At 72.0% G+C, this 57,671-nt stretch carries 50 protein-coding genes (2 of these 50 cut by a window edge); 32 read left to right on the top strand and 18 right to left on the bottom strand.

Annotated elements, in window-relative coordinates; all coding sequences use genetic code 11:
- Positions 1 to 781: the 5' portion of a DMT family transporter gene (locus OHU35_RS37195; RefSeq protein WP_405508436.1), read on the bottom strand. 761 nt of this gene lie to the left of the window's left edge; only the first 781 of its 1,542 coding nucleotides appear in the window; it begins with the start codon at positions 779 to 781; its stop codon lies beyond the left edge, outside the window.
- Between the two features lie 209 nt (positions 782 to 990).
- On the opposite strand from OHU35_RS37195, the gene OHU35_RS37200 reads away from it, so the two are divergent.
- From OHU35_RS37200 to OHU35_RS37225, 6 genes are all read left to right on the top strand, one after another.
- Entirely contained in the window at positions 991 to 1,746 is a 756-nt protein-coding gene (locus OHU35_RS37200) for a (2Fe-2S)-binding protein (protein WP_405508438.1), read from the top strand.
- Positions 1,747 to 1,785: 39 nt separating this feature from the next.
- Positions 1,786 to 2,937 (top strand): glycogen synthase, encoded by a 1,152-nt coding sequence (glgA, locus tag OHU35_RS37205; protein ID WP_359889900.1) that lies wholly within the window; start codon positions 1,786 to 1,788, stop codon positions 2,935 to 2,937.
- Positions 2,938 to 2,988: 51 nt separating this feature from the next.
- Positions 2,989 to 4,209 carry a glucose-1-phosphate adenylyltransferase gene (glgC, locus tag OHU35_RS37210; protein ID WP_189722523.1) on the top strand — a complete coding sequence of 407 codons (1,221 nt, stop codon included), beginning with the start codon at positions 2,989 to 2,991 and terminating at the stop codon, positions 4,207 to 4,209.
- Between the two features lie 103 nt (positions 4,210 to 4,312).
- Positions 4,313 to 6,931 carry a PA14 domain-containing protein gene (locus OHU35_RS37215; protein ID WP_405508440.1) on the top strand — a complete coding sequence of 873 codons (2,619 nt, stop codon included), beginning with the start codon at positions 4,313 to 4,315 and terminating at the stop codon, positions 6,929 to 6,931.
- A gap of 145 nt (positions 6,932 to 7,076) precedes the next feature.
- Entirely contained in the window at positions 7,077 to 8,420 is a 1,344-nt protein-coding gene (locus OHU35_RS37220) for a wax ester/triacylglycerol synthase family O-acyltransferase (RefSeq protein WP_189722521.1), read from the top strand.
- Positions 8,421 to 8,525: 105 nt separating this feature from the next.
- The gene (locus OHU35_RS37225; protein ID WP_189722520.1) at positions 8,526 to 10,028 is read left to right on the top strand and encodes an SDR family NAD(P)-dependent oxidoreductase; all 1,503 of its coding nucleotides are present in this window, start codon (positions 8,526 to 8,528) and stop codon (positions 10,026 to 10,028) included.
- Here the strand turns inward: OHU35_RS37225 and OHU35_RS37230 are convergent.
- Positions 10,007 to 10,846, bottom strand: coding sequence for an SDR family oxidoreductase (locus tag OHU35_RS37230; RefSeq protein WP_189722519.1), 840 nt, complete (start codon positions 10,844 to 10,846; stop codon positions 10,007 to 10,009). The two genes, OHU35_RS37225 and OHU35_RS37230, sit on opposite strands and share 22 nt — an antisense overlap.
- Positions 10,847 to 10,871: 25 nt before the next feature.
- Entirely contained in the window at positions 10,872 to 11,321 is a 450-nt protein-coding gene (locus OHU35_RS37235; protein WP_359889910.1) for a hypothetical protein, read from the bottom strand.
- A gap of 456 nt (positions 11,322 to 11,777) precedes the next feature.
- On the opposite strand from OHU35_RS37235, the gene OHU35_RS37240 reads away from it, so the two are divergent.
- The gene (locus OHU35_RS37240) at positions 11,778 to 11,951 is read left to right on the top strand and encodes a hypothetical protein (protein WP_189722517.1); all 174 of its coding nucleotides are present in this window, start codon (positions 11,778 to 11,780) and stop codon (positions 11,949 to 11,951) included.
- 57 nt (positions 11,952 to 12,008) lie between these two features.
- Positions 12,009 to 12,491 (top strand): GNAT family N-acetyltransferase, encoded by a 483-nt coding sequence (locus tag OHU35_RS37245; RefSeq protein WP_359889913.1) that lies wholly within the window; start codon positions 12,009 to 12,011, stop codon positions 12,489 to 12,491.
- 15 nt (positions 12,492 to 12,506) lie between these two features.
- Here OHU35_RS37245 and OHU35_RS37250 read toward each other — a convergent pair whose 3' ends face one another.
- Positions 12,507 to 12,926, bottom strand: coding sequence for a VOC family protein (locus OHU35_RS37250; protein WP_189722515.1), 420 nt, complete (start codon positions 12,924 to 12,926; stop codon positions 12,507 to 12,509).
- Between the two features lie 206 nt (positions 12,927 to 13,132).
- Positions 13,133 to 14,476 (bottom strand): amidase, encoded by a 1,344-nt coding sequence (locus OHU35_RS37255; protein WP_405508442.1) that lies wholly within the window; start codon positions 14,474 to 14,476, stop codon positions 13,133 to 13,135.
- Positions 14,477 to 14,711: 235 nt separating this feature from the next.
- Here OHU35_RS37255 and OHU35_RS37260 point away from each other — a divergent pair, with 235 nt between their 5' ends.
- Together OHU35_RS37260 and OHU35_RS37265 are read left to right on the top strand one after the other, a co-directional pair.
- Positions 14,712 to 16,565, top strand: coding sequence for a family 20 glycosylhydrolase (locus OHU35_RS37260; protein WP_405508443.1), 1,854 nt, complete (start codon positions 14,712 to 14,714; stop codon positions 16,563 to 16,565).
- Between the two features lie 12 nt (positions 16,566 to 16,577).
- Positions 16,578 to 18,116 carry an alpha-L-fucosidase gene (locus tag OHU35_RS37265; protein WP_405508445.1) on the top strand — a complete coding sequence of 513 codons (1,539 nt, stop codon included), beginning with the start codon at positions 16,578 to 16,580 and terminating at the stop codon, positions 18,114 to 18,116.
- A 6-nt stretch (positions 18,117 to 18,122) separates the two neighbouring features.
- On the opposite strand, the gene OHU35_RS37270 is transcribed toward OHU35_RS37265, so the two are convergent.
- Both OHU35_RS37270 and OHU35_RS37275 read right to left on the bottom strand, forming a co-directional pair.
- Positions 18,123 to 19,154: an alpha/beta hydrolase family protein gene (locus OHU35_RS37270; RefSeq protein WP_405508447.1), complete on the bottom strand. Its 1,032-nt coding sequence runs from the start codon at positions 19,152 to 19,154 to the stop codon at positions 18,123 to 18,125.
- 213 nt (positions 19,155 to 19,367) lie between these two features.
- Positions 19,368 to 20,378: a LacI family DNA-binding transcriptional regulator gene (locus tag OHU35_RS37275; RefSeq protein WP_189722674.1), complete on the bottom strand. Its 1,011-nt coding sequence runs from the start codon at positions 20,376 to 20,378 to the stop codon at positions 19,368 to 19,370.
- Positions 20,379 to 20,652: 274 nt separating this feature from the next.
- On the opposite strand from OHU35_RS37275, the gene OHU35_RS37280 reads away from it, so the two are divergent.
- The 7 genes from OHU35_RS37280 (at position 20,653) to OHU35_RS37310 (ending at position 30,647) form a co-directional block, all read left to right on the top strand.
- Positions 20,653 to 21,942, top strand: coding sequence for an ABC transporter substrate-binding protein (locus OHU35_RS37280; RefSeq protein ID WP_405508449.1), 1,290 nt, complete (start codon positions 20,653 to 20,655; stop codon positions 21,940 to 21,942).
- Between the two features lie 6 nt (positions 21,943 to 21,948).
- The gene (locus tag OHU35_RS37285; protein WP_405508451.1) at positions 21,949 to 22,842 is read left to right on the top strand and encodes a carbohydrate ABC transporter permease; all 894 of its coding nucleotides are present in this window, start codon (positions 21,949 to 21,951) and stop codon (positions 22,840 to 22,842) included.
- Positions 22,839 to 23,747 carry a carbohydrate ABC transporter permease gene (locus tag OHU35_RS37290; RefSeq protein ID WP_405508453.1) on the top strand — a complete coding sequence of 303 codons (909 nt, stop codon included), beginning with the start codon at positions 22,839 to 22,841 and terminating at the stop codon, positions 23,745 to 23,747. The genes OHU35_RS37285 and OHU35_RS37290 overlap by 4 nt, the downstream gene beginning before the upstream one ends.
- A 27-nt stretch (positions 23,748 to 23,774) precedes the next feature.
- Positions 23,775 to 25,031 (top strand): glycosyl hydrolase, encoded by a 1,257-nt coding sequence (locus OHU35_RS37295; RefSeq protein WP_189722507.1) that lies wholly within the window; start codon positions 23,775 to 23,777, stop codon positions 25,029 to 25,031.
- A complete protein-coding gene (locus OHU35_RS37300; protein WP_405508456.1) occupies positions 25,028 to 27,031 on the top strand; it encodes an endo-beta-N-acetylglucosaminidase in 2,004 nt (667 codons plus the stop codon). The genes OHU35_RS37295 and OHU35_RS37300 overlap by 4 nt, the downstream gene beginning before the upstream one ends.
- A gap of 35 nt (positions 27,032 to 27,066) precedes the next feature.
- The gene (locus OHU35_RS37305) at positions 27,067 to 30,081 is read left to right on the top strand and encodes an alpha-mannosidase (protein WP_405508458.1); all 3,015 of its coding nucleotides are present in this window, start codon (positions 27,067 to 27,069) and stop codon (positions 30,079 to 30,081) included.
- Between the two features lie 92 nt (positions 30,082 to 30,173).
- Positions 30,174 to 30,647, top strand: a complete 474-nt coding sequence (locus tag OHU35_RS37310; protein ID WP_189722504.1) for a carboxymuconolactone decarboxylase family protein — start codon at positions 30,174 to 30,176, stop codon at positions 30,645 to 30,647.
- A 28-nt stretch (positions 30,648 to 30,675) separates the two neighbouring features.
- On the opposite strand, the gene OHU35_RS37315 is transcribed toward OHU35_RS37310, so the two are convergent.
- The gene (locus OHU35_RS37315) at positions 30,676 to 31,380 is read right to left on the bottom strand and encodes a FadR/GntR family transcriptional regulator (RefSeq protein WP_189722503.1); all 705 of its coding nucleotides are present in this window, start codon (positions 31,378 to 31,380) and stop codon (positions 30,676 to 30,678) included.
- A 166-nt stretch (positions 31,381 to 31,546) separates the two neighbouring features.
- On the opposite strand from OHU35_RS37315, the gene OHU35_RS37320 reads away from it, so the two are divergent.
- The 8 genes from OHU35_RS37320 to OHU35_RS37355 are packed head-to-tail and all read left to right on the top strand — an operon-like array spanning position 31,547 to position 39,383.
- A complete protein-coding gene (locus OHU35_RS37320) occupies positions 31,547 to 32,620 on the top strand; it encodes a sugar ABC transporter substrate-binding protein (protein ID WP_189722502.1) in 1,074 nt (357 codons plus the stop codon).
- A complete protein-coding gene (locus tag OHU35_RS37325; RefSeq protein WP_405508460.1) occupies positions 32,617 to 34,107 on the top strand; it encodes a sugar ABC transporter ATP-binding protein in 1,491 nt (496 codons plus the stop codon). Before OHU35_RS37320 ends, OHU35_RS37325 begins: the two co-directional genes overlap by 4 nt.
- Entirely contained in the window at positions 34,100 to 35,128 is a 1,029-nt protein-coding gene (locus OHU35_RS37330; protein WP_189722500.1) for an ABC transporter permease, read from the top strand. Before OHU35_RS37325 ends, OHU35_RS37330 begins: the two co-directional genes overlap by 8 nt.
- Positions 35,129 to 35,160: 32 nt before the next feature.
- Positions 35,161 to 36,504 (top strand): L-fuconate dehydratase, encoded by a 1,344-nt coding sequence (locus tag OHU35_RS37335; RefSeq protein ID WP_189722499.1) that lies wholly within the window; start codon positions 35,161 to 35,163, stop codon positions 36,502 to 36,504.
- On the top strand, positions 36,501 to 37,256 hold the full coding sequence (locus tag OHU35_RS37340) for an SDR family NAD(P)-dependent oxidoreductase (protein WP_189722498.1): 756 nt from the start codon (positions 36,501 to 36,503) through the stop codon (positions 37,254 to 37,256). Before OHU35_RS37335 ends, OHU35_RS37340 begins: the two co-directional genes overlap by 4 nt.
- A complete protein-coding gene (locus tag OHU35_RS37345) occupies positions 37,253 to 38,239 on the top strand; it encodes an aldo/keto reductase (protein WP_189722497.1) in 987 nt (328 codons plus the stop codon). The genes OHU35_RS37340 and OHU35_RS37345 overlap by 4 nt, the downstream gene beginning before the upstream one ends.
- A complete protein-coding gene (locus tag OHU35_RS37350) occupies positions 38,236 to 38,553 on the top strand; it encodes an L-rhamnose mutarotase (RefSeq protein ID WP_189722496.1) in 318 nt (105 codons plus the stop codon). Before OHU35_RS37345 ends, OHU35_RS37350 begins: the two co-directional genes overlap by 4 nt.
- A complete protein-coding gene (locus tag OHU35_RS37355) occupies positions 38,550 to 39,383 on the top strand; it encodes an amidohydrolase family protein (RefSeq protein ID WP_405508462.1) in 834 nt (277 codons plus the stop codon). The genes OHU35_RS37350 and OHU35_RS37355 overlap by 4 nt, the downstream gene beginning before the upstream one ends.
- On the opposite strand, the gene OHU35_RS37360 is transcribed toward OHU35_RS37355, so the two are convergent.
- Complete coding sequence (locus OHU35_RS37360) at positions 39,371 to 40,792, bottom strand: lipase maturation factor family protein (RefSeq protein ID WP_189722494.1); 1,422 nt, start codon at positions 40,790 to 40,792, stop codon at positions 39,371 to 39,373. The genes OHU35_RS37355 and OHU35_RS37360 overlap by 13 nt on opposite strands.
- 132 nt (positions 40,793 to 40,924) lie before the next feature.
- Here OHU35_RS37360 and OHU35_RS37365 point away from each other — a divergent pair, with 132 nt between their 5' ends.
- The 3 genes from OHU35_RS37365 (at position 40,925) to OHU35_RS37375 (ending at position 45,096) form a co-directional block, all read left to right on the top strand.
- On the top strand, positions 40,925 to 42,046 hold the full coding sequence (locus OHU35_RS37365) for a DUF6777 domain-containing protein (RefSeq protein ID WP_405508464.1): 1,122 nt from the start codon (positions 40,925 to 40,927) through the stop codon (positions 42,044 to 42,046).
- A gap of 76 nt (positions 42,047 to 42,122) precedes the next feature.
- Positions 42,123 to 44,210, top strand: coding sequence for a SpoIIE family protein phosphatase (locus OHU35_RS37370; protein WP_189722492.1), 2,088 nt, complete (start codon positions 42,123 to 42,125; stop codon positions 44,208 to 44,210).
- Between the two features lie 22 nt (positions 44,211 to 44,232).
- Positions 44,233 to 45,096, top strand: coding sequence for an Fpg/Nei family DNA glycosylase (locus OHU35_RS37375; RefSeq protein WP_405508465.1), 864 nt, complete (start codon positions 44,233 to 44,235; stop codon positions 45,094 to 45,096).
- A 7-nt stretch (positions 45,097 to 45,103) separates the two neighbouring features.
- Here OHU35_RS37375 and OHU35_RS37380 read toward each other — a convergent pair whose 3' ends face one another.
- The 4 genes from OHU35_RS37380 to OHU35_RS37395 all read right to left on the bottom strand — a co-directional run bounded on the left by OHU35_RS37380 (position 45,104) and on the right by OHU35_RS37395 (position 48,423).
- Positions 45,104 to 46,285, bottom strand: a complete 1,182-nt coding sequence (locus tag OHU35_RS37380; protein WP_189722490.1) for a PP2C family protein-serine/threonine phosphatase — start codon at positions 46,283 to 46,285, stop codon at positions 45,104 to 45,106.
- A gap of 116 nt (positions 46,286 to 46,401) precedes the next feature.
- Positions 46,402 to 47,061 carry a zf-HC2 domain-containing protein gene (locus OHU35_RS37385; RefSeq protein ID WP_189722489.1) on the bottom strand — a complete coding sequence of 220 codons (660 nt, stop codon included), beginning with the start codon at positions 47,059 to 47,061 and terminating at the stop codon, positions 46,402 to 46,404.
- A 151-nt stretch (positions 47,062 to 47,212) separates the two neighbouring features.
- A complete protein-coding gene (locus OHU35_RS37390; protein ID WP_189722488.1) occupies positions 47,213 to 47,725 on the bottom strand; it encodes a hypothetical protein in 513 nt (170 codons plus the stop codon).
- Between the two features lie 152 nt (positions 47,726 to 47,877).
- The gene (locus OHU35_RS37395) at positions 47,878 to 48,423 is read right to left on the bottom strand and encodes a sigma-70 family RNA polymerase sigma factor (RefSeq protein WP_189722487.1); all 546 of its coding nucleotides are present in this window, start codon (positions 48,421 to 48,423) and stop codon (positions 47,878 to 47,880) included.
- Positions 48,424 to 48,646: 223 nt separating this feature from the next.
- Here OHU35_RS37395 and OHU35_RS37400 point away from each other — a divergent pair, with 223 nt between their 5' ends.
- Complete coding sequence (locus tag OHU35_RS37400; RefSeq protein ID WP_359889962.1) at positions 48,647 to 49,804, top strand: CapA family protein; 1,158 nt, start codon at positions 48,647 to 48,649, stop codon at positions 49,802 to 49,804.
- Positions 49,805 to 49,861: 57 nt separating this feature from the next.
- Here the strand turns inward: OHU35_RS37400 and OHU35_RS37405 are convergent, their stop codons facing one another.
- Positions 49,862 to 50,062 carry a hypothetical protein gene (locus tag OHU35_RS37405; protein WP_405508468.1) on the bottom strand — a complete coding sequence of 67 codons (201 nt, stop codon included), beginning with the start codon at positions 50,060 to 50,062 and terminating at the stop codon, positions 49,862 to 49,864.
- Between the two features lie 57 nt (positions 50,063 to 50,119).
- Entirely contained in the window at positions 50,120 to 50,581 is a 462-nt protein-coding gene (locus OHU35_RS37410; RefSeq protein WP_189722485.1) for a universal stress protein, read from the bottom strand.
- Between the two features lie 89 nt (positions 50,582 to 50,670).
- Here OHU35_RS37410 and lysX point away from each other — a divergent pair, with 89 nt between their 5' ends.
- A complete protein-coding gene (gene lysX, locus OHU35_RS37415) occupies positions 50,671 to 53,961 on the top strand; it encodes a bifunctional lysylphosphatidylglycerol synthetase/lysine--tRNA ligase LysX (protein WP_359889966.1) in 3,291 nt (1,096 codons plus the stop codon).
- Positions 53,962 to 54,050: 89 nt separating this feature from the next.
- A complete protein-coding gene (locus OHU35_RS37420) occupies positions 54,051 to 54,884 on the top strand; it encodes a polysaccharide deacetylase family protein (RefSeq protein WP_189722483.1) in 834 nt (277 codons plus the stop codon).
- 39 nt (positions 54,885 to 54,923) lie between these two features.
- On the opposite strand, the gene OHU35_RS37425 is transcribed toward OHU35_RS37420, so the two are convergent.
- The gene (locus OHU35_RS37425) at positions 54,924 to 55,592 is read right to left on the bottom strand and encodes a class F sortase (RefSeq protein ID WP_189722482.1); all 669 of its coding nucleotides are present in this window, start codon (positions 55,590 to 55,592) and stop codon (positions 54,924 to 54,926) included.
- Positions 55,593 to 55,943: 351 nt separating this feature from the next.
- On the opposite strand from OHU35_RS37425, the gene OHU35_RS37430 reads away from it, so the two are divergent.
- Positions 55,944 to 56,429, top strand: coding sequence for a hypothetical protein (locus OHU35_RS37430; protein WP_189722481.1), 486 nt, complete (start codon positions 55,944 to 55,946; stop codon positions 56,427 to 56,429).
- Positions 56,430 to 56,544: 115 nt separating this feature from the next.
- Here OHU35_RS37430 and OHU35_RS37435 read toward each other — a convergent pair whose 3' ends face one another.
- Both OHU35_RS37435 and OHU35_RS37440 read right to left on the bottom strand, forming a co-directional pair.
- Positions 56,545 to 57,105, bottom strand: a complete 561-nt coding sequence (locus OHU35_RS37435; protein ID WP_359890349.1) for a hypothetical protein — start codon at positions 57,103 to 57,105, stop codon at positions 56,545 to 56,547.
- 221 nt (positions 57,106 to 57,326) lie between these two features.
- A protein-coding gene (locus tag OHU35_RS37440) for a DUF4239 domain-containing protein (protein ID WP_189722480.1) crosses the window boundary here: on the bottom strand, positions 57,327 to 57,671 show its end. 420 nt of this gene lie beyond the right edge of the window; the window shows 345 of its 765 coding nt (coding positions 421–765); the start codon falls outside the window, past its right edge — the gene reads right to left on this strand; it ends in the stop codon at positions 57,327 to 57,329.

A 57,671-nucleotide genomic window follows, 5' to 3' on the forward strand; every position in this document is an offset into this window, starting at 1 on the left:
CCACACCACAGCTCAGGGCGAGCGCCGTGCCCGTCGTGCCGTAGCGGAAGGTTTCTCCGAACATCGTGATGCCGACCGCGGCCGCCACCACCGGGTTCACGACCGTCAGCGTGGCCAGCGGGGCCGTGAGGCCGGCGCCCCGGTACGCGGCCTGCGACAGCAGCATGCCGGCCGTGGCGAGGACGCCGATCACGGCGAGCGAGGGAACGTCGGCCGCCGACACACCGCCGGTCCAGTCGACCGCCACGGTCTTGGTGAACACCGAGGACATACCGAACGCGATACCGGAGGCCGTCGCCAGCAGCATGCTGCGGACCGCCGGGTGCCGGTGCGCGGCCCGGGCGGCGATCATCAGCGCCACGACCGCACCGGCGGTCACGACGGCCACGGCCACCCGCTGAGCCGTGTCCAGCGACCGCGCGTCGGACGCGGCGACCAGGGACAGCAGACCGGCGAGCCCCACCGTCGCCATGATCGCGCCCCGCCAGGCCGTGGCACCCGCCTTGCGGCCGACGAACAGTGCCGCCATCGGCAGGGCCACCACGATGGTCAGCGCGCCCAGCGGCTGCACCAGACTCAGCGGACCGAACGCCAGCGCCACCACGTGCAGCACCCCGCCGAGACCGTTGAGCCCGACCGCCGCCCACCAGCCCGGCCGGCGCAGCGGCGCGTACTGCTCGCCCGGCGACGACTCCGCCACCCGCTCCTGCACGATCGCCCCGCCCGCGTACGCGACGGCGGACACGAGGGAGAGCAGGACGGACAACGCGAGGGCGCTCATCGGCTGCTCCTCTGCGTCAGGCGGGGGCTATCGGCCCGGCGCGGCGAAAGGTCGGCTTTCATGTCCAACACCCTGCCGTGTCCAGGTCTTCCCGTCGTCGTCCCTGAGCACTCATTGGGTCCTACTGCCGATGGAGTACGAGGGGAGCACCGTCATCCCCAAGGTGGGCGACCACGTCGGGGGCCACCGGGTCGCATCCCTTAGGGGCCTTGGTACTACTGGTCTTCGTGGACCTCGACCCCGACCTCGCCGCGCTCCGCCCGCTCGGCGGCTTCTTCGTGCTGCGCACGGAAAGAGCGGCGGCCAGGCCTCTTCCCACTCTCGCACAGGCCTACCGCGAAACGGCACCGGACGTGTGCGGAAATCCCCTGATTTTTCGGGTCAACAAGGTGGCCGACGCCCTGCGCTCCCCGGAGCTGCGCGTCGCGGCCTCCGTGGCCCATCTGGGCCTGGCGGCCCGCCTGTGGTCCGTCGCGCTCGGCTGCGCCGCCCTCTACGACCGCATCCCCGACCTCGACGCCCGGCTGCTGCACTGGGACGCCGACGGCAGCGCCCCCGACGACCTGTGGCTCTCGGACGTACGGCCGCTCCCCGGGGACGCGGCGACCCTCGCGGACACCGTCCTGCACGGCCACCTCGAACCCCTGGCGGCGGCCCTGCGCGCCCACTACCGCCTCGCCCCCGGCCTGCTGCGCGGGAACGCCGCCTCCGCACTGGCGGGCGCCGCCCGCGAACTCGACCGCTGGGCCCGGCGGCACGACCGTACGGACACCGTCGCCCGGGCCCGCTCCCTGGCCGCTGAACTCCTCGCGCACCCCCTGCTCGCAGGCACCGGAACCCTCACCGGAACAGCGTTCCGGCGCCGCAGCTGCTGTCTGTACTACCGGGTGCCCGGCGGGGGCGTCTGCGGCGACTGTTGCTTCACACGGCCGCCTCGCTCTTCCCCACACGCCCCATCTGGGTGACCATGAAAGGGAACGGCCGCTGAGAGCAGGGAGTTGCGGGTGCGAGTGGGACTGCTGACCCGGGAGTACCCGCCGGATGTGTACGGCGGTGCGGGTGTCCACGTGGAGTTCCTCGCCCGGGAGCTCAGAGCCCTGGTCGACCTGGACGTGCACTGCTGGGGCGAGGGCCGCACCGACGGCGTGCGGCGACACCGGCCCTGGTCCACGCTCGATGGCGCCAACGACGCGCTGCGCACCTTCTCCGTGGACCTCGCCATGGCCGCCGCCCTGGAGGGCCGCGAGCTGGTCCACTCCCACACCTGGTACGCCAACCTCGGCGGCCACCTCGCCAAGCTGCTGTACGGCATCCCGCACGTGATGACCGCCCACTCCCTGGAGCCGCTGCGCCCCTGGAAGGCCGAGCAGCTCGGCGGCGGCTACGAGCTGTCCAGCTGGGCCGAGCGCACCGCGATCGAGGCCGCCGACGCGGTGATCGCCGTGTCCGGGGCCATGCGCGAGGACATCCTCGGCTGCTACCCGGCCCTGGACCCGGAGACCGTCCATGTCGTGCACAACGGCATCGACACCAGCCTGTACCGGCCCGACCACGGCACGGACGCCCTGGACCGGATCGGGCTCGACCGTTCCCGTCCGTACGTCCTGTTCGTCGGCCGTATCACCCGGCAGAAGGGCGTGCCCCACCTGCTGCGCGCGGTGCGGGACATCGACCCGGCCGCGCAGGTCGTGCTGTGCGCGGGAGCACCGGACACGCCGGAGATCGACCAGGAGTTCCGCGAGCTGTTCGGGGAGCTGAGCCGGGTCCGGGACGGCGTGTTCTGGATTCCGAGGATGCTGCCGCGCCCGGAGGTGATCCAGCTCCTCACGCACGCCGCCCTGTTCGTCTGCCCTTCGGTGTACGAGCCGCTCGGCATCGTGAACCTGGAGGCGATGGCCTGCGGCACGCCCGTGGTGGCCTCGGCGGTCGGCGGCATCCCCGAGGTCGTGGGCGACGGCAGGACCGGCCTGCTCGTCCCGGCGGGCGACGGCTTCGAGGCGGGTCTCGCCCGGGCCATGGACACCGTCCTGGGCGACCCGGAGACGGCCCGGCGGATGGGCGAGGCCGGGCGGGAGCGGGCGGTCGGCGAATTCGGCTGGGACGCGGTGGCCCGCCGCACGGTCCGGCTCTACGAGGAGATCCTGAAACAGGCTTAGCCCGTCCCGCTCAGGGGCAGGCATCGGGAAATCGGCGTGAGGGGAGCGGCCATGCGTCGTGGTGGTCCTTCGGTCCTGGGAATCGTGCTGGCCGGCGGAGAGGGCAAACGCCTGATGCCGCTGACCGCGGACCGTGCCAAACCAGCGGTCACCTTCGGCGGTACCTACCGCCTGGTCGACTTCGTGCTGTCCAATCTCGTCAACGGCGACATCCTGCGCATCTGCGTCCTGACGCAGTACAAGTCGCACTCGCTGGACCGGCACATCACGACCACCTGGCGGATGTCCAACCTGCTCGGCAACTACGTCACACCCGTGCCCGCCCAGCAGCGCCTCGGCCCGCGCTGGTACCTGGGCAGCGCCGACGCGATCCTGCAGTCGCTGAACCTGATCTACGACGAGCGCCCCGAGTACGTCGCCGTCTTCGGCGCCGATCACGTCTACCGCATGGACCCCCGCCAGATGCTCGCCCAGCACATCGACAGCGGCGCGGGCGTGACGGTGGCCGGGATCCGGGTGCCGCGCACCGAGTCCTCGTCGTTCGGTGTGATCACGCCGGGCTCGGACGGCCAGACGGTGGAGCGCTTCCTGGAGAAGCCGACGGATCCGCCCGGTCTGCCGGACGACCCCGACATGGTCTTCGCCTCCATGGGCAACTACATCTTCACCACCAAGTCCCTCATCGAGGCGCTGCGGCGGGACGCGGAGGACGAGGCCTCCGTGCACGACATGGGCGGCTCGATCCTGCCCCAGCTCACCGACCGGGGCGAGGCCGCGCTCTACGACTTCAGCGCCAACCACGTGCCCGGCGAGACCACCCGTGACCAGGGCTACTGGCGGGACGTCGGCACGCTGGACGCCTACTACGAGGCCCATATGGACCTGATCGCCGAGCGCCCGGCCTTCAACCTGTACAACCGCAGCTGGCCCATCTACACGCACTCGTACCAGCTCTCGCCGGCCCGCTTCAACGCCGGCGGAATCGCCAGCGAGTCCATCATCAGCGCGGGCTGCCTGGTGCGCGGCCAGGTCACGCGGTCCGTGCTGTCGCCGGGTGTCGTGGTGGACCCGGGGGCCGTCGTGCAGGGCTCCGTGCTGCACGACAACGTGCACATCGGCCGGGGTGCCGTGGTGCGCGGCGCCGTCCTCGACAAGAACGTCGAGGTGCCGCCGGGCGCGACGATCGGCGTCAACCCGGAGCGGGACGCGGAGCTGTACACGGTGTCCAAGGGCGGGGTCATCGCCCTCGGGAAGGACCAGTTGGTCACCTGACGCGGGGCGGCTCGAGGGACTTTGTCCTGCCTCTGGACGAAGAGCGGGAATCCGTGTTGTCATGCCTGCGCCCGCACATGACATCGTTGTAAACGGAGGTTCCGTGCGTACCGGACCCCTCAGAAACCGGCTCGCGTTACTGCTCGCCGCGCTCCTCGCCCTGACCGGCCTGACCGCGGCCCCCGCCCTGGCGGACGACCCCGCCGAGATCCACGGCCTCAAGGGCGAGTACTACACGCACTCCGCCCCCGGCGCCTTCGACTTCCACACCCTCAAGGCGACGACCTTCGACCAGGACCTCGACTTCGACAACCTGGAGCCGCGCCTGAACTTCACCACCGGCCGGTCGGACGACGTCAGCGTCCGCTGGACCGGAAAGATCGTCCCGGAGGAGACCGGCCCCCACACCTTCTCGGTCATCGGCGACAACGGCTTCCGCCTCTGGATCGACGGAAAGCCCGTCATCGACCACTGGGTGGACGACTGGGACCGCGAACAGACCGCGCAGCCCGTCGACCTGACCGCGGGCAAGGCCTACGACATCAAGGTCGAGTACTTCGAGCACTACGGCGGCTCCAACCTCCACCTCCGCTGGACCCCGCCCGGCGCCGGCAAGGAGCCCGTGCCACAGTCGGCGTTCCGCCTCCCCGACGGCTTCGACTACGACGGAGCCCTCGCGGCCACGGTCCAGGCCACCGGCCGCACGCTCAAGCTGGACTTCGCGCAGCCCCTGGCCGCGCCCCCGGCGGGCTTCACCGACCACCTCAAGGCGGTGATCGGCGGCGCCGAGTGGCCCCTGGGCGCGGCGCGACCGGACCCGTCCGACCCCACGTCCCTCCTGGTCGCCCTGGACGAGCCGGTCGTCGGCAACAAGACGGGCACGGCCCGCGGCACCGCCGACGTCCGCTACGACGGTCAGGGCGGCCTTTCCGACACCGACGGCAACGTTGTCAAGGAGTTCTGGAGCAGCGGCCCCAACCGCTCGACGCACCAGCTGAGCACCCGCTGGGCCGACGAGGTCGGGCCCGGCAACGCCCACCCCGAGTACCCGCGCCCGCAGCTGACCAGGGCTGCTTGGCGCAACCTCAACGGCCGCTGGCAGTTCGCCGCCGCCGAGCCCGGCGAGCAGCCGCCCGTCGGCAAGAACCTGAAGGAGCGCATCCTCGTCCCGTACCCGGTGGAGTCCCAGCTCTCCGGCATCGAACGGCACGAGGACCGCATGTGGTACCGCCGCACCTTCACGGTCCCGCGCGACTGGGACATCGGCTCGGGCCAGCGGCTCAAGCTCAACTTCGGCGGCGTCGACTGGCGCTCGGAGGTGTACGTCAACGGCACCGAGGTCGCCACGCACGAGGGCGGCTACGACAAGTTCGGCGCCGACATCACCGACGCGCTCAAGCCCGGCCGCACCCAGGAACTGATCGTCGGCGTCTACGACCCCACCGACGCGGCATCCGGCGAGAACCCGCCGCTCGGCAAGCAGCGCCTGGACCCCAGCGGCATCTGGTACACCCCGTCCTCCGGCATCTGGCAGACGGTCTGGATGGAGCCGGTGGCCCCCGACCACGCGGACTCCCTCAAGCTCACCCCGGACGTGGCCGGCGAGAAGCTGACCGTTCAGGCCCGGGGCGTCCGGGACGGCGTACCGATCACCGCGACGGCGTACGACGGGAAGCGCGAGGTCGCCACGGCGAGCGGCCGCACCGGCCGGCCGCTGACCCTGACCGTCCACGACCCGCACCTGTGGTCACCCGACGATCCGTTCCTCTACGGCCTGAAGGTGACGGTCGGCGCCGACCGGGTCGGCAGCTATTTCGGGATGCGCTCCATCGCCGTCGAGAAGGTGAACGGCGTCCCGCGCACGGTCCTCAACGGCAAGCCGGTCTTCATGATGGCCACCCTCGACCAGGGCTTCTGGCCGGACGGCCTGCACACCGCGCCCACCGACGAGGCCCTCGCCTACGACCTGAAGGCGCACAAGCGGCTCGGTTTCAACTCCGTCCGCAAGCACATCAAGGTCGAGCCGGACCGCTGGTTCTACTGGGCCGACCGGCTCGGGCTGCTGGTGTGGCAGGACATGCCCGCGATGACGGCCGGGGTGAACCCGAGCGCGTCCTCCCGCGCGCGGTACGAGCGCGAGATGAAGGAGATGATCGACGAGCACATCAGCAGCCCGTCGGTCGTCATGTGGGTGACCTTCAACGAGGGCTGGGGCCAGTACGACGTGGGCCGGGTCGCCGAGCAGGCCAAGGCGTGGGACCCCACCCGGCTGGTCAACGGCCAGTCCGGGCTGAACCTCGGCGCCGACGGCGGCACCGGCGACCTCATGGACGAGCACGGCTATCCCAGCCCGGCGCTGCCACCGCGCCCGGACGGCGAGCGCGCCCTGGTCAGCGGCGAGTACGGAGGCCTTGGACTGGCGGTGCCCGGCCATGCCTGGTCGGTGCAGCAGTCGTACGTCGACGTCGACCCGGCCACCTACACCGAGGACTATCTGGCCAGGCTCGACGAGGTCCGGGCCCTGGTCTGCCGGGGCAGCAACGGTGCCGTGTACACCCAGATCGCGGACGTCGAGGGTGAGCTGAACGGCTTCCTGACGTACGACCGGGCGGTGCTGAAACCGGACACGGCCCGGCTGAAGGCCGCGCACCAGGCGCTGATCCGTGACGCCTCCCGGGTGACTCCCACGGGGTGCCCGGCGGCGCAACCTGTGCTGGACTGACCGCACATGCACCATAAGTCCCGCCCCTCTCGCCGGGGCGGGACTTAATCTGCTGTTAACTGTACGTAGCCTGATCGTACTTGACCGTAATCGGCTGGGGGCGGTTGACTGCTGACCCACCCCGTCGTCGACGCGAGGCAAGCCCTTGACTGCTGACCTGCTCGCTCCTCTCGACCTGGCGTTCTGGAACCTCGAGTCCGCCGAGCACCCGATGCACCTCGGGGCGCTCGGGATCTTCCCTGCCCACACGCCGACCGCGGGCGCCCACGCAGCGGACCTGCTCGCGGCCCGCGCCGCCGGCGTCCCCGGACTGCGCATGCGCATCCGTGACGTGTGGCAGCCGCTGCCCTCGGCCCTGCGCCGGCCGCTCGCCTTCGGCGGCGCGGCGCGGGAAGCGGACCCGGACTTCGACTCCCAGCACCATGTACGGCTGCACGCCCCGACCGCCGACTTCCACGCGACGGCCGGCCGGCTCATGGGGCGTCCGCTGGAGCGCGGCCGGCCGCCCTGGGAAGCCCATGTGCTGCCCGGCGAGGACGGGGGCTCCTTCGCGGTGCTGTTCAAGTTCCACCACGCCCTGGCCGACGGGCTGCGGGCACTGACCCTCGCCGCGGGCCTCATGGACCCGATCGACATGCCGGCGCCCCGGCCCCGCCCCGCCGCGCCCCCGCGCCCTCTGCTGCCGGACGTGCGCGACCTGCCCGGGCTGGTGCGCGGCGCCCTGTCCGACGTGTCCCGGGCCCTGGACATCGGCGCCTCCGTCGCCCGCTCCTCCCTCGATGTGCGCTCCACCCCCGCGCTCACCTGCGAGCCGAGCAGTACGCGCCGCACCGCCGGAGTGGTGCTCGACCTCGACGACGTGCACCGCGTCCGCAAGACCGTCGGCGGCACCGTCAACGACGTGCTGATCGCCGTCGTCGCGGGCGCCCTGCGCCGCTGGCTCGACGAGCGCGGTGACGCCAGCGAGGGCGTGGCGCCCCGTGCCCTGATCCCCGTCTCCAAGCGCCGCCCGCGCACCGCCTACCCCCAGGGCAACCGGCTCTCCGGCTACTTGATACGGCTTCCGGTGGACGACCCGGACCCGCTGGCGCGCCTCGCCTCGGTCCGTACCGCCATGGACCGCAACAAGGACGCCGGCCCCAACCGGGGCGCGGGCGCCGTCGCCCTGCTCGCCGACCACGTGCCCGCCCTCGCCCACCGGCTCGGCGGCCCCCTGGTCGGCCAGGCGGCCCGGCTCTGGTTCGACATCCTGGTGACCAGCGTGCCCCTGCCCAGCCTCGGCCTGAAGCTCGGCGGCCACCCGCTCACCGCCGTCTTCCCGTTCGCCCCGCTGGCCCCCGGCCACTCCCTGGCGGTGGCGGTCTCGACGTACCGGGGCAGCGTCCATTACGGGCTCGTCGCCGACGCCGAGGCCGTCCCCGACCTCGACCGATTCGCCGCCGCCATCGAGGAGGAGGTGCGGACGCTGATCACGGCCTGCCAGTCGTGATCAGGAGCGGGTTTGGCGGTCCGGCCCGGCGCTCCGTAAAATTCGCCCTTCGAATGCGGGCGCGACCGGCGCGCCGCGACGGCAGAGCAGGGAACGACAGCGGCGATGACGGTGACAGAGGACGGCCCGCAGGCCATGGACGAGGCGAGCGGGCTCTCGTACGGACCCGGCATCGACCCGGAGCGGCTGGCCGTCTGCCTCAGCGTGCTCGAGGAGCTCGACGAGCTGGAGGTCGACCACCCGGACGCCGTCGCCGTGCGCCGGGCCACCGCGGGCGTCTACCGCACGGTCAAGCAGCGTCGCCGCCAGGAGCGCCGGGCCGCCAAGACCGCCCACGACAAGGCGGTCACGGAGGCCACGGCGACCGGCTCCGCCCAGCGCATCGACGACGAGACCGAGGGCATCCTGCCGTCGTCGGCCACCGAGGCGGGCAGGATCGCGGGGATACTCCAGCGCCCGCGCTCCTGCTACACCTGCAAGGCCCGGTACGTGGAAGTCGACTACTTCTACCACCAGCTCTGTCCCGACTGCGCCCGCGTGAACCGCGAGAAGCGCGACGTCCGCGCCGACCTCACCGGCAAGCGCGCCCTGCTCACCGGCGGCCGCGCCAAGATCGGCATGTACATCGCGCTCCGGCTGCTGCGCGACGGCGCGCACACGACGATCACCACGCGCTTCCCGAAGGACGCCATCCGCCGCTTCAAGGCGATGGACGACTCGGCGGACTGGATGCACCGCCTGGAGGTCGTCGGCATCGACCTGCGCGACCCGGCGCAGGCCGTGGCCCTCGCCGACCAGGTCGCCGACGCCGGCCCTCTCGACATCCTCGTCAACAACGCGACGCAGACCGTGCGCCGACTGCCCTCCGCCTACGCCGCCCTGGTCGACGGCGAGAGCGCCCCGCTGCCCGCCGGGGAGCTCCCCGCCCACCACGTCATCGGTGCCTTCAACTCCGGCGCGGTCGACGGCCTGGCCGCGCTGCCCCTCGGCACCAGCGGCCTCGACGCGCAGAAGGTCGCCGACCTCGCCCTGGTCGCGGGCAACGCCAGCGTCGAGCGGCACCTGGACGGCACGGCGATCGACGCGGGCGGGCTCGTGCCCGACGTGGTCGACTCCAACACCTGGGTGCAGACGATCGAGCAGATCTCGCCCGTGGAGCTGCTGGAGACCCAGCTGTGCAACTACACGGCGCCGTTCATCCTGATCAGCAAGCTGCGGCCGGCCATGGCCGAGGCCGCGAAGAAGGCGGAGAGCGGGCGCGCGTACGTCGTGAACGTCTCCGCGATGGAGGGCGTCTTCGGACGCGGGTACAAGGGCGCGGGGCATCCGAACACGAACGCCGCCAAGGCCGCGATGAACATGGTGACGCGGACCAGTGCGCAGGAGATGTTCCAGGGCGACGGGATTCTGATGACCTCGGTCGACACGGGGTGGATCACGGATGAGCGGCCTCACTACGACAAGCTGCGGCTTGCGGAGGAGGGGTTCCACGCGCCGCTGGATCTGGTCGACGGTGCGGCCCGGGTGTACGACCCGATCGTGCGGGGTGAGGCGGGCGAGGATCTGTACGGGGTCTTCCTGAAGGACTACGCGCCGGGTAAGTGGTAGGCGGAGCCGGGAGAGGCGTCTGCAGGTAGTGGGTGGCTGGTCGCGCAGTTCCCCGCGCCCCTAGGGGGTTGCAGTGCCGCCCGCACCCGCGTACCCCCGTCCACCACCAGGTCCGCCCCGGTCACCCACTCCGCCGCGTCCGACGCCAGCCACAGCACCGCCCGGGCGACGTCCTCCGGCTCCCCGATCCGCCCCAGCGGGAGCCCGGCCGCCACCTCACGCTCGCCCGGTTCCCATACGAACCGGGCCATCTCGGTGCGAACCAGGCCGGGGGAGACGGAGTTCACCCGCACTCGGGGCCCCAGCTCACCTGCCAGCTGCCGGGTCAGATGCAGCAGTGCCGCCTTGCTCGTGCCGTACGCGCCCACGTTCGGGCCGACGTGTCCGGCACCCTCCGTGCACACGTTGACCACCGTGCCGCCGTGTTCCGACATCCACGCCCGCCACGCGCACTGGACGAGCCGCAGCGGTGCCTCGACGTTGACGGCGAAGGCCTCGCTCCAGGCTTCGGGGGCGACGTCCATGAGCGGGCCGTACGGCTGGTTGGTCGCCGCGTTGCTGACCAGGATGTCGAGACGGCCGAACTCGCGCAGGGCCAGCTCGGTCAGACGCCGGGGATGGCCCGGGTCGGCGACACTGCCCGCGAGCCCGATGCCGCCCAGTTCCTCGGCGGTGCGCCGTACCTCGTCGGCGTCCCGCGCGGTCACGCACACCCGTGCTCCGGCGTTCACCAGGTGCCGGGCGACGGCCAGCCCGATCCCGCGCGTCGCTCCCGTGATCACGGCGGCTCTGCCCTCTAGCCCGTACGACGACATCATCGGCGTACGGTCTCATGACATACCGTCAGTCAACAGCTCCCAGGCGGGAGTTGCGCGCGGCCAAGAGGTCCAGCACCGTGCGCCAGTCCTCCAGGACCCCGGCGTCGAACCCGGCCGTGCGGCCCTCCTCGATCGCCTGGCGCAGGGTGAGGAGGTCGTCGTCGGCGACGGCGTCCCGGCGGGGGCACCGGTGTACGAGGCGGAAGACCCGCTCGCCGAGCAGGGCGCGCACCGCGTAGGCCGCGTGGTCGGCGCGCGCGGCCGGATCGCCGGGCCACAGCAGCCCGCCGACAGGCTGCACAAGACCCGCCACTTGCAGCTCCTTGTCGGCCGGGCGGCCGCGGCGCAGCAGCGCGGCGGTCCGCAGCGCGTGGTCGTGGAGGTCGACCGGCGGGCGGTCGCGGTCCGGGGCGTCCCTGGTGCCCCGGCACGTGTACAGCAGGTCCATCAGCTCCTCGACGCTGCGCAGCTCCATGCGTCAGTCCTCCTGCGAGACAGCCGTTGCCGTGCGGCAGCAGACCATGGCGAGCTTTCGACTCAGCCAACGGCACTTGAACTGCGCAACCGTGTCGAAAGTGCCTACGCCCTTGTACGCCGTTCGGGTGGTACTCAAAACACCTGTAAGTGAACAAATCGTTGCCTAAACCCGAGTTGAACACCAGATGACGCGCGATTGTTACCGGCCGTTTTCAGCCCCATCGAGCGGGGGGTCGCTCATTTGGTTAATCTGGTCCGGACGGACAGCAGTACGGGGTCCTACCCACACCCACGGTCCGTCATGGGACACGCCGGTTCACCACCGCCTGCTCTCCCGTGAGTCGACCGGCGCCACCGCGTCCGAACTGCTTTTGACATCAGACCCGAGCGGGCGTCAGGCGCAGCAGGACCGGCGCGTGCGTCCCGAGGGTGACCGACACATAAGGAGTGCGCGGTGACACCGGAGAAGACGAATCGAGATCAGCGCCCCAAGGAACGCGGCGAGCGCGCCGGCCGGCGGGCCGACGAGCTCGGCAGCCTTGACGTGTGGGCCCGGTCGGCCCCGATCCGCCTCGCGGGCTACGAGGAGGACCTCGCGGAGCCCCACATCCTGCCCAGCGTCGACTGACCAAGGGCGCACCCCCTCCACGTTCGCCGAGCGCATGGGCGTGCCAGACTCGCGCCCATGCTGATCAGGGAAGCAACGGCTGACGACTGGCCGCGCATCTGGCCGTTCTGGCACCACATCGTCGCCGCGGGCGAGACCTACGCATGGGACCCGGGTACCTCCGAGGAGGAGGCCCGGGTCCTGTGGATGAATCCGGCGAAACGGGTCTATGTCGTCGAGGACGACCGTGGCAGTGTCGTCGCCTCCGCCTATCTCACCCCCAACTACGGTGGCCCCGCCGCCCGTATCGCCAACGCCGGCTTCATGGTCGACCCCGGCCAGGGCGGCCGTGGCTACGGCCGTGCCCTCGCCGAACACCTCCTGACCGAAGCCAGGGCCGCCGGGTACCGCGGCATGGTGTTCAACGCCGTCGTCGAGACCAACCCGGCCGTGACGCTGTGGACTTCCCTCGGCTTCACGATCCTCGGCACGGTGCCGGAGGCGTTCGACCACCCCCGCGACGGCCGGGTGGGGCTGCACATCATGTACCGGGAGCTGTAGAGCGGCGGGTCCTGCTCAGGGGCGGACGTACGGCCGGGTCATGATCTCCATGTTGTGGCCGTCCGGGTCGTCGAAGTAGGCGCCGCGTCCGCCGAAGAGGTCGTTGACGCGGCCGGGTTCGGTGTGGCGGGGGTCGGCGTAGTAGGTGACCCCGAGCGCCTCCAGGCGGCCGATCATGGCGTCGAACCGCTCCTCGGGCACGAGGAACGCGTAGTGCTGGGACTGGATCGGCTCGTCGCGCTTCTCGTAGTAGTCGAGGGTCACGCCGTTGCCCAGGTCGACCGGCAGGAACGGCCCGAAGGGCGCACCGACCTCCAGGCCCAGGACGGCCGCCAGGAACTCCGCCGACAACTGGCGGTCCGAGGCGAAGACGGCGGTGTGGTTGAGGTGGGCGACGGTGGTCGGCAGATCGGGCGTGTGCTGTGCGTAGGACATGAGTGGGTTCGTCTCCGGGTTTCGGGATCCGTGGTGAAGCGCCGCAGCGGCGCGGGGTACGGGGAAACGGAGACGAGAGGCGGGGCTCGTGCCCTCACCGGCTCTCGGACGGGCCCGGGCGGGGTCACCCCCGCCGTGCTCACGTCGAGGCCGGGCGCCTCACTCGTGCATGGCCTACGGCCGACCCGGCAGTCACCCGGCCGACTCTAGTCGACCGGCGCCGTACGCCGCCACGGGATTCGTTCCTCCAACTGCTCGGCCAGGGCGAGGAGTCGGGACTCCGTGCCGGGGCGCCCCACCAGCTGCACGGCACAGGGGGCGCCGGAGGGGAGGGTTCCGCAGGGGACGGACAGGGCGGGCCAGCCGGTCAGGTTCCACGCGGGCGTCAGCGGCGAGTAGTTCGTGTTCGCCAGCACGTTGCGCAGCCAGCCCCGCTCGTGCCAGGGCGCGGCCTTCGGGGAGCGGCGGGCGAGCGCGGGGGTGAGCAGCACGTCGTGGTCGGCGAAGAAGGGCTCCAGCCGCCGGCGCAGTTGTTCCCGGCTCGCCCCCGAGCGTGCCGTGCCCACGAAGGGTCGGCCGAGGGCGGCGTGGACCCGGGTGCGGCGGGTGAGCAGACGCCGGTCGAGGTGCTGGGCGTCCGCGGCCGTGCCCGCTGTCCAGTGGATCAGCGAGGTCACGGCGAGCGACATCGGGTAAGGCGGGTCGGCGCGCCGGACCTGATGGCCCGCCTTCATCAGCACCTCGGCCGCCTCCCGGGCGGCGGTCGTGTACGGCCGGCTGACGGTGACCCCGGCCAGAGGGCTGCGCAGCGACACGGCGACCCGGAGGGCGCTCGGCTCGGGCCGGGGCTCGGGCCCGGTGCCGGCGAGGACCGAGAGCATCAGACGGGCGTCCTCGACGGTCGTGGCGAGGGGCCCGTTCTCCGACAGGCCGAACCAGTCGCTGTCCCCGTCGCCCGTCGGGACCACTCCGTGTCCCGGCTTGATGGTGACGAGGCCGCAGTTGGCCGCCGGTATGCGCAGTGAGCCCATGCCGTCGTTGCCGAGGGCGATCGGCACCATCCCGGCGGCGACGGCGGCGGCACTGCCGCCCGACGAACCGCCCGCCGAGCGCGTGGGGTCCCAGGGGTTGCGGGAGGTGCCCAGCACGCCGTCCGTCGTGCCGAAGACACACAGCTCGGGGACGTTCGTCAGCCCCACCACCACCGCGCCCGCCGCCCGCAGCCGGGCCACCGTCACATGGTCCTCGGCCGCGGGGGTGTCGGGTGTGGCGGCCGATCCGACGCGCCGGGACTCGCCGCGCACCGTGAGGTTGTCCTTGACGGCCACGGGCACCCCGGCCAGGGGCAGATCGGCGAAGTCGCCGCGCGCGGCCACCTCCTCGGCCTCGGCCAGCGCCGCCTCGGCACGCACCGTGCGAAAGGCCCCGACACGGTCGTCGAACCGCTCGATCCGGTCGAGGTGCTCGGCGACGACCTCGCGAGGGGTGACCCGCTTCTCACGGACGGCGGCGGATATCTCGGCGGCGGTGCGGCCGGCCCAACTGGTCACGAAAACTCCTCGGAAGGGATCGGAAGGGAGACGGACGGGCTTACTGGCGAGTACGTAGGGAGAACTGTGCACCGGCAGGGGGCGCACGTCGAGGTCACCGGCCGGACAGCGCCCCTCGGCACGCCCCATGCGCCCCCGGACATCCGATCAATGGCTCAACTTTCACGCTTGCACGCCCCATTGACAGCTGTCGGCGCCAGCTCAATGATCAGACGTCCGATGAATGGGGAGCCGTATGACGGAGCGCAGAAGACGGCGACAGTGGTGGCCCGGAGTCCTGGCGGCGCTGGCGCTGCTCGTCACGGCGGCACCGGGGACACCCGCGGTCGCGCGCGAGGAACTGCGGACACCGGTCACCGTGCCCGCACTCACCGACTGGTCCCCGGAATCCGGGAGTTACGCCTACGGCCGGGACACCCGGCTGGTGGCCGGCACCGGAGCCGAGCGCCGGGTCGCCGGCACCCTCGCCGCCGACCTCCGGGCGGCCGGCCACGGCACGGTCCCCGTCGTAGGGGGCGGAGCCCGGGCCGGTGACATCGTTATCGACATCGAGCCCGGCAGATCCTCGCTCGGCCCGGAGGGATACGAACTCCACGCCGGCCGACGGCTGTCGGTGACCGGCGCGACCGAGACCGGCGCCTTCTACGGCACCCGGACCCTCCTTCAGCTCCTCGCCCAGGGCGACCGGGTCCCCGCCGGACGCACCGTCGACGTGCCGCGCTACAAGGAACGGGGCGTCGGCGTCTGCGCCTGCTACGTCCATGTCTCGCTGCCCTGGCTGGAGAACCTGGTGCGCGAGATGGCGTACCACAAGCTCAACCAGCTGCTCCTCGAACTGAAGGTGAAGAGCGCCGCCCATCCCGAGGCCAACACCTGGGGCTACTACACCGAGGGCGAGATCCGCCGGCTGGTCGCGCTCGGCGAGAAGTACCACGTCGACATCATTCCCGAGATCAACTCCCCGGGCCATATGGACCCGTGGATAGAGAACCGCCCCGACCTCCAGCTCACCGACACGGACGGCGCCAAGCAGCCGTCCCGGCTGGACATCACCCGGCCCGAGGCCTTCGCCTACTACACGAGCCTGATGGACGAGTACGCCCGGGTCTTCCCCGGGCGGGACTGGCACATGGGCGCCGACGAGTACATGCTCGGCTCCGACTTCGCCAAGTACCCGCAGGTCTTGAAGTACGCGCGGGAGAGATACGGCCCGAAGGCCACACCCCAGGACGCCTTCGTCGACTTCGTCAACCGCGTCCACGCCTACGCGGCCTCCAAGGGCAAGCGGCTGCGCATCTGGAACGACGGGCTCACCGGCGCCGGCACCGTGCCGGTCGCGGCCGGTACGACGGTCGAGCACTGGCTGAACGTCGCGGTCAAGCCGAGCGAACTCATCGCCGAGGGCTATCCGTTGATGAACGCGGCGTACGCGCTCTACCTCGTCCGCGGCGGCTTCCACACCGACACCGAGGCGCTGTACGACCAGAGCTGGGACCCGCGCGGCTTCGAGGGCGAGAAGCTCGCCTCCCGCGAAGGCATCACGGGCGCGAAGATCAGCCTCTGGCCCGACAACGGCCGTGGGGAGACCGAGAACGAGGTGGCCGTCGCCCTGTGGCCCGCCCTGCGGCACATCGCGCAGGCCACCTGGGGCGACCCGCATCCCGACGCCACGTACGACGGGTTCACCGCGCGCGGTACGGCCGTGGGCCACGCGCCCGGCTTCCGGGACCTGACCCGGGTGCCGGTAGCGGACGGGACGTACATCTTCCGGACGTCCGGCCGGTCGTTCACCGCCGCCGTCCGGCGCACGGCCGACGGCTACGTCACCCTGCGGACCCAGGACGGCTGCCTGGAGGTGCGGGGCGGAAAGCTCACGCTCAACGTGCCCCTCCAGCCCGGCGTCGAGGTGACACCGCAGGCCTGCGATCCCGCCGGCACCCTCCAGCGCTGGGCACTGGAGCCGGCCGGCGGAGGCGGCTACCGGCTCGTCAACGCCATCACCCGGATGACGGTGAGCGTGCCGGACGACGGCCGGCTCGCGCAGTACCCGCCCGACCAGCGCACCCCCGCCGTCTGGCATCTGACCTGAGGAGTCGTCGCCATGGCCGTGTCCCGACGCGTGTTCGTCGCATCAGCCGCCGTCCTCGCCGCGACCGCCGGCATGACGGCACCCGCACTGGCAGCCCCGCCGGACCCCCGTCGCGGCCGCATCCCGGTCGGCCCCGACGACAGCCCGGAGGACCTGGTCCGCAAGGCCTCCCAAGTACGCCCCACCGCAGGGCAGATCGCCTGGCAGCGCCTGGAGCGCACCGCCTTCCTGCACTTCGGCGTGAACACCTTCACCGGCCTGGAATGGGGCACCGGAGACGAGGACCCCGACGTCTTCCAGCCGGTCGGCCTCGACACCGACCAGTGGGCCCGCGCCCTGCGCGACGGCGGCTTCAAGCTGGCCATCCTCACCGTCAAGCACCACGACGGCTTCGTCCTCCACCCCTCCCGCTACACCGGCCACACGGTGGCGTCGAGTACCTGGCGCAACGGCCGGGGCGACGTCCTGCGCGACTTCGCCGACTCGATGCGGCGGCACGGCCTCAAGGTCGGCGTCTACATCTCGCCCGCCGACGAGAACCAGTACCTGCACGGTGTGTACGCCAACGGCAGCGCCCGCGCCGACCGCACCATCCCCACCCTCGTCGACGGCGACGACCGCACCCCGCCCCGCTCGTACACGCTCCCCGCCACCGACTACGGCGCCCATATGCTCAACCAGCTCTACGAGGTGCTCACCGAGTACGGCCCGGTCGACGAGGTGTGGTTCGACGGGGCCCAGGGGCACATCCCGCCGGACAAGGTCGAGAAGTACGACTGGGACAGCTGGTACGCCCTCGTACGGTCCCTCGCCCCGGACGCCGTCGTCGCCGTGACCGGGCCGGACGTCCGCTGGGTGGGCAACGAGGGCGGGCTGGCCCGGGAGGACGAGTGGAGCGTCGTCCCCGTCCAGGAGAAGGACTACGGACGGACCGACTACGCCCTCTCCTACGACGCCCCCGACATGGGCAGCCGGGACGCCCTGGTCGCGGCCCGGCCGGTCGCCGACTACCTCCAGTGGTGGCCCGCCGAGTGCGACGTGTCGATCCGGGACGGCTGGTTCTACCACGCCGACCAGCAGCCCAAGAGTGTCGAGCAGCTGACGGACATCTACTTCCGGTCCGTCGGCCGGAACTCGGTACTGCTCCTCAACATCCCGCCGGACACCGAGGGGTTGCTGCCCGCCGTCGACGTCACACGCCTGCGGGAGTTCCGCGAGCGGATCGACCGCGAACTGCCCGAGGACCTGGCGCACGGTGCCCGGACCAGCGCCACGCCGGGCCGGGTCACCGTCGACCTCGGCCGGGAGCGGGAGGTGGACCGGGTCCGGCTGGCGGAGGACATCCGGTACGGCCAGCAGGTGGAGAGCTTCGTGGTGGAGGCGTACCGCGACGGCGGCTGGTCGGAGGTGGCCCGGGCGGGGGTCGTCGGAGCCAGCCGGATCCTGCTGCTGCCCGGCGCCGTGCGGGCCCGGCGGTGGCGAGTGCGGGTGACCGGGGCGCGAGGGGCCGTACGGATCGCGGAGTTCGGGCTGTACCGGTCCCGGGTCTGAACGGGCTCAGCGCAGGTGGCGTGCGAAGAATGCCTCGGTGACGTCCATCTCGGCTGCCCACCGAGGCCCGAACGTGTGCCCCTCGCCGGCGACGGTGCGGAGCTCTACGTCCTTGCCGGCCTCCTCGAACGCGGCGGAGACCTCCCGTGACCAGGCGAGGGGGCAGGTGTCGTCCGCGGTGCCGTGCTGGATCAGCAGGGGTTCGGTCACGCGGTCGGCGTAGGTGAGGGGCGAGACACCGCGCCAGAAGTCCGGGTTCTCCCCGGGGGTGCCGTGCTTCTCGTCGATCTCGGCCACGAGGGGATCGCCGTCGGGCCGCTGGAAGTGGTCGATGTTCTCCTGCGGGCGGGCGCTCACCGGCGCGTACGCCACGGCCGCGTCGAACAGACCGGGCGCCACGACCAGCGTGTTGTACACGACCCCGCCGCCCATCGACCGGCCGAACAGGCCGAGGCGGTCGCCGTCGATCTCCGGGCGCCCGGAGTCGCGCAGGGCCAGGGCGGCGCCGATGACGTCCTCGGTGTAGCCGAGGCGCAGGTTCACGTCGTTGTCGGGGTCTTGGTCGGAGCGGGCGTGGTTGCGGTAGTCGGTGTGCAGGAGGGCATAGCCGCTGCGGGCCAGGCGGTCCTGCTCGCGTGGCATGCCCTGGCCGCTGAAGTAGTCGTCCGGGTCGATGTACCCGTGCGCCAGCACCAGCGCCGGGAAGGGGCCCTCACCCTCCGGGATGTTCATGATCCCCGAGATCGTCAGGCCGTTCGCCTCGTACGTGACGGCGTACCGGGTGTAGGCGGAGGTCCGGTCGAGCACGGCCCCGAGACGCAGCCCGGAGCCGGTGTGCTCGCGCCGCATCAGGGCCGGGAGGGAGACGGGGTCGGCCGGGGAGGGTGCGGGGGAGGGCGTGGTGCGGGGCTTCTCGGTCGTGGCCCGGGCGGAGGTCGGAGAGGACTCGGGCGCGCCGTCCTCCCCACCGCCGGTGCAGCCGATCGCGACGGTCAGCAGCAGTCCGGCGGCTGCCCAGGCGGTGCCCCGTAGCCGCATACGGCCCATTGTCGCGCCGCGGGCCCGCGAGGCGCAGCCCCGCGTGGGGCGTGGGCCCGGCTCGGTTGCGGCGCCTCGTGCCGCAGGCCCCCCGGCGGCCCGGGCGCTGCCTCGCTCGGCACGGCCGCCGGCGCTCGCACCGCGCGGCGTGCTCGGCGGCCGCCGCACATCGGCCGCGGCGGACGAGACCTCGCCGCCCGCCCCAGCCCGGTTTCACACCCCCCGCACCGCACCCGTACTGTCCCGCTCGATCAGCCGCGGCACCGGCACCCGGACCGCCCGGGCCGGGCCGCCGTCGAGCAGGGCGGTCAGTTCCCGGGCCGCCGTGCGGCCGAACTCGACACTGTCCCGGGACAACGCGGACAGCCAGGGCTTGACCAGGCGGCACAGGGCGGAGTCCTCCCAGGCCACCACCGACACGTCGGCCGGCACCGCGTAGCCGAGCTCGGTCGCGGCGGCGACCCCGGCGACGGCCATCACGTCGTTGTCGTAGATCAGGGCCGTCGGGGCGGCGGGGCCGTCCAGGACCCGGCGGGTGACGGCCGCGCCCGCCTCGTCCGAGTAGTCGGTCGGCACCGACTGCACCTCCGACAGGCCCCGGCGCCCGGCCTCCGCGCGCAGGGTGCGGATGCGGCGCTCGGTGTGGGCCAGCCCGGGCAGTCCGGCGATGTGCGCGATCCGGCGATGGCCGAGCGCGTACAGCCCGTCCACCACCGCGGCCATCGCGCCCGCGTCGTCCGCCCACACCGTCGAAAGACCCGGGTGCCGTTCGTCCGGGGCGCCGCCGATCACCACGGCGGGCAGCCCGAGTTCGTCGAGGAGGCCGGGCCGGGGGTCGTCGGTGCGCGGGTCGACCACCAGGACGCCGTCCACCCGGTGCTCGGCCCACCACCGCCGGTACACCGCGCACTCGTCGTCGATGTCCTCGGCGATCTGGAACAGCAGACCGAGATGACGCTCGGCCAGCACCTCCTGGATTCCGGAGACCAGTTGCAGGAAGAACGAGTCCACGCCCAGCGTGCCCGCCGGACGCGCCAGGACGAAGCCGACCGTCGCCGCGCCCTCCCCGGACAGGGCGCGCGCCGCCGTGCTGGGCCGCCAGCCCAACTGCTCGGCGACCCGGCGCACCCGGTCCCGGGTCACCTCGGAGACCCCGGGCCTGCCGTTGAGCGCGAAGGAGACCGCGCTCTCGGAGACCCCGGCCCGCCGGGCGATGTCCTTCATCGTCGGCCGGCGCGCCGGTGAGCGCTTTCCCGTCACGCTTGCTTCTCCATTCGACGAACCCTGTGCACTAATGCGCTTGAGTGTCCCTACCCTAAAGCGCATTAGTGATCGAATACAAGAAGTCGTCCGACTCCTCGCTGACCTGCGACTATGTCCAACTAAAGACTTTAGCTGAGCAGAATCCATTGACTTCCCCGAAGAGAACGATGCAAGGTCTGGCCCGGCGCCATTTCCGCCACCCTCTCCCGCCCTGTCTTCGAAGGAGCCGGTCACCGTGCGCATCTCCCGCAGAGCCTTCGCCGCCGCTGCCGTCGCTGTCCTCCTGCCACTGAGCGCCTGCGGTTCGGGGGGCGGCGGAGGCGGTTCGAGCGATGCCTCGGGCAAGGTCGAGGGCGACATCACGTTCCAGACGTGGAACCTGCGCGCCAACTTCAAGCCGTACTTCGAGGGCCTGATCGCCGAGTTCGAGAAGAAGTACCCCGGCACCGAGGTGAAGTGGGTCGACCAGCCCGCCGAGGGCTACGCCGACAAGATCAGCGCCGACGCGGCCGGCGGCACACTGCCCGACGTCGTCAACGTCTCCCCGGACCTCGTCGCCCCGCTCGCCAAGGCCGGACTCGCCCTCGACCTGGACAAGGCCGCCCCGCAGTACGAGAAGGAGTATCTGCCGGGCGCCTGGGCGGGCCATCGGATACCGGGCATGAGCGGCACGTACGCCTTCCCCTGGTACCTCAACACCGGCCCGCTCTTCTACAACAAGACCCTGTTCAAGGAGGCCGGGCTCGACCCGGACCAGCCGCCGAAGACGTACGACGAACTCTTCTCCGCGGGCCTGAGGATGGCGGAGAAGAGCGGCGGCAAGGTCGCCACCCTCGCCAACGTGCCCACCATCGAGGACTTCGGCCGCTACGGCGTGCCGCTGATGAACAAGGAAGGCACCGCCTTCTCCTTCAACGGCGACAAGGGCGTACGGCTCCTCACCAAGTACAAGGAGTTGTACGACGCGAAGGCCCTCGACCCGCAGGCGCTGACCGCCACCCCGGAGTCGTCCGGCAAGAAGTTCCTCACCGGCGCCGTCGCCATGAACCCCGGCAGCGCCCTGGACCTCGGCAACTTCAAGAAGCAGGCGCCGAGCCTGTACAAGAACATCGGCATCACCGACCAGATCACCAGCACCGGGCACGTCAACATGTACGTGATGGGCGTGATGGTCAACTCCCAGTCGAAGCGGAAGCCCGCAGCCGTCGCCTTCGCGCACTTCGTCACCGACGCGGCGCACCAGATGTCGTTCGCCAAGAAGGTCGCCATCTTCCCGAGCACCGCCGGCTCGCTGGACGACCCGTACTTCACCAAGGAGGACGGGACCGACGAGACACGGGTGCGGGTGGCCGCCGCCAAGTCCCTGAAGGCGGCGGTCAACTACACGCCCGTGCTGTTCAGCGAGCAGATGAAGATCGCGCTGCGCAACGAGGTCGCCAAGGCGCTGCAGGGCAAGCAGAGCCCGAAGGAAGCTCTCGACAACGCTGTCAAGGAGTGCGACCGGCTCCTGCAGCAGCAGGGCTGACGCCCGATGGCTCTCTCCGGCATCTCCCGGGTACGGCGCCAACTGCCCACCAGCCCCTGGCTGTTCGCCGCGCCCGGACTGTTCGTCACCGGCGCCTTCATCCTGTACCCGTTTCTCTCCACGCTGGTCAACGCCTTCACCGACCGCCGCACCCTGATCCCCGGCCGGTTCGTGGGGCTCGCCAACTTCCGGGAACTGCTCCAGGACGACATGTTCTGGACCGGCCTGCGCAACAGCACGCTCTACGTCCTCGGGGTCGTACCCCCGCTCGTCGTCCTGCCGCTGCTGCTCGCCCTGCTCGTGCAGAAGAACATCCCCGGCATCACCTTCTTCCGGTCCGCCTTCTACACCCCGGTCGTCGCCTCGATCGTCGTGGTCGGGCTGATCTGGGTGTGGCTGCTGGACGACCGCGGACTGGTCAACTCGCTGCTGGAGACGGCCGGCGCCGGCCGGGTCGGCTTCCTCAGCGACCAGTGGCTGATCCTGCTGAGCGCCATGGCCGTCACGGTGTGGAAGGGCCTCGGCTACTACATGATCATTTATCTGGCGGCGCTCGGGAACGTGCCGCGGGAGCTGCACGAGGCCGCGGCCGTCGACGGCGCGGGCGCGGTGCGCCGCTTCCTGACCGTCACCGTGCCCGCCGTCCGCTCCACCATGGTGCTGGTCGGGGCTCTCTCCTCGGTCGCCGCGTTCAAGGTGTTCTCCGAGGTGTACCTGCTGGCGGGCCCGAGCGGCGGGCCGGCGGGCGAGGACACCACCCTCGTCATGCTCGTCCAGCGCACCGGCACCGGCCTGACCGGCCGCGTCGGCTACGCCTCCGCGATCTCCGTCGTCGTCTTCGCCGTCACCGTCGCCCTGATGCTGCTGGTGCTGCGCGCCGACCGGAAGGAGGAGTCGTGAGCGTCCTCGAGAAGACAGCTCCCGTCGAGAAGCCGCCCGTCGCCGTCCGCGAACCCCGGATCACCGACGAGCACGGCCGCCGCGTCCGGGTGTGGGAACTCGCCCTGCGCTACGTCCTGCTGCTCGCGGTACTCGCCCTGACCATCGGCCCGTTCCTGTGGCAGCTGTCCACCTCCCTCAAAGGCCCCACCGAGGACATCTACAGCTCCCCGCCGACGTTCCTGCCGGGCGATCCGACCCTGCACAACTACGAGCGGGTCGCCGACACCATCCCCGTCTGGGACTACGCCCTCAACTCCCTGAAGGTCGCCACCGCCAACGTCGTCACCAACTGCGTCGGCTCGGCCCTCGCCGGCTACGCCCTGGCCCGGCTCCGCTACCGCGGCCGCCGTGTCGCCACCCTGGCCTTCATCCTGGCGATGCTCGTGCCCGTCGAGGGCATCATCATCGCCCAGTTCACCACCATGCGGGAGCTCGGCCTCAACAACACCCTGATCGGCGTGGTCCTGCCGGGCTGCATCGGCGCGATGAACGTCCTGCTGATGCGCAACGCCTTCCTCAACCTGCCCTACGAGATCGAGGAAGCGGCCTTTGTCGACGGCGCCAACGTCTGGCAGCGGTTCCTGCGCATTGCACTGCCGTCGGTGAAGGGCACCCTCGCGGTCGTCGCGATCTTCGCCTTCATGGGCGCCTGGGACGACTTCCTGTGGCCGCTCATCGTGCTGAGCGACCCGTCCAGGTTCACGCTGACCATCGGCCTCAACTATCTGCACGGCACTTTCGCCAACGACGAGCGTCTCGTCGCCGCGGGCACGGTCATCGCCGTCGCACCGCTGATCGCCCTCTTCGCCTGTCTCCAGCGGTACTTCTTCCGCGGCGTGGGCGAGGGCGCGGTGAAGGGCTGAACCCTCCCACCGAACGCAAGGACCCCCATGCCTTCTGCCGTGCGCTTCGGCGTCAACTACACCCCCAGCGAAGGGTGGTTCCACCACTGGCTGGACTTCGACCTCGGCTCCGTCCGCGCCGACCTGGACTCGATCGCCGCACTGGGACTCGACCACATCCGGGTCTTCCCGCTGTGGCCGTACTTCCAGCCCAACCGCACGCTGATCCGGCCCCGGGCCGTCGAACAGCTCGTCGCGCTGGCCGACGCCGCCGCCGAACGCGGCCTCGACGTCAACGTGGACGGCCTCCAGGGGCACCTGAGCAGCTTCGACTTCCTGCCCGCCTGGACCCGGACCTGGCACCGGCGCAACCTCTTCACCGACCCGGACGTGCTCGACGGCCAGGAGAACCTCCTGCGCACGCTCGCCGCCGCACTCGCCGACCGGCCCAACTTCATCGGCATGACCCTCGGCAACGAGGTCAACCAGTTCTCGTCCGGCCCCCATCCGGACCCCGACCGGGCCACGTCCGACGAGATCGACACCTGGCTCACCCGCATGCTCGCCGCCTGCGAGGAGGGCGCCCCGGGCCGGCTGCACCTGCACGCCGAGTACGACGCCACCTGGTACCAGGACGACCAGCCCTTCACCCCGGGTCAGGCCGCCCGGCACGGGGCCGTCACGGCCGTGCACTCCTGGGTCTTCAACGGCACCGCCCAGCGCCACGGCCGTACCTCCGTCCCCGCCGAGCACCACGCCGCGTACCTCGTCGAGCTGAGCAAGGCCTGGGCCGACGACCCGCACCGGCCGGTCTGGCTCCAGGAGGTCGGCGCCCCCGCGCCCCTGGTCCCGGCCGAGCACGCCGCCGCCTTCACCGAGGCCACCGTGGCCAACGCCCTGGACTGCCCCGGCCTGTGGGGCATCACCTGGTGGTGCTCCCACGACGTCTCCCGCGACCTCGCCGACTTCCCGGAACTGGAGTACGGACTCGGCCTGCTGACCAACGACCGCAAGCCGAAGGACATGGCCAGGGTGCTGGAACGGGCGGCGCGCGAGCCGTCGCAGCCGGCCCCGGCCCGTACGACGGCGCTGGTCGTCCCGGCCGACCCTGCCGTCCGCTCGCTCTGCGCCCCCGGCGGTCCCGTCTTCGACGCCTGGTTCCGGCTGGTCGCCGACGGAGCACGCCCCACCACCGTCCTCGACGTGCTGGCCGCCGACCAGGAACACCTGGCCGCGCGCGGCATCACCGAGGTCGTCACTCCCGACCAGGTACTTCCCCACCCACCAGGAGGCACCCGCTCGTGACACCCACCAGACGCACCGTCCTGCTCGCCGGCGCCGCGGCCGCCCTGTTCCCCTCAGCTCCGGCCACGGCAGCCCCGAAAGCCGCCGCCGCGACCCAGCCGTACGCGTCCTACTGGTACCCGGACTCCCTCCCCTCGGGTGCCCCGGGTCCCGGCATCACCTGGCGCAGCCTGAAGTCCTGGCGTGCCGAGGACGACCCGGACCTCGCCTTCAACGCCGCGTCCGTGCCGCCGGCCGCCCGCTTCACCCCGGCCCCGGCCAACCCGACCGCCCGCGCCGGCCAGGCCCGCATCCAGTCCCTGGTCTCCTTCGGGCCGACGGCGAGCAATCCGTCCCAGGGGTCGGCCACCGCCGACTACTACGCCCTCACCCACTGGGCCTACATCGACGAGCTGGTGTTCTGGGGCGGCTCGTCGGGCGAGGGGCTGATCCTCGCCCCGAACGCGCCGATCGTCGACGCCGCCCACCGGCACGGCGTGCCCGTCCTCGGCAACGTCTTCCTGCCGCCCGTCGCCTACGGCGGACAACTGCGCTGGACCCGCGACCTGGTGCAGAAGGACGCCGCCGGGCGTCATCCGCTCGCCGAGCGGCTGGTCGCGGTCGCCGAGGCGTACGGGTTCGACGGGTGGTTCGTCAACGCCGAGACCGGGGGAGGGGACACCGCCCTCGGCGCCGCGATGCTGAGCTTCCTCACGGAGCTCAAGTCGCTCGCGGCGGCCAAGGGGCAGCGGGTGACCTGGTACGACGCGATGACCGTGAACGGCACGGTGAGCTGGCAGGGGGCGCTCAACGGACAGAACGAGCCGTTCTTCCGGACCTCCGACGACATGTTCGTCGACTTCCGCTGGTCGGCGAACAGCCTGGTCTCGTCAGCAAGCCGGGCCGAGCAACTCGGTCGCAGCCGCTACGCGTTGTGGGCGGGCGTCGACGTCGAGGCGAACGGCTGGAACTCCTCCGTGCGCTGGGACGCGATCGTGCCGGCGAACCAGGCGCACATCGCGTCGGTCGGCCTCTACCGGCCCGAGTGGACCCGCAACCATCTGCCGGCGGACGGCAGGACACCCGGGGACTTCCACGCCGCCGACGACCGGTTCTGGACCGGACGCTCCCTCGATCCGTCCCGGCCGGACGGCACGGACAGCTGGCGGGCACCCGCCGTGTCCGTCGCCGACCGCTCCACGGTCACGTCGGTTCCGTTCGCGAGCGTGTTCAACACGGGGCACGGGCTGCGGTGGTACGAGGACGGCGTGGTGACCTCGGACGGGCCCTGGAACCACCTCGGACTGCAGGACCGGCTGCCCTCCAGACGCTGGGTGGTGCACACCGAAGGCCGCCGCCCGGCCGTGAGCTTCGACTTCGAGGACGCCTGGCGGGGCGGAAGCAGCGTGCTCGTCGACGGCGAACTCGACGAACCCGCCGTCCTGGACCTGTACGCCACCCGGCTGGCGCTCACCGCGGACACGGTCGTAGAGCTGACCCACCGGACCGACTCCGGCCGCGTGCACGTCGAGCTGGCCGTCGCCACCGCCGATCCGGACACGCCCGGGGCGACACCGCCCTACACCTACGTCCCCGTGGACCCGGCCGGCACCTGGGGGACCTCGGCCGTACGGCTCACCGGCCTGAGCGGCACCGCCCACGCGATCGGCGTCCGGCTCACCCCGGCGGACGGCGGTCCCGTGCGGTGGCGGCTCGGCGGGCTCGCCGTGCGGACCACGTCCCGGACACCGGCTGCTCCTTCCGGCCTGCGCGTCAGCGCCGCGTCCGGTGGCGACCTGCGCTTCGTGTGGAACCCGGCCCGCGGCGCCGTACGGCACTACACCCTGCATCGCCTCCTCCCCGACGGCACCCGCCGCTTCCTCGGCGGCACCTGCCAGCGCGCGTTCTTCGTCGCCGGTCTGAAGCCCGAACAGGGCGAACGGGCGGCACGGTTCGAAGTGCGTGCCGTGGGGGAGCTCTACACCTCGTCGGCCCCCGTGACCGTGACCCACCCCTGGTAACCACCCGCACCCGGACGACCTACGGAGCACCCCGCATGCATGACGACCGCAGCCTGGTCGAAGCCCGCCTCAAGCGCGTCCTCGACGAGCGTGTCCGCCCCGCCGTGTATCCCGAGTCCGTGCCGCTGGAGGTGGCCGTGTGGCACGCGCCCGGCGAACCGGTGCCGGTCGCCGAGGGACTGGCGGCCGAGCCCGAGCCCATCGAGGCGGGCGCCCGGTGGGGTGCTCCCTGGGGCACCAGCTGGTTCCGCGTCACCGGCACCGTCCCCGAGGCGTGGGCCGGGAAGACCGTCGAGGCGATCCTCGACCTGGGCTTCGACGAGAACATGCCCGGCTTCCAGTGCGAGGGCCTGGTCTACCGGCCCGACGGCACGCCGGTGAAGGGCCTCAACCCGCGCAACCAGTGGGTGCGCGTCGGCGCCCCCGTCGAGGGCGGCGAGCAGGTGCGCCTGCACATCGAGGCCGCCTCCAACCCCGTCATCCTCGACTACCACCCCTTCCTGCCCACACGGTTGGGTGACAAGGAGACCGCCGGAACCGAGCCGCAGTACACCCTCACCCGCATGGACCTCGCCGTCCTCGACGAGACCGTGTGGCAGCTCGTGATCGATCTGGAGGTGCTCGGCGAGCTGATGGCCGAGCTGCCGGTGGAGTCGGCCCGCCGCTGGGAGATCCTCCGGGCGGTCGACACGGCACTCGACGCCCTCGACCTCCAGGACATCGGCGGCACGGCGGACCGGGCCCGTTCCCGCCTCGCCGACGTGCTCGCCACGCCCGCCGCTCCCTCCGCCCACCGCATCAGCGCCGTCGGTCACGCCCACATCGACTCGGCGTGGCTGTGGCCGCTGCGCGAGACCGTGCGCAAGGTGGCCCGGACGACCTCCAACATGACCGCGCTGCTCGACGACGAGCCGGAGTTCGTCTTCGCCATGTCGCAGGCGCAGCAGTGGGCGTGGGTGAAGGAGCACCGGCCCGAGGTGTGGGCCCGGGTGAAGAAGGCCGTGGCCGACGGGCGGTTCGTGCCGGCCGGCGGCATGTGGGTGGAGTCGGACACCAACATGCCGGGCTCGGAGGCGATGGCCCGGCAGTTCGTGCACGGCAAGCGGTTCTTCCTCGACGAGTTCGGCATCGAGAACGACGAGGCCTGGCTGCCCGACACCTTCGGCTTCGCCGCCGGACTGCCGCAGATCATCAAGGCGGCGGGCTCCAAGTACCTGCTGACGCAGAAGATCTCCTGGTCGCAGACGAACAAGTTCCCGCACCACACCTTCCGGTGGGAGGGCATCGACGGCACGCGGATCTTCACGCACTTCCCGCCCGTCGACACCTACAACTGCTCCATGAAGGGCAGCGAGATCGCCCACGCGGCCCGCAACTTCAAGGACAAGGGCGTCGCCCGCCACTCCCTCGCCCCCACCGGCTGGGGCGACGGAGGCGGCGGCACGACCCGCGAGATGGTCGCCAAGGCGGCCCGCCTGCGCGACCTCGAAGGCGCGGCGACGGTGACCTGGGAGACCCCGGCCGAGTTCTTCGCCAAGGCCGCGGCCGAGTATCCCGAACCGCCCGTCTGGGTCGGCGAGCTCTACCTCGAACTCCACCGCGCCACCCTCACCAGCCAGGCCAAGACCAAGCAGGGCAACCGCCGCAGCGAGCACCTGCTCCGGGAGGCCGAACTGTGGGCGGCCACGGCGGCCGTGCGCACCGGCTTCCCCTACCCCTACGAGGACCTGGACCGCATCTGGAAGACGGTGCTGCTGCACCAGTTCCACGACATCCTGCCCGGGTCGTCCATCGCCTGGGTGCACCGCGAGGCCCGGCGGACGTACGAGAGGGTGGCCGAGGAGCTGACCGGGATCATCGACGCGGCGCAGCGGGCGCTCGCGGGGGAAGGCACGCGGAACCTCGTGTTCAACTCGGCACCCCACAGCCGGGCCGGGATCCCCGCCGGTGGTGCCGGTGCCGCGCCTTCGCCGAGCCCGGCGGAGCTGTCCCCACGGGCCGAGGGCGGGTTCGTCCTGGGGAACGGCCTCCTCCGCGTCGAGATCGACGCCCAGGGGCTCATGACCTCGGCGTACGACATCGAAGCCGACCGCGAGACCGTCGCCCCGGGCCGGGCCGCGAACCTCCTCCAGCTCCACCCCGACTTCCCGAACATGTGGGATGCCTGGGACGTCGACGAGTTCTACCGCAACACGGTCACCGACCTCACCGACGCGGACGAGGTCGTCCCGGACGGGGACGGTGTGCGGATCGTCCGGACCTTCGGCGCCTCCCGCGTCACCCAGCTGCTGTCACTCGCGCCGGGGGAGCGGCGGCTGACGGTGGAGACGGAGGTCGACTGGCACGAGACGGAGAAGTTCCTCAAGCTCGCCTTCCCGCTCGACGTGCACGCCGAACGGTACGCGTCCGAGACCCAGTTCGGGCACTTCCACCGGCCCACCCACACCAACACCTCCTGGGAGGCAGCCAAGTTCGAGGCGTGCAACCACCGCTTCGTCCACCTGGAGGAACCCGGCTGGGGCGTCGCGCTCGTCAACGACTCGACGTACGGCCACGACGTGACCCGCACCGTCCGCACCGACGGCGACGGCGGTACGACCACCACCGTGCGCGTCTCGCTGCTGCGCGCCCCGCGCTTCCCCGACCCGGAGACCGACCAGGGCGTCCACCGCTTCCGGCACGCGCTCGTGCCGGGCGCGGGCATCGCCGACGCGGTGCGGGAGGGCTGGCGGATCAATGTGCCGGAGCGGCGGCTCACCGGTGCCGGCGAGGTGGCGCCGCTGGTGACGGCCGACCGGGACGCGGTGGTCGTCACGGCGGTGAAGCTCGCCGACGACGGCAGCGGGGACGTCGTCGTCCGGTTCCACGAGGCCTTCGGAGGCCGGACGCGCGCCACGCTCACGGCCGGGTTCGAGGTCGCGGCCGTCTCGGTCGCCGACCTGCTGGAACGGCCGCTGGCCGATGCGACGGCACCGGAGGTCCAGGACGGGCGGATCGCGGTGCGGCTGCGCCCGTTCGAGCTGATGACGCTGCGACTGCGGCGCGGATAGTCGGTGACGCAGGTCACAACTGTCGATGTCACATCGCGGTGAGCCGCTGACTCATAGGGGTGTACGCAACGACAACGACAGAGGAGCTCACCATGAGCGCGCGTCTGGACGTCTTCGCCCTCCCCGGCGCCGGCAAGGTCATCAAGCAGTTCACCGCCCTGGGGCGGCTGGTCGTGGAATCACCGCTGCCGGCCGCCACCCGGGAACTGGTCTCGCTCCGCGTGAGCCAGATCAACGGGTGTGCGGTCTGCATCGACATGCACACCAAGGAGGCGGCCGCCGCGGGCGAGAGCTCCGTACGGCTCCATCTGGTCGCTGCCTGGCGGGAGGCCACGGTGTTCACCGAGGCCGAGCGGGCCGCGCTGGAACTGGCGGAGCAGGGGACCCGTATCGCGGACGGGGCCGGCGGTGTCCCGGACGAGGTCTGGGAGCGGGCCGCCAAGCACTATGACGAGGAGCAGCTCGCCGCCCTCGTGACCCTGATCGGCTTCATGAACACCGCCAACCGGCTGAACGTCATGCTCGAGCAGCCGGCGGGCGGCTATCAGGCCGGCCAGTTCAAGTAGCGGCGGAGCAGCGGGCCCTGGGACTGTCCTAGGGCCCGAGCTGCGCCCGCAGCCACTCCTCCACCTCGCCCACGTGCGCGGCCGCCGCCGCGCGGGCCGCCTCCGGGTCGTGGGCGGCCAGGGCGCGGTGGATCGCCGCGTGTTCGCGGCGGGTGCGTTCGAAGGCGCCCTCCTCCTGGTAGCCGCGCCAGACGCGGGCGCGGAACGTCCGTGAGGACAGGCCCTCCAGGATCGCGGCCATGGTCTCGTTGCCCGCTGCCGCCGCGATCTCCCGGTGGAAGGCCAGGTCGTGGGCGAGGATCTCCTCCGGATCGTCCGTGGCGTTCATCGCCGCCAGGTGCTTCTCGACCTCGGCCAGCTGGTCGTCGGTGATCCGGGCGGCGGCCAGTGCGGTCGCCGTCGACTCCAGGATCCGCCGGATCTCCAGCAGCTCCACCAGACGCGGGCCGCGCGACAGGTCCGCCACGACACCGAACGTCTCCAGCAGGTCCCCGGCCTCCAGCTGTGTGACGTAGATGCCCGACCCGTGCCGGGCCTCCAGCACGCCCAGCACCGTGAGCGCGCGGATCGCCTCCCGCATCGAGCTGCGGGAGATGCCGAGCTGGGCGGCCAGGTCACGCTCGGTCGGCAGCCGCTGGCCCGGCTCCAGCCGGCCCTCGCCGATCATCGCCTTGATCCGCTCGATGGCGCGCTGCGTCACGGTGCCCTTCTGCGGGGCGGTCTCGTCGTCCACGCCGTTCCTCCGATCACAGGCTCCGGCGCAGTCTAACCAGCGAGGTGGTCGGACCACTATGAGCCCGGAGCGGGAAAATGTGTCGTCGCAGGGTGTTCCGGCGGGGGAGTGGTCTGATAAGTATGCGGGCATCTGCTCGAACCCCGGTCGATGGGAGCCCCCTGAGATGCCCGGAAGCACAGTGCGGAAGCGGAACAGGTCCCGGATCGCCGGCGCGGTGGCGCTGGCCGCCGGCGCCTCCCTGGTGCTCGCCGCGTGCGGCAGCACCAAGGACACCGGCGCCTCCGGTGCCGGCGGCGGCGACGGAAGCGGCAAGGTCGGGGTCGTCCTGCCCCTGCTGACCTCGCCGTTCTGGCAGTCGTACAACGACTACGTGCCCAGGATGGCGAAGTCCGAGGGGGTGGACGCGATGAAGACCGTCAACTCCAACAGCGACCCCTCGCAGCAGATCACCGACATCAACAACCAGCTCAACCAGGGCGTCGAGGGCCTGGTCGTCGCCCCGCTGGACAGCGCCGCCATCGAGGCGGGCCTCGACCAGGCCGAGCGCAAGGGCGTGCCGGTCGTCGCCGTGGACGTGGCGCCCGACAAGGGCAAGGTCGCGATGGTGGTCCGCGCGAACAACGTGGCGTACGGCGAGAAGGCCTGCCAGTACCTCGGCGAGCACATCACCTCCGGCAAGGTCGTGCAGATCATGGGCGACCTCGCCTCGGTCAACGGCCGCGACCGCTCCGAGGCGTTCCGCGCCTGCGTGAAGAAGAACTTCCCCAAGCTCAAGGTCCTGGAGATCCCCGCCAAGTGGGAGTCCGACGCGGCGGCCTCCAAACTCGACACCCTCCTCAACGCCAACCCCGACATCAAGGGCATCTACATGCAGGCGGGCGGCGTGTACCTCGCGCCCACCCTCCAGACCCTCAAGTCCAAGGGGATGCTGAAGAAGGCCGGGCAGTCGGGCCACATCGCCATCGTCTCGAACGACGGCATCCCGCAGGAGTTCGACGCGATCCGCAAGGGCGAGATCGACGCGACCGTCTCCCAGCCCGCCGACGCCTACGCCAAGTACGGCATGTACTACATCAAGGCGGCGATGCAGGGGAAGACGTTCAAGCCCGGCCCGACCGACCACGACTCGACCATCGTCAAGCTGCCCAGCGGCATCCTGGAGGACCAGCTGCCCGCGCCGCTGGTCACGAAGGACAACGTCGACGACCCCAAGCTCTGGGGCAACACGGTCAAATGAGCAGCCCACTGGTTGAAGCGCGGGGCGTCGTCAAGCGGTACGGCCCCACCACCGCCCTCGCCGACGGCCGGCTCTCCGTCCTGCCGGGCGAGTCCCACGCCCTCGTCGGACGCAACGGCGCCGGCAAGTCGACCCTGGTCAGGATCCTCACCGGCCTGGAAGCCCCCGACGAGGGCACCGTCCGCTTCGACGGCGACCCCGCGCCCCCGCTCACGGACCGGGACGCCTGGCGCCGCAAGGTCGCCTGCGTCTACCAGCACCCGACGGTCGTCCCCGAACTGACCGTCGCCGAGAACCTGTTCATCAACCGGCAGCCGCTCCGGCGCGGGTTCATCAGCTGGCGCCGCCTGAAGGCCGAGGCGGCCCGGCTCCTCGACACCTGGAACGTGCGCGTCGACCCGGACGCCCGCACGGCCGATCTCAAGGTCGAGGACCGGCAGATGGTGGAGATCGCCCGGGCGCTGAGCTTCGGCGCCCGCTTCATCATCCTCGACGAACCCACCGCGCAGCTCGACAACCGGGAGATCGAGCGGCTGTTCACGCGCATGCGCTCCCTCCAGGACTCGGGCGTGACCTTCCTGTTCATCTCGCACCACCTCCAGGAGGTGTACGAGGTCTGCCAGACCGTCACGGTCCTGCGCGACGCCCGCTGGATCACCACGGCGCCGGTCGCCGACCTGCCCCGCCAGGCCCTGGTGGAGGCCATGGCCGGGGAGACGATCGCCGAACAGGCCGAGCGGCAGCGGACCCTCGGGGCCAGTGGTCCCGTCCTGCTCGATGTCCGGGGCCTCACCTCGACCGCGTACGAGAACGTCGACCTCACCGTCCGGCGCGGCGAGGTCGTCGGACTCGCCGGATCGAGCGCCAGCGGCAAGATAGAGCTCGCCGAGTCCTTCACGGGACTGCACACCCCCACGAACGGGACGGCCCGGCTGAACGGGCGGCCGCTGCCGTTCGGCGACGTCCGCAAGGCTCTGGAGGCCGGCGTCGGCTTCGTGCCCCGGGACCGGCACGAACAGGGCCTGGTCTTCGGCATGTCCATCGGCGACAACGCCACCCTCAGCGTCCTGGACCGGCTCGGCCGCTACGGCTTCGTCGGCACCGACCGCAGACGCGGTGTCGCCACCGCGCTGATCGAACGCCTCGACATCCACGCGGCCGGCCCCGAGCAGCCCGTCTCCGACCTGTCCGGCGGCAACGCGCAGAAGGTCGTCATGGCCCGGGCCCTCGCCTCAGACCCGCGGCTCCTGATCCTGGTCAACCCGACCGCGGGCGTCGACGTGAAGTCCAAGGAGTCCCTGCTCGCCCGGGTCGACACCGCCCGCGAGGACGGCACCGCCGTACTCGTCGTCTCCGACGAACTCGACGACCTCAGGCGCTGCGACCGGGTCCTCGTCCTCTTCCACGGCCGTGTCGTCGCCGAGCACCCGGTGGGCTGGCGCGACCACGAGCTCATCGCCTCCATCGAAGGAGTGGACCATGGCTGACACCAAGGCGGCCCCGCCGCTCGCGCCCGCGCGAGCCACCGACCCGCGCGCCGCCAAGGCCGTCCTCCTCCGCCGGGCCCGCGAACTCGCCCTCGTTCCCGCCCTGTTGCTGCTCCTGGTGCTCGGTGCCGTCGTCAACGACTCGTTCCTCACCGAACGCAACATCGTCTCCATCCTCGGCGCCTCCGCCGCCCTCGCGATGGTCGTGCTCGCCGAGTCGCTCGTCCTGATCACCGGCAAGTTCGACCTGTCCCTGGAATCGGTCGTCGGTATCGCGCCCGCCGTGGGCGCGCTGCTCGTCCTGCCCGCGGCCCAGTCCGGCTGGGGCACCGAACTCCCCGCCGCCCTCGCCCTGGTGGCGATCCTCGTCGCGGGCGCGGCCGTCGGCGCCTTCAACGGCATCCTGGTCGTGAAGTTCAAGCTCAACGCGTTCATCGTGACGCTGGCGATGCTGATCGTGCTGCGCGGCCTGCTGGTCGGCGCGACCAAGGGCAAGACACTGTTCGGGATGCCCGACAGCTTCTACTCCCTGGCGACCACCACCTTCCTCTCCGCCCCGCTGTCGGTGTGGCTCGCCGCGATCGCCTTCGCGGTCGCCGGGCTGATCCTGAAGTACCACCGGGTCGGGCGCGCCCTGTACGCCATCGGCGGCAACGCGGACGCGGCCCGGGCGGCGGGCATCCGGGTGGAGCGCGTCATGCTCGGTGTGTTCGTCGTCGCGGGCGTCCTCGCCGCGGTCGGCGGCATCATGCAGACCGGATACGTCGGCGCGATCAGCGCCAACCAGGGCCAGAACATGATCTTCACGGTGTTCGCGGCCGCGGTGATCGGCGGCATCGCCCTCGACGGCGGCAAGGGCACCATGTTCGGCGCCCTGACCGGCGTACTCCTTCTGGGGGTCGTACAGAACCTGCTCACCCTCGCGCAGGTGCCGTCGTTCTGGATCCAGGCCATCTACGGCGGGATCATCCTGGTCGCCCTCATGATCGCCCGGGTCACCACCGGCCGGGCCCAGGACTGACGCCCCCGCCCCCTGCAACCGAAAGGCCCTCCGTGTCCCCGACGCCCGCCCGCATCATCGCGGTCGACACCCACGACATCCGCTTCCCCACCTCGCGCGAGCTCGACGGCTCCGACGCGATGAACCCGGACCCCGACTACTCGGCGGCCTACGTCGTCCTGCGCACGGACGCGGCCGACGGCCACGAGGGGCACGGATTCGCCTTCACCATCGGGCGGGGCAACGAGGTGCAGGTCGCCGCGATCGACGCGCTGCGCGGACACCTGATCGGCCGCTCGGCCGACGACCTGTGCGCCGACCCGTCCATCCTGAACCGCGACCTGATCGGCGACAGCCAGTTGCGCTGGCTCGGCCCCGAGAAGGGCGTGATGCACATGGCGATCGGCGCGGTCGTCAACGCCGTGTGGGACCTGGCCGCCAAGCGCGCCGGCCTGCCGCTGTGGCGGCTGCTCGCCGAGGCCGAGCCCGCCTGGCTGGTGCGCCAGATCGACTTCCGCTACCTCACCGACGCCCTCACCCCCGAGGAGGCCCTGACCCTGCTGCGCCGGGGCCGGGAGGGCGCCGAGGAGCGCACGGCCCGGCTGCTGGAGCGCGGCTACCCCGCCTACACCACCTCACCCGGCTGGCTCGGCTACGACGACGAGAAACTCACCCGGCTCGCGGCCCGGGCCGTCGCCGACGGCTTCCGGCAGATCAAGCTCAAGGTCGGCGCCGACCTCGAGGACGACATCCGCCGCTGCCGCGTCGCCCGTTCCGTCATCGGACCGGACATCCGCATGGCCGTCGACGCCAACCAGCGCTGGGACGTCGACGAGGCGATCCGCTGGACCAAGGCCCTCGCCGAGTTCGACCCGTACTGGATCGAGGAGCCCACCAGCCCCGACGACATCCTCGGCCACGCGGCGGTCCGCCGGGCCGTCGCCCCCGTGAAGGTCGCCACCGGCGAGCACGTGCACAACCGGATCGTCTTCAAGCAGCTCCTCCAGGCCGGCGCGCTCGACGTCGTCCAGATCGACGCGGCCCGCGTCGGCGGCGTCCCCGAGAACCTCGCGATCCTGCTGCTCGCCGCCAAGTTCGGCGTGCCGGTCTGCCCGCACGCGGGCGGCGTCGGCCTGTGCGAACTCGTCCAGCACCTGTCGATGTTCGACTACGTGGCCCTGTCCGGCACCACTGAGGACCGCGTCATCGAATACGTCGACCATCTGCACGACCACTTCCTCGACCCGGTGGTGATCCGCCAGGCTCACTACACGGCACCCACCGCGCCGGGCTTCTCGGCCGCCATGCGGCCCGAGTCCCTGGCGCGATTCACCTACCCGGGCGGCGAGTTCTGGGCCGCCGACCTCGACGAGCGGAAGAAGGGTCAGGCCGTATGAGCGACTTCGAGGGCATCAAAGCCCTGGTGACGGGCGGCGCCTCCGGCATCGGCCGGGCCACCGCCGACCTCCTGGCCGAGCGCGGCGCCCAGGTCGCCGTCCTCGACCTGGACCCGTCGCCGGTCGACAAGCCGCTGCTCGCCTACCGCGCGGACGTCACCGACGACGCGTCCGTGCGCCAGGCCGTTTCGGCGGCGGTCGCCGACCTCGGCGGGCTGGACGTCCTGGTCAACAACGCGGGCATCGGCGCCCAGGGCACCGTCGAGGACAACTCCGACGACGACTGGCACCGCGTCTACGACGTCAACGTCGTCGGCATGGTCCGCACCGCCCGCGCCTGCCTGCCCCAGCTGCGCGCCTCCGCGCACGCCGCGATCGTCAACACCTGCTCCATCGCCGCCACCGCGGGCCTGCCGCAGCGCGCCCTGTACAGCGCCACCAAGGGCGCCGTGTACTCCCTCACCCTCGCCATGGCCGCCGACCACGTCCGCGAGGGCATCCGCGTCAACTGCGTCAACCCGGGCACGGTCGACACGCCCTGGGTCGGCCGCCTCCTCGACGCCGCGCCCGAACCGGCCGCCGAACGCGCCGCCCTGGAGGCCCGCCAGCCCACCGGCCGCCTGGTCTCCGCGGCCGAGGTCGCGGGCGCCATCGCCTACCTGGCCGGACCTCTCTCCGGCGCCACCACGGGCACCGCGCTCGCCGTCGACGGCGGCATGCAGGGCCTGCGGCTGCGCCCGGTGGCCCGGTGAACCGGCTCGGCGGCAGCGGCGTCGAGGTCAGCGCCCTGTCCTTCGGCGCCGCCGCGATCGCCAACCTGTACTCCGAAGTCGGCGAGGCACAGGCGCACGACGCCGTGGAGGCCGCCTGGCAGCGGGGCATCCGTTACTTCGACACCGCCCCGCACTACGGCCTCGGCCTCTCCGAACGCCGCCTCGGCGCCGCCCTGCGTGACCGCCCCCGAGGCCAGTACACGATCTCCACCAAGGTGGGGCGCCGCCTGGAACCCTCGGACGGCACCGGCGACGACCTGGCCCACGGGTTCGCCGTGCCCGCCACCCACCGCCGCGTGTGGGACTTCAGCGCCGACGGCGTACGCCGCACCCTGGAGGCCAGCCTGGAACGGCTCGGCCTCGACCGCGTCGACGTCGTCTACCTCCACGACCCCGACGAGCACGCCGAAGAGGCCTTCCGGGAGGGCTATCCGGCCCTGGAGAAGCTCCGCGGCGAGGGCGTGGTCGGCGCGATCGGCGCCGGTATGAACCAGGCGGAGATGCTCACCCGCTTCGTCCGCGACACCGACGTCGACGTGGTGCTGTGCGCCGGCCGCTACACCCTGCTCGACCAGAGCGCACTCACCGACCTGCTGCCCGCGGCCCAGGAACGCGGCACGTCCGTCGTCATCGGCGGCGCCTTCAACTCCGGCCTGCTGGCGAACCCGCGGCCGGGCGCGACGTACAACTACACCGTCGCCCCCTCCGAGCTCGTCGAGCGTGCCCTGCGGCTGAAGTCCGTCGCCGACCGCCACGGCACCACGCTGCGCGCCGCCGCCCTGGCCTTCTGCGCCGCCCACCCGGCCGTCGCCAGCGTCCTCGTCGGGGCTCGCTCGGCGCACGAGGTCCGGGACTGCGCCCACCAGTTCGCCGCGCGCGTGCCCGGCGCGTTCTGGCATGACCTGCGCGCCGAGGGACTGCTGCCCGCCGACGCCCCCGTACCCCACGAGGAACCGTCATGAGAGTCGCCCTGCACACCAAGGTCCGCGCCGACCGCATCGCCGCTTACGAGGCCGCCCACCGCGAGGTCCCGGAGGAACTCACCGACGCCATCCGCGCCGCCGGTGCCACCTCCTGGACGATCTGGCGCAGCGGCACCGACCTGTTCCACGTCCTGGAGTGCGAGGACTACGCCCGTCTCCTCGCCGAACTGGAGAAGCTGCCGGTCAACGTCGCCTGGCAGGCCCGCATGGCCGAGCTGCTGGACGTCGTGCACGACTACTCCGGCGAGGGCGCCGACGCCGGCCTGCCGGTCGTCTGGGAGCTGCCGTCATGACCGTGGTCGACGCCCACCACCATGTGTGGGACCTGTCCGTACGGGACCAGGACTGGATCACCGGGCCCGAACTCCGGGCGCTGCGGCGCGACTTCACGATGAAGGAGCTCGAACCCGGGGCGAGAGCGGCCGGAGTGGACCGCACGGTCCTCGTGCAGACGGTCACCGTGCCCGAGGAGACCCCGGAGTTCCTGGCCCTGGCCGACGAGCACGACCTGATCGCGGGCGTCGTCGGCTGGACCGACCTCACCCGCCCCGGTGTCGCCGAGGAACTGGCCCGGCTGCGGGAACTCCCCGGCGGCCGCCACCTCAAGGGCATCCGCCACCAGGTCCAGGGCGAACCCGACCCGGAATGGCTGCTGCGCCCGGACGTACGCCGGGGACTGGCCGCCGTCGCCGACGCCGGACTGGTCTACGACCTCGTGGTCCTGCCCCACCAGCTCCCGGCCTGCGCGCGGGCCGCCGCGGAGCTGCCCGGCCTCACCTTCGTCCTGGACCACCTGGGCAAACCGCCCATCGCCTCCGGCGCCCTCGACCCCTGGGCGTCCGGCCTGCGCGCCCTCGCCGCCCTGCCCAACACGGTCGCCAAGCTGTCCGGCCTGGTCACCGAGGCCGACCTCGCGTCCTGGACCGTCGAGGACCTGCGCCCGTATGCCGACGTGGCCCTGGAGGCCTTCGGGCCGGACCGGCTGATGTACGGCTCGGACTGGCCGGTCTCCACCCTGGCGGCGCCGTACGGCGAGACCCTGGACATCACCCGCCGGCTGATCGACCCGCACGACCACACACAGATCCTCGCGACCACCGCCACCCGCGTCTACGGCCTCTGAACCGTCTCCGCCAGCCGCGTCGGCGGCAGGTACTCCCGTACGTACGTCCGCTCCCAGCACGCGCCCGTCTCCCGCAGCTCGCGCCACGTCGTGTAGCGGTAGCGGAACAGGCGGGCGCGTACGTACCGCGGGGGCTCGTCCGGCGGGAACGGCGATCGGCGCAGCAGCTTCAGCGTGGCCCGGTCGTTCTCCAGCAGCCGCTCCACCAGCGTGCCGAACCAGGATCCGGCGTAGGCGGGGGACAGGGCCGCGAACCACATCATCCAGTCCAGCCGCAGATGGTACGGCGCGAACTGGCGCGGCCAGCGCCGCGGGTCACCCGGCTTGCCCTTGAACTCGTACTCCCGCCACCGCGAGTCCGTACGCGGCACGTCGTCCGCGGTGCCCTCGACCACCACCTCGTAGCGGACCCGGCTCACACTGCCGAACGCCCCGTAGGTGTTGACCAGATGGACCGGGTCGAAGGAGCGGTTCATCACCTGGCGGCGGGAGAGCATGTTGCGGACCGGCTGGTAGCTGAGGCCCACGAGCAGCGCGGCCACCGCCAGCACCACGACCACGTACCAGAGCGGGGCCTCGGGCACGTCCGGCGGATCGGCCGGGAACCGTACCGCCGACAGGGCCAGCACGATCGTGATCCAGTTCAGCCAGGAGAAGTTGCCCGACAGCACCAGCCACAGCTGGGTGGCGATCATCAGCGCGGCGGCGGCCGTCGCGACCGGCTGCGGCGTGAACAGCAGGAACGGCACCACGAGTTGGGTGACATGGTTCGCGGCCACCTCGACCCGGTGCAGAGGCCTGGGCAGATGGTGGAAGAACCAGCTCAGCGGGCCCGGCATCGGCTGCGTCTCGTGATGGTGGTCCAGGCACGTCAGCTTCCGCCAGCACGCGTCGCCGCGCATCTTGATCAGCCCCGCGCCGAACTCCACGCGGAACAGGATCCACCGCAGCAGGAACAGCACGACGACCGGCGGCGCCACCTCGTCGTTGCCGAGAAACACGGTGAGGAAGCCGACCTCCAGCAGCAGCGACTCCCAGCCGAACGAGTACCAGGTCTGCCCGACGTTCACGATCGACAGGTACAGCACCCACGGCACCAGCCACAGCAGCATGCCGCCCCACAGCGGCAGCAGCGAGTCGAGCCCGGCCAGCAGCGCCGCCGACACGGCGCAGCCCGACCAGGCGCAGAGCGCGAAGAAGCGGTCCGAGTAGTGCAGCTGGAACAGGCTGGGAGCCCGCTTGAACGGCACCCGTTCGACGAACTCCGGCACCGGCAGCATGCCGCGCCGCCCGATCAGCGCGCGGAACTGCGACGCCGCCGTCAGGAACGCGACCAGATACACGGCGGCCAGCGCCCGCTGGAAGACCAGCCGGCTCAGCCAGTAGTCGGATGCGGTGAACCAGTCCACGGCCGTGCGCTCCTCCCGATGCCGCGCCGGAACCCAGTGTCACGCTCCGTGCGGCGCCGCTCCGGTTGCGTAACCCAAGTGAGTGAAGCAAACAATAGTGACGAATGGCCAGAAACGAGGCAGGAGGACTGGGTGCGGACACACACCGGGACCCTCGTCATGGCCTGTGTGCTCTCGACGGTGCTCCTCCTCTCGGGCTGCGGCACCGACAGTGACGGCGACGGCGACGACGCGGACGCCGGCGGAGAGCTCCTCCTCCAGCCGGCCGCGGCACAGGGACCGGACCCCTTCACGGACTCCACGGCCACCACGACGGCTACCCCGTCCCCCGCCCCGCGAACGCCGGGCAGAGCCGGCCCGGACGGCCCGTCCCGGATCTCCGCGGGCCTCGGCGGACTACGCTCGCTCTCCGGCGGGACACCCGGCCTGTACGGCGGTATCGAGCGGACCGGCAGCTGCGACATCGCGCGGCAGATCGGCCACCTCACCCGCGACCGGGCCAGGATCCGCGCCTTCGCCCGGGTCGCGGGCGTCTCCCCGGCGGCCGTCCCGGACTACGTGCGCCGACTGACCCCCCTCGTGCTGCGCGCCGACACCCGCGTCACCAACCACGGCTTCCGGGCCGGACGGGCGGGCGGCTACCAGTCCGTCCTCCAGGCGGGCACCGCCGTCCTCGTCGACGACCGGGGCCTGCCGCGCGTCCGCTGCGCCTGCGGCAACCCGCTGCGTCCGCCGGTGGCGATGCGGGGCACGCCGCGCGGCCAGGGCACCCCCTGGCCCGGCTACCGGCCCGGCGAGGTGATCGTCGTGACCCCGGCCCCGCAGGTGATCACCGACTTCACGATCATCGACGTCGCCGCCCGCACCTGGATCGAACGGCCGACCGGCCACGACGTACGCCACGACCGGGCCCTGCCGCCACCGCTCTGGGCGCAGCAGCCCCCGGCGTCCCGCGCACCCTCGCCCTCGGCCCCGGGCGAATCCGACGTCACCCCGCGCGAGCCCCGCGTGGCTCCGCCCGAGTCCGGCCTATCCCCGGGCGTGGGCAGTACGGCTCCCCGGGACGCGGGCTCCCCGGCGGACGCGGTGCCACCGCCGATCGACGCGTCCGTACCACCGCCCGACGAGACCGACCCGCTTCCCGACGAACCGGCTGCGGCGGACCCGGGCCGCTCCGAGGAGGTCGGCCCCGACACCGTGCCGGACAGCCCCGACCTGCCCGACGGAGCCGGTCTGATCCCCGATGGCGACTGACGATCGGTCCGGCCCGGCGGCCCGTACGCCCGGCACATCGGTCGAAGAATCGGATGATTCCTGGCAAGGTAGCCCCATGGCTGACCGGGGAGGGAGCTCCCTGTCACTCCCGGACGACTGGCCCGCCCACCCGGACGCGATCCTCGCGCTCAACCGGATGGGCAGTTTCGACTGGGATCTTGACACCGGCCTGATGCAGATGGACGCCCAGGCCCACGACGTCTTCGACGTGCGCCTCGACGAGTACGACGACCGCCCCGAGACGCTCGCCAAGCGGGTCCCGCCCGGCGAGGCGCGGCGCCTGGACACCGCGGTCTCCCAGGCACTGAAGGACGGCAGCGAGAACTACGGCGCCTACTTCCGCATGCGCCGCCGCGACGGCACCCTGCGCTGGACCCACACCCAGGGCTACATCCGGCGCGACGACACCGGACGGCCCCGCCGCATCATCGGCATCGTCCGGGACGCCACCCGGGAACTCGGCGAGAGCGAGGCCCGCCTCGACCAGGCCGCCCGGGACGAGGCCCGCCGGGAGCAGACCAGCGTCGTCGAACTCACCACGGCCGCCCTCGCCCACGCCCGCACCGTCCAGGACGTCATCGACGTCCTGAAGGACACCCACGGCCTCATTCACCTGGGCGCCACCAGCCTGGTCATGGGCCTGGTCGAGGCCGGGCGCATCCGCCTGGTCGCCGAAGGGCCCTCGGACAGCTTCGTGCCCGGCACCCGCGTCACCCGGATCGACGAGCCCTACCCGATGAGCGAGGCCGTGCGGACCCTCGGCCCCTGCTTCATCGAATCGCCGGAGGAGTTCGCCGAGCGCTACCCGATCCTGTGGCCGCACATCACCGACCTGAACATCACCTCGGCCGCCTATCTGCCGCTCATCGTCCAGGCCCGGCCCATCGGCGCGATGGGCCTGCTCTACAGCGACCGGCACGGCTTCACCCCCGAGGAGCGCAACATCCTCGTCGCCCTCGGCAGCAGCATCGCGCAGAGCCTGCAGCGGGCCATGTTCTACGAGCAGGAGAGGGATCTCGCGCAGGGGCTCCAGCAGGCCATGCTGCCCCGGACCATCCCGAGCGTGCCCGGCGCCGACGTCGCCGTCCGCTACCGCGCCGCCAGCGCCGGCGGCTCCGTCGGCCGGGACATCGGCGGCGACTGGTACGACCTCATCCCGCTGCCCGGCGGCCGGGTCGGCGCCGTCATCGGCGACGTCCAGGGCCACGACACGCACGCGGCCGCCGTCATGGGCCAGCTGCGCATCGTGCTGCGCGCCTACGCCGCCGAGGGGCACACCCCGGCCACCGTCATGGCCCGCGCCTCCGTCTTCCTGCACGAACTCGACACCGACCGCTCCGCGACCTGCCTCTACGCCGAGGCCGACCTGTCCACGGGCGTGGTCCAGGTGGTCCGGGCCGGTCACCTCGACCCGCTCGTACGCCACACCGACGGCTCCTGCCGCCGCGTCACCGTCCCGGGAGGTCTGCCGCTCGGCCTGTCCGCCGAGTTCGGCCGCCTCGACTACCCGGTGGGCACCGTGGAGCTCGACCCCGGCGACACCCTGCTGCTGTGCACCGACGGCCTGGTGGAGCAGCCCGGCGCCGACCTCGACGACGGCATGCGCACCCTCACCGCGCTCGTCGCCACCGGCCCCGACGACGTACGCGACCTCGCCGACCGGCTCATCGACGTGGCCGCCGAGCGCTGCGGCGACGACGACGTGGCGCTGCTCCTGCTGCGCCGGCGCGGCCCCGACGGCCCGCAGTCCGGCCGCCGGCTCCAGCGGCACGTGGCCCCGGGCGACCCGGCGGCCCTGGCCGAGGCCCGGCACATGATCCGCACCGCGGTCGGCGTCTGGGGAGCCGGGGACCGCGCCGACGAGATCGAACTGGTCGCCGACGAGCTGATCACCAACGCCCTGATGCACACCGAGGGCTCCGCGATCGTCACCCTGCGGGCCCTCACCGGCTCCGGGCCCCGGCTGCGCGTCGAGGTCGAGGACTCCTCCAGCGCCCTGCCGCGCCGCCGCGAGGCGGGCGAGTCGGGCGTCTCCGGGCGGGGCCTGCTGCTGGTGGAGCTGCTGACCGACGTGTGGGGCGTGGAGGCGCGCGGCGGCGGCAAGGCCGTCTGGTGCGAGTTCGTGGTGCCCGACCACGACTGACCCCACGTGGCACTCTGGACCTATGCCGGAACTCCCCGAGGTCGAGGCGCTCAAGGACTTCCTGACCGAGCACCTCGTCGGCCACGAGATCGTCCGGGTGCTGCCCGTCGCGATCAGCGTCCTGAAGACGTACGACCCGCCCCTGTCCGCGCTGGAGGGACACGAGGTCGCCGCCGTACGCCGGTACGGCAAGTTCCTCGACGTCGCGACCGCGGACGGCCCGCACTTCGTGACGCACCTGGCCCGCGCGGGCTGGCTGCACTGGAAGGACCGCCTGCCCGACGGCCCGCCCCGCCCCGGCAAGGGCCCCCTCGCGCTGCGCGTGGCCCTGGAGACCGGCTCCGGCTTCGACCTGACCGAGGCCGGCACCCAGAAGCGGCTCGCCGTGTACGTCGTGGGGGACCCGCAGGAGGTCCCGGGCGTCGCCCGGCTCGGCCCGGACCCCCTCGCCGACGACTTCGACGAGCAGCGCTTCGCGGAACTCCTGGCCGGTGAACGGCGGCAGCTCAAGGGCGCGTTGCGCGACCAGAGCCTGATCGCGGGCGTGGGCAACGCCTACAGCGACGAGATCCTGCACGCGGCGAGGATGTCGCCCTTCAAGCTGGCCGCGTCCCTGACCGCGGAGGAGACCCAGCGGCTGTACGCGGCCCTGCGCGACACGCTCACGGAGGCGGTCGAACGCTCCCGGGGCGTGGCGGCCGGGCGGCTGAAGGCCGAGAAGAAGAGCGGCCTGCGCGTCCACGGCCGTACCGGCGAGCCCTGCCCGGTGTGCGGCGACACCGTGCGGGAGGTGTCCTTCAGCGACTCGTCGCTGCAGTACTGCCCGACCTGCCAGACGGGCGGCAAGCCGCTGGCGGACCGCAGGATGTCCCGGCTGCTGAAGTGACGCGCCGTCACCGGGCCGGGGGCGACCACTCGAACATGAGGATGGTCGCGTCGTCCCGGAGCCGGCTGCCGGACGAGTCGAGGATGGAGTGGATGAGCCGCCGCAGTGTCTCGGGCGCCAGCTCGCCCGCGGCCGTCGCCCGGATGATGTAGTCGGCGAACTGCTCAAGACCGAACTCCGCGCCGTCGACGGCCCTGGCCTCGGTGACCCCGTCGCTGTACATCAGGACCCGGTCGCCGGGCTTCAGAGCGATCTCGTGCGTCCGCCGGTTCAGCCCGGCCAGCCGGGACGGCAGCCCCATCGGCGGTTCCGGCTCGCGTCGCATGGCGTCGACGTCCGGCCGTCTGTCCCGGATGAGCAGCGGGGTGGGGTGCCCGCAGTTGCACCACCGCAGCACTCCGGAGACCAGGTCCAGCTGGGCCAGGACCCCCGTGCAGAACTGGTCGGGGAGCCACTGCGCCAGCGCGTCGTCCACACTTCGCACCAGGTCGGGCAGGTCCGCCCCGGCCCGCCGGGCATTGCGGCTCGCGGCCAGGGACACGGCCGTGGTGAGACCGGAGGCCAGGTTGTGTCCCATGGCGTCGAGGACCGTGGCGTGCAGGGTCGTCTCGGTGAGGGAGTGGTCGAAGGCGTCGCCGCCGAGCTCGTACGCCGGCTCCAGCACGGCCGTGGACACGACGTGCGCGGTGCCGATCGTGCGCGGCGGCAGGAAGGCCCGCAGCATCTCGGCGGGCAGACGCATCGGTCTGGTGCGCGTGAGCCGGACGAAGGAGTCCTGGTACGCCCGGGTGGAAGTGATCATCATGGCGAGGAGCGAGGCCAGGGCCTTGCCGCGGCGCAGCACGGCCGGGGTCAGCGAGGCGGAGTGCACGGCGAGGACGCCGAGGCGTTCCGCGCCGTCCACGAGGGGGACCCAGGCCGTCATGCCGCCCGACTCGGACTCCTCCACGCGCAGGGACTGGGTGCGGTAGGTCCAGCCGGCGAGCGAGTCGTCGACGAGCAGAGGTGAGGCCACGTCGGTGAGCGGCACGAGCCGGCGCTGCTGGATGTCGGCGAGGTACACCGCGGAGTGCTGGAGCCCCAGGGCCTCGGTGCAGCGGGCCACCGCGGTGGTCAGGTCCAGCGTCCTGTTCCGCGGATCGGCGAGGTACTCCTCCAGGCGGCCGTCGCCGTCCTCTGACGCCGCCACCTCGCCTCCCCTCGTCGGGACCGCGCACACCCGGCTGCCTCCCGGGTGCGCCAACCAGCAGTCTCACACCGGGCCACGCGGGGTGCCCGGCGACAGGGGCGGACGGACGACACGCCTCAGCGCGGCTGAAGCTTCACGAGGACCTCCCCGGACGCCGAGCGGACCTCGTAGCGGGCGGTCTCGTCCGGGTGCTTGGACGAGCTGGCCATCATCGTGTTGGGGTGGGTGTCGTGCCCGGGGCCGTGCCAGCTGGTCGCGGTCTCCTCGGTGCCGTCGCGGCCGACGATGACCAGGTGGCAGGAGCGGGGTCCGGACGCGTCCTTGACCTTCAGCTCGACCTGGCTGCCCGAGGCCTTGTCCTCGACGGTGACCTGGGCCCAGACGCCCGACCGCGCGTCGGTCGCCGCGACCGTCACGGGTCCCTCGTCCGCGCTGCTGTCCTCGGCCATCATCGCGACGCCGGGTACGGACACCGCGAACACCACCGAGGCGGCCAGGGCGAACAGCAGGCGTCTGCGTCCGGCCCGGCGCCTCGTCGCCACCTCGGCCAGCAGCCGGTCCAGCATGCGCGGCCCGGGCTGCGCCATCGGGTGCACGAACCGTGGTGTCGCCCGCCGGTACAGCATCAACTGCCGTGTCGTCACGCCGAATTCCGTCACCTCTGCAGCGCACCGAGGGCACTCCATGAGGTGGTCCTCGAAGCGGAATGCTTCCGCCTCGTCCAGCACGCCGAGCGCGTAGGCGCCGACGTCGCGATGCCTTTCCAGGGACCTCATGCCGAATCCTCGTGCCGTTGGGTGCGGGTGGGGTTACTCCTTGCTCCCACCGGTACGGACCAGGCAGCGGAATCACTCAAGCCGGTGACACAATCGCAACCTATGGATTCGGAGCCCTCCGCCCGGCGGATTGGTCCGAGGACGCGGAAATCTAAAAAAGATGGATCGCGAGGTGTCCCAGCGGCAGTCCGAGCTGCCAGGCGGGCGTCCAGACCTTCGGCCCCTCGTCCTCCCCGACCACCGGAGCACCGCCCGGCACCGCGTTCAGATCGGGCGCGAGCAGCTCCGTCTCCTGCAGCCAGCGCCAGGCCTCGTCCGCCAGATCCAGGTCCGGCGCGGGCCGCCCCGACTCCGCGGCCACGACGGCCAGCTCGGTCAGCCGCCCGCGCACCCACTCCTGCCACGGCTGGTCGTACGCGGTCAGTGACAGCCACGTCTCCAGCTGGGTGACGACCCTGATGCCGGACAGCTCTCCGTCGGTGTCGGAGAGGAAGATGGTCAGCGCCAGGGCGTCCCGCCCCGCCCGGAACTCGAAGGACGTCGGCGGCATGAGATCGCCGGTCCGCAGCAGCTCGTCGGCGATGTACTCGGCGTACAACCACGCCATGGGGACGGTCAGTTCACCGTCGGCACCGTCCGTGCTCTCTTCACCTCTGTGCAGCATCCCTTCCTGCCTTCCTCCGGTACGTGCGCGTCGCCCGACACCGGGCCCCGGGGGCGCTGTCGGCCCTCTCCGGAACACGGATGAGAACAGCCGATTACTCAACCGGGGTGTTCAGCAAGGCGCTTTACGGAGGCTTGACCCAGCCATTGGTTTCAGCGCAGGTCGGCGGCGTATCCGGGAAGCACCCGGCGCAGGGCGCGCAGCGCGTAGTACGCGCGGGACTTCACGGTACCGGGCGGGATCCCGAGGGCCGTCGCGGCTTCCGCCACACTCGCCCCCTGGAAGTACACGAGCACCAGGACTTCACGGTGCTCCGGAGTGAGTGTCTTCACAGCCTGGCGGACGTCGAGCATCGCCGCGGCCCGCTCGGCGTGGTCGGAGATGACCCGCGCGTTCTCCAGCACCGCGTCGCCGACCTCGGCCGGACGCGCCTGCCGGGCCCGCCGGGCGTCGATCGCGAGCCGCCGCCCGACGGTCATCAGCCAGGGCCGTACGGACTCGAAGTCGTCGGCGCGCAGGGCCTCGGGGTGCTGCCAGGCGCGTACGAGCGTCTCCTGCACCAGGTCCTCCGCGCGCTGCCGGTCGCCGTCGCAGAGCCGGAGCAGCAGCGCGAAGAGGGGCCGGCCGTGCTCCCGCTGCAGTGCGGCGAGCTCGTGCTCGGCGGTCGTCCCGTTCGTAAGAGTGGATCCGGCCGTCATGGCCGTATGCCACAGCAGGGCACAGCCGGGGGACAGGGCACGTACCCGCCCGTGCGGCGGACGGTCGATCGCGTCGACGAACGGTTCGACGAACGGTCACCGCGCCCGGACCGGTGCGTTCCGGACGGGCTAATGGGCGTGTCGGAGCCGCGTGGGACGGCATGAGCCTTCTTTCCTGATGGTGCGTAAATACGACCACAACGCCCACAGTGGGGTGAATGGCATGATCGCACGCAGTCGGCAGATGGCCCTGGCCCTGACCGTCGTCCTCGCCGCGGGAGCGGCCTGCCAGGCCCGCGGCAGCCACGAACCGCGCGGCCCGGGACGCCCGGCACCGTCCACCGGCATGCCCCGCGGCTTCACACTGGTCGCCTCCGGCGACGTCCTCCCGCACAGCTCGATCATCGACCGGGCCCGCTTCGACGCCGGCGGCACCGGCTACGACTTCCGGCCGATGCTCGCGGGGATCCGCTCCGTCGTCTCCCGCGCGGATGTGGCCCTGTGCCACATGGAGACCGTCTACGGGGAGAACGGCGCCTACACCGGCTACCCCACCTTCAAGTCCCCGCCCGAGGTGGCCCAGGCCCTCGCCGTCACCGGCTACGACGGCTGTTCCACCGCCTCCAACCACACCCTGGACGACGGCGCCGACGGCATCCGCCGCACCCTCGACGCCCTCGACCGCGCGGGCGTACGGCACGCCGGCTCGGCACGCGCCGAGGAGGAGGCGCGCACCGTGACGGTCCTCCAGGCGGGCTCGGCGAAGATCGCCCACCTCGCCTACACCTACGACACCAACGGGATCCCGCTGCCGGCCGGACAGCCCTGGGCCGTGAACCTCATCGACGAGGGCACGGTCCTCGCGGACGCCCGGGCCGCGCGCCGGGCGGGCGCCGACGTGGTCGTCGTCTCCCTGCACTGGGGCACCGAGTGGCAGGACGCGCCCGACGACCAGCAGGTGGCCCTGTCCCGGAACCTCACCGCCGCGCGCAGCGGCGGACGCCCCGACATCGACCTGATCCTCGGCACCCACGCACACGTCCCGCAGGCGTACGAGAAGGTCAACGGAACCTGGGTGATCTACGGCATGGGCGACCAGATCGCCGGCGAGATGACCAACCACCAGGGTGCCAAGGACCCGCGCGGCAACCAGTCCACCCTCGGCCGCTTCACCTTCGCCCCACCCGCACGGCAGGGCGGCCGCTGGGAGGTGACGAAGGCCGAGTTCGTCCCGCAACTGTTCGACGTCGACGCCGGCCGGGTCGTGAACCTCAACCGGGCGATCGCCCAGGGCGCCGACGGACAGGCCGTCCGCGACCGCATCCGGGACGTCGTACTCGGCAGGGGCGCGGCCGGGGACGGACTGGTGATGGGGGAGTAGGCCGGGAGCGTCGCCCGGCCGTGCGCCCGTGGCCGCCTCAGGGGGCCACGGCGTAACTCAGGTGGTGCGCGACGAGGGAGGCGGGCCGCAGCCGCAGCCACACCGTCCCGCGCAGCGCCGGATCGTCGTGGAGGTGGTCCAGAACGGGTCCTCCTCCCAGAGGAACCAGACGGGGCGGACCGTCGGCCCGTTGGTGGCGAGGCGTGCGGTGAGGGGCCGGCGCAGGAAGGCGTCCACGTCGAACGCGTAGGAAGTCACGGCAGCATCCTCGGGTGCGTGCGACCTCGTGCCCACCGACCAGGGACCCAGGTCCCGTTACGGCACCACCGTCACCGGCCACCGCCCGGCCTTCACCAGCCGCACCGCCACCGAGCCGACGATCCGGTGGCCCGCCTGCTCGGACGCGCCCACGACCACGGCGTCCGCCTTGAGTTCGTCGGCCGCCTGCACCAGGCCGTTGTACGGATCGCCGGGGAACGTGTGGAACTCCCAGCGGACCTCGAATATCCCCTTGAGCCGTTCGGCCGCGTCCCGGATCTGTGCGACCAGGTCCTCGGCTATCTCGTCGGTCGTCTCGGCCACCGGCGCCCCGAGCGCCGCCCCCGCCGCCAGCACCGGCTGCACATACACCACGGCGAGCAGCGCGTGCTGCCGCCGGGCCAGGCCAGAGGCGTAGGCCGCGGCCCGCAGGGAGGAGTCGGAGCCGTCCACTCCGACGAGGATCACCTTCGGCCCGTCCGTGCCCCGCTCGAACTGATGGGCGTGCTGTTCCGTCACGCCGCGAGGCTATCGGAGACCCCCACCCCGGCCACCGGCCGGGAGCGCTCGACGGGCGAGAAGAGGCGGGTGTTCCTAGAGTCGAAAGCATGAGTGCCATCGCGGACGCCGGGACGGCCGAGAAGGACACCGGGGGACCGATACGCCGGCCCCGCGGCCGGGGCCACGGCCTCCTGGGCCGGGTACCCGAGGGCTTCGCGGTCTTCTTCGGCGTCCTCGGCCTGTTCTGCGCCCTGCTGGCGCTCATCCCACCGCTGCGCACCGGACTGCGCCCGCTCGTCCGCTTCCTGGACCTGCTGCTCGTCCCCGTCAGCGCCAACCTCGCCTACGCGGTCTTCCTGTTCCTGCTCGCCGCCGCGACCGGCGCCCGCAAGAAGATCGCCTGGTGGCTGGTCGTCGTCTACCTGGGCCTGCTGGTCCTGTCCGACATCGTCGGCATGGCCGTCGGCGAGTTCGCCGAATCCGTCCCGTCCTTCGTGGTGTGCGGCCTCGCCCTGGCCCTGCTGATCGTCGCCCGCGGGGAGTTCTACGCCGCCTCCCGCCGCGCCGCCGTACGCCGCGCCCTCGCCGTCCTGGTGGCCGGGCTGGTCGTGGCGATCCTGGCGGGCTGGGCCCTGGTGGCGGCCTTCCCCGGCACACTGCCCGGCAACCAGCGCCTGGCCTGGGCCGCGAACCGGGTCCTGGGCGGCCTGGTGCCCGCGGGCAGCTTCGACGGCCGCCCGCCGCACGCCCTGTACTTCCTGCTCGGCCTGTTCGGCGCGCTCGCCCTGCTGAACGCCGCCGCAACCCTCTTCCGCTCCCAGCGCCTGGAAGCCGCCCTGCACGACGACGAGGAGGCCCGCATCCGCGCCCTCCTCGGCCGCTACGGCGACCAGGACTCCCTCGGCTACTTCGCCACCCGCCGCGACAAGGCCGTCGTCTTCTCACCCAGCGGCAAAGCCGCCGTCACCTACCGCGTCGAGGCCGGGGTCTGCCTGGCCAGCGGCGACCCGGTCGGCGACCGGGAGGCCTGGCCGCACGCGATCGCCGTCTGGCAGGACGTGGCCCGCCGGTACGCCTGGGTACCGGCCGTGATGGGCGCCTCCGAAGAAGGCGCCCGGGCGTTCGTGCGCGCCGGACTCGGCGCGCTCCAGCTCGGCGACGAGGCGATCCTGCACGTCCTCGACTTCGACCTCGACGGCCGCGACATGCGCGTCACCCGCCAGGCCGTCAACCGCGTCCGCCGCACCGGCGCCGGCTGCCGCGTCCGCCGCCACTCCACCCTGAGCGAGGAGGAGATGCGGCAGATCGTCGAACGGGCCGACGCCTGGCGCGACACCGAGACCGAACGCGGCTTCTCCATGGCCCTGGACCGGCTCGGCGACCCGGCCGACGGCGACTGCCTCCTCGTCGAGGCCCACGACAAGGACGGCCGGCTCCTCGCCCTGCAGTCCTTCGTGCCCTGGGGCAAGGACGGCGTCTCCCTGGACCTGATGCGCCGTGACCGCACCGCCCCCAACGGCGTCATGGAGTTCATGGTCGCCGAACTGTGCCACGCCGCCCCGAAACTCGGCGTGCGCAAGGTCTCGCTGAACTTCGCCGTGTTCCGCTCCGTGTTCGAGGAGGGCGCCCGCATCGGCGCCGGACCGGTGCTCCGCCTCTGGCGCCGCCTGCTGCTGTTCTTCTCCAAGTGGTGGCAACTGGAGGCCCTGTACCGGTCCAACGCCAAGTACCGCCCCGAGTGGTACCCCCGCTTCCTCTGCTACGCGGAGGCCGCCTCCCTCGCCAAGGTCGGTCTCGCCTCCGGCATCGCCGAGGGATTCGTCTCCGTACCGTCGATGCGCAAGTTGTGGGGAAGAGGGCACCCGAAGGGCGGACAGCGGCCCGTCACCACGGAGGGGCTGCCGTCACTGGCGGCGCTCGGCCTCGCCGGAGGGGACGGGACCGAGCCCGCCGACCCTCTCTCCGGCCTGTCCGACCAGGTCCGTGTCCGGCACCGCAAGCTCGACCGGCTGCGCGCCGCCGGCACCGACCCCTACCCCGTGGGCATCCCGGCCCGCACCCACACCCTCGCCGAGGTCGCGAAGGGCGAACAGGTCACCGTCGCCGGCCGGATCATGCTGGTCCGCGACTTCGGCGGCATCGTCTTCCTCGTCCTGCGCGACTGGTCGGGCGACCACCAACTCGCCCTCACCCGCGACCGCTCCGGCGACGCCCTCGACCGCTTCACCACCGACACCGACATCGGCGACCACATCACCGCCACCGGCCGGGCGGGCGTCAGCGACCGGGGCGAGCCGACCGTGTTCGTCACCGACTGGCAGCTCACCGGCAAGTGCCTGCGCCCCCTGCCCGACAAACGCCGGGGCCTCGCCGACCCCGAGGCCAAGGTCCGCCGCCGCTATCTCGACCTGGTCGCGAGCCCCGACGCCCGCGAGGTGATCCGCGCCCGCTCCACCGCCGTCCAGGCCCTGCGCCAGGGCCTGCTGGAACGCGGCTACCTCGAGGTCGAGACGCCGATGCTCCAGCAGATTCACGGCGGCGCCAACGCCCGCCCCTTCACCACCCACATCAACGCCTACGACCTCGACCTGTACCTGCGCATCGCCCCCGAGCTGTACTTGAAGCGGCTGTGCGTGGGCGGCCTGGAGAAGGTCTTCGAACTGGGCCGCACCTTCCGCAACGAGGGCGTCTCCTACAAGCACAACCCCGAGTTCACGATGCTGGAGGCCTACCAGGCCTTCGCCGACTACGACGTGATGCTCGACCTCGTCCGCGAACTCGTCCAGGGCGCCGCCACCGCCGCCTTCGGCGCCCCCGTGGCCCACAAGGACGGCAAGGAGTACGACATCTCCGGGCAGTGGCCCGTCAAGACCGTCCACGGCGCCATCAGCGAGGCCCTCGGCGAGGAGATCCACCCCGGCACCGACCTGCCCGAGCTGCTCCGGCTGTGCGACCGCGTGGGCGTGCCGTACACCGCCGACGACGGCCCCGGCGACGTCGTCCTGGAGATGTACGAGCGGCTCGTCGAGGAGCGGACCCAGCTGCCCACCTTCTACAAGGACTTCCCGACCGACGTCTCCCCGCTCACCCGGCAGCACCGCACCGACCCGCGCCTCGCCGAACGCTGGGACCTCGTCGCCTTCGGCACCGAACTGGGCACCGCCTACTCGGAGCTGACCGACCCCGTCGAGCAGCGCCGCCGCCTCACCGCCCAGTCCCTGCTCGCCGCCGGCGGCGACCCCGAGGCGATGGAACTCGACGAGGACTTCCTCGACGCCCTCGAATACGCCATGCCGCCCACCGGCGGCCTCGGCATCGGCGTCGACCGGCTGGTCATGTTCCTCACCGGACTGACGATCCGGGAGACCCTGCCGTTCCCCCTGGTGCGCCGCCGCTGACCCGTCTGCGTGGGCCGTGCGGGTGAAACGGCGCCGCCGCACCGGTGTTGCTCAGGTGCGCCGGTCTCCCGCCGGGCGACTCATGAGTCATGAAGAAGGATCAGTTGCTCACCCGTCGCCGGGTGTTGCTCGCCGGCACCGGCGCCGTGGGCGTCGCCGTCACGGCTGGTGTGTTCGCGGGGGTCACCGGGGGCGGCCCCGCCGGGACCGTCCCGGTCGCCGGGCCCCAGGCCCGCCGCCCGCTCAGCTCCTCCGCGTACCGGCTCCAGCCCCTGACCGGATACGGCCCGCCGCACGCCGCGCCCCGCCGGACCCTGGTACGCCGCGCACCGCTGCTGCGCTTCTCCGAACGCGGCCGCCACATGGTGCTGACCTTCGACGACGGACCCGATCCCCGCTACACCCCGGCCGTCCTGGACACCCTCGCCAAGTACGACGTGCGCGCGATGTTCTTCGTGTGCGGCGGGATGGTCGCCGACAACAAGGAACTGCTGGCCCGGATGGCCGAAGAGGGCCATGCCGTCGGGAACCACACCTGGTCCCACCCGCTGCTCACCCGCCTCACCCGCAGGGAGATCCGCGCCGAGATGGAACGCACCTGCGACGTCATCGAGGATGCCTACGGGGAGCGCCCCGAGTGGTTCCGCGCCCCCTACGGCGCCTGGAACCGGACCGCGTTCCGGCTCGGCGCCGGACTCGGCATGGAACCCCTCGCCTGGACGGTCGACACCCTCGACTGGACGACCCCAGGCACCCGGTCCATCATCCGCCGGGTGGAGAACGGCGCCGCCCCCGGCGTCGTGGTGCTCTCCCACGACGCCGGGGGCGACCGCTCGCAGAGCGTGCGGGCCCTGCAGCGCTATCTGCCCGAACTGCTGGACGCCGGCTACCACATCTCCGTCCCCCGGCGGCATTACGCGTGAAAGGCACCGTCAGGCATTCGCCCGCCCGGGCGGGAACGCTCAGCGCACCTCGACCGCGCGGGCGAAGGCCACGACATTGCCCGCGTAGCCGTTCTGCTGGGAGAAACCGCCGCCGCAGGTGATGACCCGCAGTTCCGCCGCGCCCTTGGACGCGTACACGCGGTCGCCGGGGAAGTTGTCCTTCTCGAACACCTCGATGCCGTAGATCTCGAACACGACGGTCTTTCCGTCCTGCCGGGCGATCTCGACACGGTTCCCCTTCTTCAGGGCGCCGAGCGCGTAGAACACGGCAGGGCCCAACTGGTTGTCGACATGGCCGACGACGACCGCGGTGCCCTTCTCGCCGGGGGTGACCGCCCCGGTGAACCAGCCCGCCAGGTTCGGGTCCTCCGGCGGGGGCGCGCCGACCCAGCCGTCCGCGTCCAGGCCCACGGGAATGATCGGCGTGTCGACCTGGATCGCCGGGATCCTGACCCGGTCCGGGAGGGAGTAGGGCAGGGGCTGTACGGTCCCGGCGAAGGTGGCGCCGGGCACCCTGCTGTCCGTCGCGGCCGCCGTCGCCGGTTGCGGCGGACCCTCGTCGAACTCCCCCGAACCATTCCGGATGAGGGCGAGGCCGGTCAGCAGAACCAGCGCTATCACGCCCCACGGGGCGCGCTTCCTCGGCCGCGCCTCCTCTTCCGCCTGGGCCAGCTCGGACGCAGACATTCGCCATCCCCTCTCGACGCGGCCGTCGCCGTGTCTTTCGCGCATACCAGAACGCTAAGTGCCGCGCACGAAACCGGCGACGGGGCGGGGGCGAACGGGTGGCCATGGCCGGTAAGGGGTGGCCCGGCTATTTCAGGTGAGCCATCCGAGTTGCCGCCGCGAGGAAATTTCTGACGGTCCGTGACCTGCGGCGATATCCGATTGCGTGGATTTCCCGCGGTATCCGCTCTCACCAGGACGGACCATTCCCGAAATGCGGGTCCGGGCACGGCAACTGACTGTCTTTCTGGGAGGCGCTTTCTCGCCGATCGACCGGGGACGGGTCCCGGGGCGTCTTCCGCGGAGGTTCACATGCGTAACACTCGTGCTCTGGCGGTCGCCGGCGCAGCGGTCGCAGCCCTCGGGCTCTCCGCCCCCGCGGCCGTCGCGTGGGACAGACCGAGCAACATCGTCGCCCTGCCCAGCGTGATCGCCCGCGGCGGTCAGCTGACGATCACGGTCGACGGCTGCCGCAACGGCGGTGTCGCGACCTCCAACGCGTTCTCGCCGACCAGGCTCTCGCCCATCCGCGGCGCCAACGAGACGGCGAGGGGCACCGCCACGATCAACAACAACGCCCGCCCGGGTCCGTACGACATCACGGTCAGGTGCGACGGCAGGACCCTGACCAAGCCGCAGGCCTTCACCGTCATCGGCGGTGTCCGCGGCGGTATCGGCGGCAGCAGCACCACCGGTGCGACGCCGACCGACGTGGCCATCGGCGGCGGCCTCGTGACGGCGGCGGCCGTCGGCGGCGGCGTGTTCTGGATGCGCCGCCGGGCCGAGCGGCGCGTCTGAGGCCTCGCTTCCGGCTCCTTCGGCGAGCCGCATCGCACGTGAACGGTCTTCGCCCCGGACCCTCGAGGGCCCGGGGCGAGGACAGGACCCGCGGGCGGCATCCGCGTCGGGCCGGTCAGCCGGCTTCCTCGTCGGTGCGGCGGCGGGCGAGGTGGTACGTCGTCCCCAGCGCGCCGGCGATCAGCGCGACGCCGAGGCCGATCTCCTTGAGGTCGAAGCCCGCGAGGGTGCCGCCCTCTCCGGCGTGCGCGCCCTTCGACGGGTGGCGGTGGTGGTCCCCCGGGTGGTGCGGGGAGTGGTCCGTCGGCCGGTGTGTGGGGTGATGGGTCGGACGGCCGCCGGCGATGGTCAGGCGCGCGGTGCCGCTCGACTCGTCACAGACGAACTCCACGTCGTACACGGCGCCGGGCTTGGCGTCCCAGTCGACCACCGCCCGCGCCGACGACTCCCTGGGCGGGATGGCCACCAGGTCGAAGACCGGTGAGGAGACCACGGCCTCTCCCCGGCACGCCGCGTTGCGGACCACCCGCAGCGTGACCCTTTCGCCCGCCGCGACGGTGGAGGGCTCGACAGCGAAGCCGAAATCGGTCCGGACCGCCGCGTAGGCGGTCGGCATGCAGGAGGCGAGGGCGCCGGCGCCCAGCAGTACGGCCGAAGCGACGCGTATCGCGCGCATGGTGACCTCCGGGTCCCCGAGGAGCAGTCGCGGACCTGTTCCGCTCACGTCAGACATGCACCTCGATGCCCGAAACGCTAGGAAGGGGTGCGCCGTAGCGCGATCGCAGTAGCGCGAATGGGGCACGCGTGTGGGCCGCCCGGGGGAACCCCGCTACGCGGCCGGGGGACGGCGACGGCGTGTCGCGCGCCCCCCGGCCCGGATCCGTGGTGCGGGCGCCGTCAGTCCCCGGCGCCCGGGAAGAGGTTGAGGAACGGGTCCGCCGACGCGGTCACGCCTCTGCTGTACGGCGAGTCGAAGTCCCAGATCAGGAACAGCAGGAAGGCGATCAGCGCGGAGAACAGCCCGGCGAGGACCATTTCACGTGTCGTTCTGCGGATCTGCAGGGCGAAGATCATCCCGATGGTGATGACGGCTCCGGCGATCAGCCCGAACCACACCACGCCCGGCATGGTCTCCCCGGTCGACTCCGCCCGGGCGATCCGGGCCTGGTTGGCCGCGGTCACCTGGTCGAGGAGCGGCTGGTAGGCCTGGGCCTGGAAGTCCGTCTTCGGCTCGTAGTCGGT

This window comes from Streptomyces purpurascens, from assembly GCF_045040895.1.
In the GTDB taxonomy this organism is placed as follows: Bacteria; Actinomycetota; Actinomycetes; order Streptomycetales; family Streptomycetaceae; genus Streptomyces; species Streptomyces purpurascens.

Bases quoted from the DNA above. Each gene is read 5' to 3' on its own strand.
- OHU35_RS37320 (WP_189722502.1), top strand. From the start codon at position 31,547: ATGCCCGGAAGCACAGTGCGGAAGCGGAACAGGTCCCGGATCGCCGGC.
- OHU35_RS37230 (WP_189722519.1), bottom strand. From the start codon at position 10,846: ATGATGTCGTCGTACGGGCTAGAGGGCAGAGCCGCCGTGATCACGGGA.
- OHU35_RS37420 (WP_189722483.1), top strand. From the start codon at position 54,051: ATGAAGAAGGATCAGTTGCTCACCCGTCGCCGGGTGTTGCTCGCCGGC.
- OHU35_RS37425 (WP_189722482.1), bottom strand. From the start codon at position 55,592: ATGTCTGCGTCCGAGCTGGCCCAGGCGGAAGAGGAGGCGCGGCCGAGG.
- OHU35_RS37430 (WP_189722481.1), top strand. From the start codon at position 55,944: ATGCGTAACACTCGTGCTCTGGCGGTCGCCGGCGCAGCGGTCGCAGCC.
- OHU35_RS37265 (WP_405508445.1), top strand. From the start codon at position 16,578: ATGGCCGTGTCCCGACGCGTGTTCGTCGCATCAGCCGCCGTCCTCGCC.
- OHU35_RS37330 (WP_189722500.1), top strand. From the start codon at position 34,100: ATGGCTGACACCAAGGCGGCCCCGCCGCTCGCGCCCGCGCGAGCCACC.
- OHU35_RS37400 (WP_359889962.1), top strand. From the start codon at position 48,647: ATGATCGCACGCAGTCGGCAGATGGCCCTGGCCCTGACCGTCGTCCTC.
- OHU35_RS37385 (WP_189722489.1), bottom strand. From the start codon at position 47,061: ATGAGGTCCCTGGAAAGGCATCGCGACGTCGGCGCCTACGCGCTCGGC.
- lysX (WP_359889966.1), top strand. From the start codon at position 50,671: ATGAGTGCCATCGCGGACGCCGGGACGGCCGAGAAGGACACCGGGGGA.
- OHU35_RS37235 (WP_359889910.1), bottom strand. From the start codon at position 11,321: ATGGAGCTGCGCAGCGTCGAGGAGCTGATGGACCTGCTGTACACGTGC.
- OHU35_RS37295 (WP_189722507.1), top strand. From the start codon at position 23,775: ATGCCTTCTGCCGTGCGCTTCGGCGTCAACTACACCCCCAGCGAAGGG.
- OHU35_RS37260 (WP_405508443.1), top strand. From the start codon at position 14,712: ATGACGGAGCGCAGAAGACGGCGACAGTGGTGGCCCGGAGTCCTGGCG.
- OHU35_RS37225 (WP_189722520.1), top strand. From the start codon at position 8,526: ATGACGGTGACAGAGGACGGCCCGCAGGCCATGGACGAGGCGAGCGGG.
- OHU35_RS37310 (WP_189722504.1), top strand. From the start codon at position 30,174: ATGAGCGCGCGTCTGGACGTCTTCGCCCTCCCCGGCGCCGGCAAGGTC.
- OHU35_RS37340 (WP_189722498.1), top strand. From the start codon at position 36,501: ATGAGCGACTTCGAGGGCATCAAAGCCCTGGTGACGGGCGGCGCCTCC.
- OHU35_RS37355 (WP_405508462.1), top strand. From the start codon at position 38,550: ATGACCGTGGTCGACGCCCACCACCATGTGTGGGACCTGTCCGTACGG.
- OHU35_RS37270 (WP_405508447.1), bottom strand. From the start codon at position 19,154: ATGCGGCTACGGGGCACCGCCTGGGCAGCCGCCGGACTGCTGCTGACC.
- glgC (WP_189722523.1), top strand. From the start codon at position 2,989: ATGCGTCGTGGTGGTCCTTCGGTCCTGGGAATCGTGCTGGCCGGCGGA.
- OHU35_RS37370 (WP_189722492.1), top strand. From the start codon at position 42,123: ATGGCTGACCGGGGAGGGAGCTCCCTGTCACTCCCGGACGACTGGCCC.
- OHU35_RS37390 (WP_189722488.1), bottom strand. From the start codon at position 47,725: ATGCTGCACAGAGGTGAAGAGAGCACGGACGGTGCCGACGGTGAACTG.
- OHU35_RS37305 (WP_405508458.1), top strand. From the start codon at position 27,067: ATGCATGACGACCGCAGCCTGGTCGAAGCCCGCCTCAAGCGCGTCCTC.
- OHU35_RS37285 (WP_405508451.1), top strand. From the start codon at position 21,949: ATGGCTCTCTCCGGCATCTCCCGGGTACGGCGCCAACTGCCCACCAGC.
- OHU35_RS37275 (WP_189722674.1), bottom strand. From the start codon at position 20,378: ATGAAGGACATCGCCCGGCGGGCCGGGGTCTCCGAGAGCGCGGTCTCC.
- OHU35_RS37375 (WP_405508465.1), top strand. From the start codon at position 44,233: ATGCCGGAACTCCCCGAGGTCGAGGCGCTCAAGGACTTCCTGACCGAG.
- OHU35_RS37250 (WP_189722515.1), bottom strand. From the start codon at position 12,926: ATGTCCTACGCACAGCACACGCCCGATCTGCCGACCACCGTCGCCCAC.
- OHU35_RS37350 (WP_189722496.1), top strand. From the start codon at position 38,236: ATGAGAGTCGCCCTGCACACCAAGGTCCGCGCCGACCGCATCGCCGCT.
- OHU35_RS37325 (WP_405508460.1), top strand. From the start codon at position 32,617: ATGAGCAGCCCACTGGTTGAAGCGCGGGGCGTCGTCAAGCGGTACGGC.
- OHU35_RS37435 (WP_359890349.1), bottom strand. From the start codon at position 57,105: ATGCGCGCGATACGCGTCGCTTCGGCCGTACTGCTGGGCGCCGGCGCC.
- OHU35_RS37395 (WP_189722487.1), bottom strand. From the start codon at position 48,423: ATGACGGCCGGATCCACTCTTACGAACGGGACGACCGCCGAGCACGAG.
- OHU35_RS37245 (WP_359889913.1), top strand. From the start codon at position 12,009: ATGCTGATCAGGGAAGCAACGGCTGACGACTGGCCGCGCATCTGGCCG.